This is a genomic window from Alteromonas sp. BZK5 (assembly GCF_014349115.1).
GTDB lineage: Bacteria > Pseudomonadota > Gammaproteobacteria > Enterobacterales > Alteromonadaceae > Alteromonas > Alteromonas macleodii.
Genome location: NZ_JACSOE010000002.1, coordinates 1 through 57671, shown reverse-complemented (window position 1 = coordinate 57671; position 57671 = coordinate 1). Strand labels below are relative to the sequence as shown.

Annotated in this window: 52 protein-coding genes; 19 read left to right on the top strand and 33 right to left on the bottom strand. The window is 44.8% G+C overall.

Annotation, left to right across the window (positions count from 1 at the left end; all coding sequences use genetic code 11):
* Positions 1 to 26 precede the first annotated feature (26 nt).
* The 20 genes from BIZ39_RS01105 to trmJ all read right to left on the bottom strand — a co-directional run bounded on the left by BIZ39_RS01105 (position 27) and on the right by trmJ (position 20335).
* Entirely contained in the window at positions 27 to 647 is a 621-nt protein-coding gene (locus BIZ39_RS01105) for a YfgM family protein (protein WP_014977028.1), read from the bottom strand.
* Positions 648 to 659: 12 nt separating this feature from the next.
* Positions 660 to 1943 (bottom strand): histidine--tRNA ligase, encoded by a 1284-nt coding sequence (gene hisS / locus BIZ39_RS01100; protein WP_187446152.1) that lies wholly within the window; start codon positions 1941 to 1943, stop codon positions 660 to 662.
* Between the two features lie 82 nt (positions 1944 to 2025).
* Positions 2026 to 3144: a flavodoxin-dependent (E)-4-hydroxy-3-methylbut-2-enyl-diphosphate synthase gene (gene ispG, locus BIZ39_RS01095; RefSeq protein ID WP_014950167.1), complete on the bottom strand. Its 1119-nt coding sequence runs from the start codon at positions 3142 to 3144 to the stop codon at positions 2026 to 2028.
* A gap of 8 nt (positions 3145 to 3152) precedes the next feature.
* The gene (locus BIZ39_RS01090; RefSeq protein ID WP_187446151.1) at positions 3153 to 4190 is read right to left on the bottom strand and encodes a RodZ domain-containing protein; all 1038 of its coding nucleotides are present in this window, start codon (positions 4188 to 4190) and stop codon (positions 3153 to 3155) included.
* Between the two features lie 6 nt (positions 4191 to 4196).
* A complete protein-coding gene (gene pilW, locus BIZ39_RS01085; protein WP_187446150.1) occupies positions 4197 to 5387 on the bottom strand; it encodes a type IV pilus biogenesis/stability protein PilW in 1191 nt (396 codons plus the stop codon).
* Positions 5388 to 5411: 24 nt separating this feature from the next.
* The gene (locus BIZ39_RS01080; RefSeq protein ID WP_014977032.1) at positions 5412 to 6530 is read right to left on the bottom strand and encodes a bifunctional tRNA (adenosine(37)-C2)-methyltransferase TrmG/ribosomal RNA large subunit methyltransferase RlmN; all 1119 of its coding nucleotides are present in this window, start codon (positions 6528 to 6530) and stop codon (positions 5412 to 5414) included.
* Between the two features lie 521 nt (positions 6531 to 7051).
* The gene (gene ndk, locus BIZ39_RS01075) at positions 7052 to 7483 is read right to left on the bottom strand and encodes a nucleoside-diphosphate kinase (RefSeq protein ID WP_012519000.1); all 432 of its coding nucleotides are present in this window, start codon (positions 7481 to 7483) and stop codon (positions 7052 to 7054) included.
* A gap of 271 nt (positions 7484 to 7754) precedes the next feature.
* Entirely contained in the window at positions 7755 to 8165 is a 411-nt protein-coding gene (locus tag BIZ39_RS01070; protein WP_014950170.1) for a SufE family protein, read from the bottom strand.
* 59 nt (positions 8166 to 8224) lie between these two features.
* Positions 8225 to 8758 (bottom strand): putative Fe-S cluster assembly protein SufT, encoded by a 534-nt coding sequence (gene sufT / locus BIZ39_RS01065; protein WP_039218147.1) that lies wholly within the window; start codon positions 8756 to 8758, stop codon positions 8225 to 8227.
* Between the two features lie 50 nt (positions 8759 to 8808).
* Complete coding sequence (locus tag BIZ39_RS01060) at positions 8809 to 9165, bottom strand: HesB/IscA family protein (protein WP_014950172.1); 357 nt, start codon at positions 9163 to 9165, stop codon at positions 8809 to 8811.
* A 9-nt stretch (positions 9166 to 9174) separates the two neighbouring features.
* Positions 9175 to 10392, bottom strand: coding sequence for an aminotransferase class V-fold PLP-dependent enzyme (locus BIZ39_RS01055; protein ID WP_039231541.1), 1218 nt, complete (start codon positions 10390 to 10392; stop codon positions 9175 to 9177).
* Complete coding sequence (sufD, locus tag BIZ39_RS01050) at positions 10389 to 11645, bottom strand: Fe-S cluster assembly protein SufD (RefSeq protein ID WP_168463252.1); 1257 nt, start codon at positions 11643 to 11645, stop codon at positions 10389 to 10391. Before sufD ends, BIZ39_RS01055 begins: the two co-directional genes overlap by 4 nt.
* Positions 11642 to 12403, bottom strand: coding sequence for a Fe-S cluster assembly ATPase SufC (gene sufC / locus BIZ39_RS01045; protein WP_014979831.1), 762 nt, complete (start codon positions 12401 to 12403; stop codon positions 11642 to 11644). The genes sufD and sufC overlap by 4 nt, the downstream gene beginning before the upstream one ends.
* Before the next feature lie 3 nt (positions 12404 to 12406).
* On the bottom strand, positions 12407 to 13843 hold the full coding sequence (sufB, locus tag BIZ39_RS01040; RefSeq protein ID WP_014979832.1) for a Fe-S cluster assembly protein SufB: 1437 nt from the start codon (positions 13841 to 13843) through the stop codon (positions 12407 to 12409).
* 394 nt (positions 13844 to 14237) lie between these two features.
* The gene (locus tag BIZ39_RS01035; RefSeq protein WP_187446149.1) at positions 14238 to 15404 is read right to left on the bottom strand and encodes an IscS subfamily cysteine desulfurase; all 1167 of its coding nucleotides are present in this window, start codon (positions 15402 to 15404) and stop codon (positions 14238 to 14240) included.
* Between the two features lie 18 nt (positions 15405 to 15422).
* Positions 15423 to 15908 carry a Fe-S cluster assembly transcriptional regulator IscR gene (gene iscR / locus BIZ39_RS01030; RefSeq protein ID WP_014950178.1) on the bottom strand — a complete coding sequence of 162 codons (486 nt, stop codon included), beginning with the start codon at positions 15906 to 15908 and terminating at the stop codon, positions 15423 to 15425.
* Positions 15909 to 16156: 248 nt separating this feature from the next.
* Positions 16157 to 17068 (bottom strand): alpha/beta fold hydrolase, encoded by a 912-nt coding sequence (locus BIZ39_RS01025; RefSeq protein WP_187446148.1) that lies wholly within the window; start codon positions 17066 to 17068, stop codon positions 16157 to 16159.
* Positions 17069 to 17117: 49 nt separating this feature from the next.
* The gene (locus tag BIZ39_RS01020) at positions 17118 to 18572 is read right to left on the bottom strand and encodes a flavin-containing monooxygenase (RefSeq protein WP_187446147.1); all 1455 of its coding nucleotides are present in this window, start codon (positions 18570 to 18572) and stop codon (positions 17118 to 17120) included.
* Positions 18573 to 18740: 168 nt separating this feature from the next.
* Positions 18741 to 19565: a serine O-acetyltransferase gene (gene cysE / locus BIZ39_RS01015; protein WP_187446146.1), complete on the bottom strand. Its 825-nt coding sequence runs from the start codon at positions 19563 to 19565 to the stop codon at positions 18741 to 18743.
* A 5-nt stretch (positions 19566 to 19570) separates the two neighbouring features.
* On the bottom strand, positions 19571 to 20335 hold the full coding sequence (trmJ, locus tag BIZ39_RS01010) for a tRNA (cytosine(32)/uridine(32)-2'-O)-methyltransferase TrmJ (RefSeq protein WP_014950182.1): 765 nt from the start codon (positions 20333 to 20335) through the stop codon (positions 19571 to 19573).
* A gap of 255 nt (positions 20336 to 20590) precedes the next feature.
* On the opposite strand from trmJ, the gene suhB reads away from it, so the two are divergent.
* Positions 20591 to 21367: an inositol-1-monophosphatase gene (gene suhB / locus BIZ39_RS01005; protein ID WP_014950183.1), complete on the top strand. Its 777-nt coding sequence runs from the start codon at positions 20591 to 20593 to the stop codon at positions 21365 to 21367.
* A 194-nt stretch (positions 21368 to 21561) separates the two neighbouring features.
* Here the strand turns inward: suhB and BIZ39_RS01000 are convergent, their stop codons facing one another.
* On the bottom strand, positions 21562 to 22854 hold the full coding sequence (locus BIZ39_RS01000) for an acyltransferase family protein (protein ID WP_187446145.1): 1293 nt from the start codon (positions 22852 to 22854) through the stop codon (positions 21562 to 21564).
* 109 nt (positions 22855 to 22963) lie between these two features.
* Between BIZ39_RS01000 and BIZ39_RS22485 the strand changes: the two genes are divergently transcribed.
* Positions 22964 to 23860: a LytR/AlgR family response regulator transcription factor gene (locus tag BIZ39_RS22485; protein ID WP_187446144.1), complete on the top strand. Its 897-nt coding sequence runs from the start codon at positions 22964 to 22966 to the stop codon at positions 23858 to 23860.
* A 74-nt stretch (positions 23861 to 23934) separates the two neighbouring features.
* Here BIZ39_RS22485 and secF read toward each other — a convergent pair whose 3' ends face one another.
* From secF to BIZ39_RS22125, 6 genes are all read right to left on the bottom strand, one after another.
* Complete coding sequence (gene secF, locus BIZ39_RS00990) at positions 23935 to 24876, bottom strand: protein translocase subunit SecF (RefSeq protein ID WP_014977044.1); 942 nt, start codon at positions 24874 to 24876, stop codon at positions 23935 to 23937.
* Between the two features lie 9 nt (positions 24877 to 24885).
* Positions 24886 to 26730 carry a protein translocase subunit SecD gene (gene secD / locus BIZ39_RS00985; protein ID WP_014950187.1) on the bottom strand — a complete coding sequence of 615 codons (1845 nt, stop codon included), beginning with the start codon at positions 26728 to 26730 and terminating at the stop codon, positions 24886 to 24888.
* A gap of 55 nt (positions 26731 to 26785) precedes the next feature.
* Positions 26786 to 27121 carry a preprotein translocase subunit YajC gene (gene yajC / locus BIZ39_RS00980; RefSeq protein WP_014999069.1) on the bottom strand — a complete coding sequence of 112 codons (336 nt, stop codon included), beginning with the start codon at positions 27119 to 27121 and terminating at the stop codon, positions 26786 to 26788.
* A 24-nt stretch (positions 27122 to 27145) separates the two neighbouring features.
* Positions 27146 to 28258: a tRNA guanosine(34) transglycosylase Tgt gene (tgt, locus tag BIZ39_RS00975; RefSeq protein ID WP_014950189.1), complete on the bottom strand. Its 1113-nt coding sequence runs from the start codon at positions 28256 to 28258 to the stop codon at positions 27146 to 27148.
* 173 nt (positions 28259 to 28431) lie between these two features.
* Complete coding sequence (queA, locus tag BIZ39_RS00970) at positions 28432 to 29478, bottom strand: tRNA preQ1(34) S-adenosylmethionine ribosyltransferase-isomerase QueA (protein ID WP_187446143.1); 1047 nt, start codon at positions 29476 to 29478, stop codon at positions 28432 to 28434.
* A 434-nt stretch (positions 29479 to 29912) separates the two neighbouring features.
* The gene (locus BIZ39_RS22125) at positions 29913 to 30188 is read right to left on the bottom strand and encodes a DUF6471 domain-containing protein (RefSeq protein WP_014950191.1); all 276 of its coding nucleotides are present in this window, start codon (positions 30186 to 30188) and stop codon (positions 29913 to 29915) included.
* A 268-nt stretch (positions 30189 to 30456) separates the two neighbouring features.
* Here BIZ39_RS22125 and BIZ39_RS00960 point away from each other — a divergent pair, with 268 nt between their 5' ends.
* The 12 genes from BIZ39_RS00960 to BIZ39_RS00905 all read left to right on the top strand — a co-directional run bounded on the left by BIZ39_RS00960 (position 30457) and on the right by BIZ39_RS00905 (position 42449).
* Positions 30457 to 30846 (top strand): DUF2170 family protein, encoded by a 390-nt coding sequence (locus tag BIZ39_RS00960; RefSeq protein WP_014950192.1) that lies wholly within the window; start codon positions 30457 to 30459, stop codon positions 30844 to 30846.
* 23 nt (positions 30847 to 30869) lie between these two features.
* Positions 30870 to 31550, top strand: coding sequence for a PspA/IM30 family protein (locus BIZ39_RS00955; RefSeq protein ID WP_014950193.1), 681 nt, complete (start codon positions 30870 to 30872; stop codon positions 31548 to 31550).
* A 148-nt stretch (positions 31551 to 31698) separates the two neighbouring features.
* Complete coding sequence (locus BIZ39_RS00950; protein WP_187446142.1) at positions 31699 to 32754, top strand: potassium channel protein; 1056 nt, start codon at positions 31699 to 31701, stop codon at positions 32752 to 32754.
* A gap of 11 nt (positions 32755 to 32765) precedes the next feature.
* Positions 32766 to 33410: a YjfK family protein gene (locus tag BIZ39_RS00945; protein WP_014979843.1), complete on the top strand. Its 645-nt coding sequence runs from the start codon at positions 32766 to 32768 to the stop codon at positions 33408 to 33410.
* 16 nt (positions 33411 to 33426) lie between these two features.
* Positions 33427 to 33843, top strand: coding sequence for a DUF350 domain-containing protein (locus BIZ39_RS00940; protein ID WP_014950196.1), 417 nt, complete (start codon positions 33427 to 33429; stop codon positions 33841 to 33843).
* A 10-nt stretch (positions 33844 to 33853) separates the two neighbouring features.
* Entirely contained in the window at positions 33854 to 34522 is a 669-nt protein-coding gene (locus BIZ39_RS00935; RefSeq protein ID WP_014977050.1) for a DUF1190 family protein, read from the top strand.
* Between the two features lie 2 nt (positions 34523 to 34524).
* Positions 34525 to 35691, top strand: a complete 1167-nt coding sequence (locus BIZ39_RS00930) for a glutathionylspermidine synthase family protein (RefSeq protein ID WP_014977051.1) — start codon at positions 34525 to 34527, stop codon at positions 35689 to 35691.
* Positions 35692 to 35710: 19 nt separating this feature from the next.
* A complete protein-coding gene (locus BIZ39_RS00925) occupies positions 35711 to 36250 on the top strand; it encodes a rhomboid family intramembrane serine protease (protein WP_014950199.1) in 540 nt (179 codons plus the stop codon).
* A gap of 46 nt (positions 36251 to 36296) precedes the next feature.
* Entirely contained in the window at positions 36297 to 36998 is a 702-nt protein-coding gene (locus BIZ39_RS00920; protein ID WP_014950200.1) for a VC0807 family protein, read from the top strand.
* Positions 36999 to 37354: 356 nt separating this feature from the next.
* The gene (locus tag BIZ39_RS00915) at positions 37355 to 38077 is read left to right on the top strand and encodes an ABC transporter ATP-binding protein (protein WP_187446141.1); all 723 of its coding nucleotides are present in this window, start codon (positions 37355 to 37357) and stop codon (positions 38075 to 38077) included.
* Positions 38078 to 38148: 71 nt separating this feature from the next.
* A complete protein-coding gene (locus tag BIZ39_RS00910) occupies positions 38149 to 41088 on the top strand; it encodes an FtsX-like permease family protein (RefSeq protein ID WP_187446140.1) in 2940 nt (979 codons plus the stop codon).
* Positions 41085 to 42449 (top strand): lipocalin-like domain-containing protein, encoded by a 1365-nt coding sequence (locus BIZ39_RS00905; RefSeq protein WP_187446139.1) that lies wholly within the window; start codon positions 41085 to 41087, stop codon positions 42447 to 42449. The genes BIZ39_RS00910 and BIZ39_RS00905 overlap by 4 nt, the downstream gene beginning before the upstream one ends.
* Positions 42450 to 42489: 40 nt before the next feature.
* Here BIZ39_RS00905 and glsB read toward each other — a convergent pair whose 3' ends face one another.
* The 3 genes from glsB to BIZ39_RS00890 form a co-directional block, all read right to left on the bottom strand.
* Positions 42490 to 43398, bottom strand: coding sequence for a glutaminase B (gene glsB, locus BIZ39_RS00900; RefSeq protein ID WP_014979849.1), 909 nt, complete (start codon positions 43396 to 43398; stop codon positions 42490 to 42492).
* Positions 43399 to 43500: 102 nt separating this feature from the next.
* Positions 43501 to 44979, bottom strand: coding sequence for an alkaline phosphatase (locus BIZ39_RS00895; RefSeq protein WP_187446138.1), 1479 nt, complete (start codon positions 44977 to 44979; stop codon positions 43501 to 43503).
* 233 nt (positions 44980 to 45212) lie between these two features.
* Positions 45213 to 46172: a chemotaxis protein CheV gene (locus BIZ39_RS00890; protein ID WP_061486197.1), complete on the bottom strand. Its 960-nt coding sequence runs from the start codon at positions 46170 to 46172 to the stop codon at positions 45213 to 45215.
* A 434-nt stretch (positions 46173 to 46606) separates the two neighbouring features.
* Here BIZ39_RS00890 and BIZ39_RS00885 point away from each other — a divergent pair, with 434 nt between their 5' ends.
* The 4 genes from BIZ39_RS00885 (at position 46607) to BIZ39_RS00870 (ending at position 53004) form a co-directional block, all read left to right on the top strand.
* Complete coding sequence (locus BIZ39_RS00885) at positions 46607 to 48202, top strand: isocitrate lyase (protein WP_014979852.1); 1596 nt, start codon at positions 46607 to 46609, stop codon at positions 48200 to 48202.
* A 282-nt stretch (positions 48203 to 48484) separates the two neighbouring features.
* Complete coding sequence (locus BIZ39_RS00880; RefSeq protein WP_049587990.1) at positions 48485 to 49429, top strand: LysR family transcriptional regulator; 945 nt, start codon at positions 48485 to 48487, stop codon at positions 49427 to 49429.
* 98 nt (positions 49430 to 49527) lie between these two features.
* Positions 49528 to 51723 (top strand): malate synthase G, encoded by a 2196-nt coding sequence (locus tag BIZ39_RS00875; protein WP_049587987.1) that lies wholly within the window; start codon positions 49528 to 49530, stop codon positions 51721 to 51723.
* Between the two features lie 396 nt (positions 51724 to 52119).
* Complete coding sequence (locus BIZ39_RS00870; protein ID WP_014977059.1) at positions 52120 to 53004, top strand: patatin-like phospholipase family protein; 885 nt, start codon at positions 52120 to 52122, stop codon at positions 53002 to 53004.
* A 33-nt stretch (positions 53005 to 53037) separates the two neighbouring features.
* Here the strand turns inward: BIZ39_RS00870 and BIZ39_RS00865 are convergent, their stop codons facing one another.
* Positions 53038 to 54054, bottom strand: a complete 1017-nt coding sequence (locus BIZ39_RS00865) for an NAD-dependent epimerase (protein WP_187446137.1) — start codon at positions 54052 to 54054, stop codon at positions 53038 to 53040.
* 73 nt (positions 54055 to 54127) lie between these two features.
* Here BIZ39_RS00865 and BIZ39_RS00860 point away from each other — a divergent pair, with 73 nt between their 5' ends.
* Positions 54128 to 55753: an FAD-binding protein gene (locus BIZ39_RS00860; RefSeq protein ID WP_187446136.1), complete on the top strand. Its 1626-nt coding sequence runs from the start codon at positions 54128 to 54130 to the stop codon at positions 55751 to 55753.
* Here BIZ39_RS00860 and BIZ39_RS00855 read toward each other — a convergent pair.
* Both BIZ39_RS00855 and BIZ39_RS00850 read right to left on the bottom strand, forming a co-directional pair.
* A complete protein-coding gene (locus BIZ39_RS00855; protein WP_187446135.1) occupies positions 55750 to 56835 on the bottom strand; it encodes a nucleotidyltransferase family protein in 1086 nt (361 codons plus the stop codon). The two genes, BIZ39_RS00860 and BIZ39_RS00855, sit on opposite strands and share 4 nt — an antisense overlap.
* On the bottom strand, positions 56832 to 57641 hold the full coding sequence (locus BIZ39_RS00850) for an HprK-related kinase A (RefSeq protein WP_187446134.1): 810 nt from the start codon (positions 57639 to 57641) through the stop codon (positions 56832 to 56834). The genes BIZ39_RS00855 and BIZ39_RS00850 overlap by 4 nt, the downstream gene beginning before the upstream one ends.
* Positions 57642 to 57671: the final 30 nt, after the last annotated feature.

Below are 57671 nucleotides of genomic sequence, written 5' to 3'. Positions count from 1 at the left end.
ATTTATACCAGCCCTAAGGCTTTCGCTTATTGCGCAGCAGATACCGATAGGTTATCTAACTTCATTTGTAAAAGCGGATTGTTGGCATTTTTTTCTAACGCATTTGAATAAGCTAAGCGAGCATCATCAAACTTGCCTTGTTTTTGATACACATCGCCTTTTAATTCAGAAACTTCTGCTGAAAATGCGTCATTTGTTACATTGCTAAGCGTAGACAACGCCGCGTCCAGCTGGTTCATTTCAATTTGCACACGCGACAAACGAAGTGAGGCAAGCACTTTCAATTCATCATTTTCGGCAAAGGTTACTACGCTATTTAGGTGAGAAGCTGCAGCGTCTAAATCACCGGCATCTACCGCTTGCTTAGCAGCAAGAAGGCTGGCAATGCTCGCATAACCACTGTCTTTGTTCTCTTCGATAAAAGCTTTAACTTTTGCGTCGCTGCCTTCTGTACCGAATGTTTCTACGGCATTTTGATAGGCAACCGATGCCGCTTCTTTAGTTTCAATTTGCGCTTCTGAATACGCTCTCCAGCCCCAAAGGCCACCTAGACCAAGCGCTGCACCGACAATAATTGCAGTACCGTGCTCTTTCCAAAAACGTTTAATCGCTTCTACTTGTTGTTCTTCTGTTGCGAACTGTTCCATGATGTCCTCTTTTTATTTTGCGCTCAGCATCTCTGCAACCTTATCAGATAAGGTATCGAAGCTGACTGTAACTTGTTCTTGACCATCGCGTAGTGGTTTAACACCTACTTCGCGAGACTGCATTTCGTCATTGCCTAAAAGCAGCGCTAAACGTGCGCCTGTTTTATCTGCACGCTTTAATTGTTTTTTAAAGTTGCCGCCGCCACAGTGCATCATTATGCGTGTATTAGGAAGCGTATTTCGAAGATGCTCTGCTACCTCAATAGCGTATGACTGTGCCTCTTCGCCCATCGCCGTTACGTAAACGTCTGCGAAACTTGAGTCCTGACCTTCTTCGGTTAACGTGGTTAGCAACAGTACCAAACGTTCAATACCCATAGCAAAACCAACCGCAGGCGTTGCTTTGCCCCCGAGTTGCTCTACCAAGCCATCGTAACGGCCTCCAGCACACACTGTACCCTGTGCTCCCAGGCTGTCTGTTACCCACTCAAACACGGTACGGTTGTAGTAATCTAATCCGCGCACTAGACGAGGATTAATTTCAAACTCAATACCTGCTTGCGTTAAGCGCGAACACAAGGTTTCAAAATGTACTTTAGATTCTTCATCAAGATGATCGATTAGCGCTGGCGCATCGGCAATCGCAGCTTGAACATCAGGGTTCTTTGAATCGAGTACGCGAAGTGGATTCGTTTCAAGTCGACGCAGTGAATCTTCGTCGAGCTGGCCTGCACGCTGTTTTAAGAATTCAACCAGCGTATCGCGATATGCAGCGCGAGCTTCGTTTGAACCTAAGGTATTGATTTGAAGTTTTACGTGCTGCTCAATACCAAAAGCTTTCCAAAAGCGTGCACTAAGAAGAATCACTTCTAAGTCGATGTCAGGGCCGTCCATACCGTAGGTCTCTACACCGAACTGATGGAACTGGCGATAACGCCCTTTTTGTGGACGTTCATGACGGAACATTGGCCCCATGTACCACAGGCGTTGCTGCTGGTTGTACAATAAGCCGTGCTCGTTTCCTGCGCGCACGCAACTTGCCGTACCTTCTGGACGTAGCGTTAAGCTGTCGCCATTTCTATCTTCGAAGGTATACATTTCTTTTTCAACGATATCGGTAACCTCACCGATAGAGCGCTTGAACAAGTCGGTGCTTTCAACGATGGGAGTACGTATTTCTTGGTAACCATAACTCGCCACAACCTGACGAAGTACAGATTCTACCTTCTGCCATGTACCGGAAATCTCCGGTAGGCAGTCATTCATGCCTCGAATTGCCTGAATAGTCTTAGCCACGTGAAATTCTCATACTGCTAAATAGTGAAAAGCCCCGCATTATAGGGGCTTTGGGAATAAACAACAATGAACAAAAAATGTCTCAGTCTTTAACCGAGACCTGAATTTTATTTTGTTCACTCATACGCGATGCTTTGGCGCGAATCTTAGCTTCAAGCTTATCCACAAGATCGTCGTTAGGAAGACGTTCTTTAACGCGCTTACCGTCTTCGTATAAGCCACTCATGTTACGTGCGCCAGTAAGGCCCAAATCAGACACTTCTGCTTCGCCTGGGCCGTTAACCACACAACCGATGATAGAGACATCCATTGGCGTAAGAATATCTTCCAATCGCTGCTCAAGAGCATTCACTGTGCCGATTACATCGAACTCTTGTCGTGAACAACTCGGGCAAGCAATAAAGTTTATACCACGCGAGCGAATACGCAGTGACTTCAGAATATCAAAGCCTACCTTGATTTCTTCCACCGGGTCAGCGGCTAACGATACACGCAACGTATCACCAATACCTTCAGCCAATAGCATACCTAAGCCAACTGCACTCTTCACGGCGCCGGCGCGCTGACCACCGGCTTCAGTAATACCTAAGTGAAGCGGCTGGTCTATTTTTTGTGCCAATAAACGATAGGCGCCAACAGCTAAGAAAACATCTGACGCTTTAACGCTGACTTTGAATTGATCAAAGTTAAGTTTGTCGAGAATATCCACATGACGCATTGCGGATTCAACCAGCGCTTCTGGCGTTGGCTCACCGTACTTTTCTTGTAAGTCTTTTTCTAACGAGCCACCGTTCACACCAATACGAATAGGAATATTTTTGTCTTTTGCACAATCGACCACAGACCGCACACGCTCCATATTACCTATGTTACCTGGGTTAATACGCAGACAATCTACGCCGTATTCAGCAACCTTAAGTGCGATACGGTAGTCGAAATGAATGTCTGCAACGAGTGGCACACTCACCTGCTTTTTAATTTCTTTAAATGCTTCAGCCGCTTCCATCGTGGGCACAGATACTCGAACGATCTCCCCACCCACTGCAACAATACGGTTTATTTGATCGACGGTCGCTGCCACATCAGTGGTCCGCGTATTCGTCATAGATTGAACAGCAATGGGAGCGCCATCACCAATGGGGACGTTACCTACATTAATACGCGTAGACTTTCTGCGCTTAATAGGGCTTTCTGCAAACATCTAATTACCTATAAAGGAAGTGCGAAGCGAGCTGTTTTACCGTTTTGGTATGAAGAAATATCAACAGACTCGCCGTTAACTGATATGCGCACATTATCCGGTGCACCGAGCGTAACTTCAACAGGAGGAACGCCTTGAATTTCCATAACTCGTCCTTTTAGCTTTACCCCATAGGCAATAGCTTCTCCAGACGCGTCTTTTATATTAACCCAACAGTCATCGTCGAAAGTGAAAACCATAGCAATTGGCGCTGCATCAGACTGACTATTCACATTAAGGTTGGGTTGGGGTTCGTTACTACTCGCAGAATTAACCAGAGCGGTTAGGTTATTGCTATCATTTACCTCTGTATCGGGTGCTGAGATTGCACCATCATTCAAGCTACCGTCTTGGTTAAAACCGCTATCTTGGTCGCTGAACGCACCGCTGGTTTCTGAGCTTGTACTATTGCTCACGCCCGTATCTAGCTGATTGTTTCCAGCCGTATCACCCTGCGACGGCGAGACGTCAGTAGTTACACTGTCGGTATCTGTGCCCGCCGATGGGACAGGCGTATTAGCGGCTTCTCGCTTAACAGCCTCACTAAGTGGCAGTTCAGCTACCGTGTCGTCACTAGGCTGTTGATACCACCACACGACAACGGCGGCAATGATAAGAAGTAAAATAACATAAGTTACCATCATCCACCTGTCATCGTGTGTCTGTTTTGCGACACGCTTTGAAAAGCTCTGTAATTTCTCGGAAGATGGTACAGATGTTTGATTGTGAAAGCGTTCGAATGCCTCAATAACTTCTCGAGAATTCATGCCTAATTGCTTGGCATAATTTCTCACGTACCCTTTTGTAAAAGTCACCGAAGACTTTTCATCAATGACATCATTTTCTAAATCATTGATTTGTTTAGCTTTCAAAAATAATTTATCAGCAATATCTTGTTGAGACAAACCTAGCGTTTCACGGCGCGCTTTTAGCATTACCCCTGGACTTGGCGTGTTTTCTTGTTGTTGCGAAGTAACTTCTTGATTCGCTTTTTCTTCCGACACCATTAAACCTTATTCCTCCTGCATACTCGGTGGTACTAACCAAAGCGTCTGACCAGCAATAATAGCGCCAGTATTTTCAAGGTTATTCCACTCTTGCAGTGTTGCCATTTTGATATTGTGCAATAAAGAAATACGATATAAGTTTTCACCTTCTTTTACTACATGGAATTTATCACTTTGCACAGATAATTCAGTATTTTGTGCTTTTTCTGGTGTGTTAGCTGTGGCTGTAGGAGCGTTGTCGGTGTTATTGCTCTGAGATTGACGCTGAGCGTCGTTGTCTTGGGCGACGCTCTTTTCATTTTCTTTATCGTTTGATGATGTTTGTGTAAGCCCGTCGGTATTTGTTTGGTTTTCGCTTATTTGTGTTTCAGAATCATTTGGCTGTGTAGATTTGACGGTTTTAACCACTTTGTTTTGCATACTTTCACGTTGCACTAAGTAACGTTTAGTAAGCTCACTTTCAGGGAACAATGACATCATCATTTCGCCATACCCCTTTGCAGTCTCTAGATCCCCTTTCCCTTTGGCTATTTCATAAGCTAACCACAATGAATCAGGCGTAACTTTGGCAACACGTTCGTATTTTCGTAACGTAGATTCAGCAAGTTCCCACTGTTCTGAAACCGTGTAAAATTCGCTGAGCAAGAACAGGCTTTTGCCCCTAGCAGGCTGATGTTTTAATGCGTCTTGAAAATAGCCGATCGCTTCATCTAGCTTACCTTGACTTTGCGCGCACAAAGCCAAGTTCTCGTAGGTTTGCGCTGCGTTAGCGTAAAGCCTGTTATTTATCGCATCAAAGAAATACGCTTTGGCTTTTTCGTATTCGCCGTTTTGGCATTTAAACGCGCCATAACTGTTGGCAATATCGCCATTGTTAGGCGATAGGTCGATAGCAGTTTCATAGTACTCTTCCGCTCGAAGGTTATCGCCCACCAGTTGATAGTAATATGCCATCGCGAACTGAACGTCTGCAGAGCGTGGATTAAACTCAAGCGCTTTGTCGAGGTTCTTTTTTGCCTGCGTGTAGTTGTTATTTTGAAGGTAGGTAAGACCAAGGGACATGCGTGTTTTGGCGGCTTCTTCGTGATCGAAGTTACCGCCATACAACCCTGACTGGCTATTACTGACACAGCCAGAAGTGAAAATAATCGCGCTTAAAAAGCCAATTTTAAGTAACGTTCGCAATCCCGCAACCATAGTCTTACCCTAATATCTTAATGATTATTGGGCCATTTTTACTGAAATTGCTTCGCCCTTCACCTGTTTTTTTAACATTCTTTTCGTTCTGTCTACCACATCACCCACTAATTGACCGCATGCTGCGTCTATATCATCACCTCGCGTTTTACGCACAACGGTTGTAAACCCATATTCCATAAGCACTTTTGCGAATCTATCAATACGCGAATTGCTTGAACATGTATAGGGCGAACCTGGGTAAGGGTTAAATGGTATTAAGTTTATTTTACTAGGTGTGTCTTTCAATACCTTTGCCAACTGGTGCGCTTGTTCAGTGCTGTCATTGATGTTTGAAAGCATAACGTATTCTACCGTCACACGGCCTTGGTTCGCTTTAGATTTGGCCAGATAACGACGTACGCCTGCTAAGAAGGCTTCGATATTGTACTTCTTATTGATAGGCACGATCTCATTGCGCAACTCATCGGTGGGTGCGTGTAATGAAATAGCTAACGCTACGTCTATTTGGTCACCCAACATATCGAGCGCAGGTACTACACCAGATGTACTTAGCGTAACGCGGCGTTTAGACAGGCCGAAACCGAAATCGTCCAGCATAATATCCATGGCTGGTACAACGTTTTTAAGGTTAAGCAGTGGCTCACCCATACCCATCATTACTACGTTAGTGATAGGGCGTTTGCTCGAGTCTTTTGAAAGACCAAGGAAAGTAGCTACACGCCATACCTGACCAATAATTTCACTTACACTTAGGTTACGGTTAAACCCCTGCTGCGCCGTTGAACAGAAAGTACACTCTAGCGCGCAACCTACCTGTGATGACACGCAAAGCGTTGCACGGTCAGTTTCTGGGATCCAAACAGATTCAACTTCCTGACCACCTTCAAGGGTAAGTGCAAACTTAATAGTGCCGTCGCTCGCTTCTTGAAAGTATGCAATTTCAGGCGCTTTAATTTCGCAATTTTCAATGAGCATCGCGCGAAGGTTTTTATTGAGGTTACTCATTTCCTCGAAATCGCTGATACCGTGCTGGTAAATCCATTTCATCACCTGATCGGCACGAAACGGTTTCTCGCCCATTTCTTTGAAGAAATTGCGCAAGCCTTCGCGATTTAAGTTTAATAAGTTAGTTTTTGCCATGAATAAGATGACCCTTTTACCTTCGAGGGATGCCCCTCTTACTACTGAATACGGTGTAAAAACCAGCGATTCGACTATGTCTTGAACGAGATTTAAGAAAAAGAAAAGCACTGATTAAAATTTGCGCGGATTTTACCACAGATGAGATTTGAGAAAAAGCCGATTTAACGCAGAGAAACGTTAAGTTTGGCGATGCGCGAGAAGCGTGGTTTAGCTTGCCTAAATGAGCGCCGAGCAAAGCGGCATAAAGCGTGTATCTTTCTTCTGAGTAACTGAGCGCGCTTTAGGCAATGCGCGAGAAGCGTGGTTTAGCTTGCCTAAATGAGCGCCGAGCAAAGCAGCATAAAGCGTATATCTTTCTTCTGAGTATCTGAGCGCGCTTTAGGCAATGCGCGAGAAGCGTGGTTTAGCTTGCCTAAATGAGCGCCGAGCAAAGCAGCATAAAGCGTGCTCAGACACTAAGAAGGGCTTAGAAACAAAAAACGGGGCCTTAGGGCCCCGTTAATTCTACCTACGTAATCCTAGCGAGTACGTGGGCAGATTTCTTCTTCAGAGAAGAAGTAAGCAATTTCACGTGCTGCTGACTCAGGTGCGTCAGAACCGTGAACTGCGTTTTCGTCGATTGACGCAGCGTAGTCTGAACGAAGTGTACCTGCAGCTGCATCAGCTGGGTTAGTTGCGCCCATGATTTCACGGTTAGCTAGAACTGCGTTTTCGCCTTCTAGTACTTGAACCATAACAGGACCAGACGTCATGAAGTCTACAAGTGCGCCGAAGAAAGGACGCTCTTTGTGTTCTGCATAGAAGCCTTCTGCTTGCTCTTTGCTCATGTGGATCATCTTAGATGCCACGATGCGAAGACCTGCAGATTCGAAACGGTTGTAAATTGCACCGATTACGTTTTTAGCTACCGCATCAGGCTTGATAATCGAAAAAGTACGCTCAAGAGCCATGTTCTCTCTCCAAACAAATAGTGTGTGTATCTTTAAAATTTTGGCCGCGAATTATAGGCAATAAATAGCAGCTTGACCAGAGCCTTTATCAAATCAGATATAAAGTACTGTTTTTATGCGCAAATGTAGAGAAAGGTTAGCCTGTTGGCGATGACAATATGATGACAGCGTACAGATTATTTTGCACAGAACTAATTATCGAGGACTCACCTGCCCCACTGCCTTTACTATGAAACCTTAAAACGGCTTAAAGAAACCAACGCTTAAAAAATTAAGCGTTGGCTTTTGCTAATTCTTGAATTTTACCTACGATGGCGCGTAAGCCATTACCGCGGGTTGGCGTTATATGACGCTCTAGGTCTAGTGCTTCAAAATAGCCGTCGATATCAAACGCTAAAATATCTGTTGGCGTTTTGTCATTATAAGCGGCAAGTACTAACGCAAGCAGTCCTTGAACGATAACTGCATCGCTGTCTACGTCAAAGTTGATTTTATTGCCGTCGTAAGACTCCACCAGCCAAACGCTGCTCTGACACCCTTTGACCAAACGCTCGGGTGTTTTAGCATCTTCAGGCAAGCCCGGAATAGATTTCCCTAAATCAATGATGTACTGATAACGCTGTTCCCAATCGTCGAAGAACGCTAAATCATCAATAATTTCGTCACTGCTAGGTAGTTGCATTACTATTTCCGCTTAATTTGTTTGAAAAGTTGTGTGATTAAATTTCACTGCGTGGATGATTAGAAGAACAGACCTGCTTCAAGCTGTGCTTCTTCACTCATCATATCACGGGACCATGCAGGGTCGAATACAAGCTCTACGTTGACGTTTTTAACATGGGGAACCATGGCAACGCGGTATTCAACGTCGCCAACCAATACTGGGCCCATGCCGCAGCCTGGTGCGGTCAGAGTCATATCAATATTGACGCTGCTAGTACCTTGATCAATTTCCACTTTGTAGATAAGACCAAGGGATACGAGATTGATAGGAATCTCAGGGTCAAAGATCGTTTCTAACGCGTCCCACACTTGCTGTTCGCTTATGTTTCCGTCTTCTGGCGCGTCAAAGCTCAGAGTCATCGCTTTTCGGCCAATAGCACCTGCATCAGTACCATCGATGCGGTACATGTTGCCACGCCACGTTACCGTATAGTTACCACCGAGCTCTTGGGTGATATTCACAAACTCGCCTTCAGGGATCACGGTAGGATTGCCCGCAGGAACTAAGCGCGCTTTACAATCGCGCTCGGTGGTCACCATTTTTTGCTTCATAAACTACTTAGTACTCTTTGTTCTACCACTGATGGCCTTTGACGTGGCACTTAGCCTACGTTAAAGCTTTCACCGCATCCGCACTCATCAACCACGTTGGGGTTGTTGTATTTAATGACGCCGTTCACACCTTCTGTAACGTAATCAATTTCTGTATTACGCAGTAGGTCGGTGGCATCTGCAGCCACGGCTACGTTGAGTAGTGGCGAAATTTCAACAATTTCGTCATCGGCTTGCGCGCTATCTGCGAAATCAAGCACGTAGGCGTAACCTGTACAGCCGCTTACTTTTGTCGATAAACGAATTAACTGACCCGGCTTGTCTTTAAGCTTACTTTCGAAATGCTTAACGGCACTGTCAGTTAGCGAAATGAGTTTTGTACTAGGTACGAAAGTTTCAACACTCATAATGCCTCCTTAGGCCAACATCATTTTTGCTTTTTTAAGCGCAGCAAATAAGCTGTCGACTTCTTCAAGCGTATTGTAAATTGAGAACGACGCACGAGCAGTACCCGGTATACCGAAGCGCTTCATTAGCGGCTGTGCACAGTTGTCACCGGTGCGGATCGCAACGCCTTGTCTATCGAGAATGAAGCCCACGTCCGCCGGGTGCGCACCTTCAAGTAGAAAGCTCAGCACGCCTACCTTATTAGGTGCCGTACCGATTATCCGCATACCGTCAAACGCTTCGGCCTGCTCTGTAGCATAGGCAAGCAGCTTTTGTTCATGTTCATGCAAAGCATTGACATCAAGAGCACTAAACCAATCTACTGCAGCGCCCATACCAATGGCACCTGCGATGTTTGGCGTACCGGCTTCTAATCGATTTGGCAATGCTCCCCATGTGGCTTCATGGTAGGTCACATCTTTGATCATCTCGCCGCCTACCTGCCAAACAGGCCAGGTTTCTAGCACCTCTTTTTTGCCCCACAGACAGCCAATGCCTGTTGGACCGAATAGCTTGTGGCCTGAAAACGCGTAAAAATCACAGCCAATGTCTTGTACGTCAACACCGCCATGAGCAATACCCTGTGCGCCATCAACCAGCACCCATGCGCCTACCGCTTTCGCTTTTTCAGTAAGCAGTTTAATTGGGTTCACCGTACCTAGTGCATTCGATACGTGAGGAAACGCCACTAGCTTTGTGTTTTCAGACAGCAGTCTATCGAAAGCGTCTACGTCTAACTCTCCGCTGTCGAAAATAGGTACAACATTTAGCGTTGCACCAGAACGGCGACACGCTTGTTGCCAAGTAACCAAGTTTGCGTGGTGCTCAAGCTCAGTCACCATCACTTCGTCACCTTCGCTTAGTAGCTGTCCAAGACCATTGGCGACTATATTGATGGCTTCTGTGGTGCCCGACGTCCAAATAACTTCTTCACGCGCTTTCGCGTTAATGAACTTTGCAACGCTGGTACGTGCATTCTCGTAACGGCGCGTGGCTTCATCCGATAAATGGTGCGCACCGCGGTGCACGTTTGCATTCGTCCCCGTGTAAAAATCTACTAAGGCGTCGATAACGGCCTGAGGTTTTTGTGTTGTTGCCGCATTATCTAGGTAGACCAGCGGCTTGCCGTCTACCGTTTTAGATAAAATAGGAAACTGGGCACGAAGTGCTGCAACGTCTAAGCTCATTTCACCTCCATTTGGGCGAAGCGCTCACTTAAAATTGGTGCTAGCCATTCACGGACTGCCGCATTAGGCACGTCATTTATAAGCTCTTGAATGAAGCCAAAGTTGAGCATTACCAGTGCTTTACTGCGAGAAACGCCGCGGGTAAGCATGTAATACAAGGCTTCTTCTTCAATTTCAGCAACCGTTGCACCGTGAGCACATTTTACGTCATCAGCATAAATTTCAAGCTCAGGCTTGGTATTGATAACGCCGCGGCGAGATAGCAACAAGTTGCGGTTATTAAGTTCAGCTAATGTCTTTTGCGCGTCGCGATGAATATGAATACGCCCGTTAAATACTGCTCGGGCCTTATCACCAACTATACCGCGCGCATTTTCTTCTGTTGTACCGTTAGGCATGGCGTGCTCAATGGTAGAGTGAAGGTCAAATAACTCGCCTTCCGCCAGAAGATAAATGGCGTTCATTTTCGCATCGGCAAATTCGCCGGCGTGATGAATATCTACATCTAAACGGGAAAGCTCACTTCCATAGCCCACCATGGTGCTGTTAAGCGTAGTGCGGTTATGAAGTTTGAAGTGGCTACCACCTAATTGCTTAGCTTGGCCGGTAAACATGGCAAAACGATAGTGTTCTAGATGTGCATTATCAGCCAAGTCATATTCAGCAAACGCTGTGGTTAAGCTTTCAGTATCGCCAAAACCTTGCTCGATAACAGTGGCGCTTGCGCCTTCAGCGACCTTCACCACCACACGCGTATGTGCATCAACATTTTGCGACGCCATGTTCACAATGCGCACTGGCGTGTCGATTTTCGCGCCTGCTTCAACATTAATAAATATACCGTGTTGGCACAGCGCATCGTTAACTAGACCAAACATATGACGGGTTGGTTTAACCTGACCGTATACACTGCTGATCGCTTGCTGCGTGGCAGTATCATCATTATTAAGCGACGTGATGCTCATGCCCGCTGGCACATCTAACGTGTTAACCTGCGTAACCAATACACCGTCTACAAATACAAGGTCGATAGCATCTAGGTTATCGATAGCGGGTACCGGTAGACTATCTGCCTGAACCGCTTGCTTCGCTTCACGCTTCTCAAGTGGCGTTAACGGTGTAAATCGCCAGCTTTCGTTTCTACGGGCTGGCCAACCATCAGCTTTTAACTTTTCTAAGGCCTGCTGACGCACGGGCGCTAAGTAATCGGAGATTTGCGCCGCATCAATGACCTGTTCTAGCCATTGACTCATGCTTCAGCCTCCTCGTACGCTTTACCTAGGAATGCGTATCCGCTCTTCTCAACTTCTAGCGCTAGTGACGCGTCACCGCTTTTCACGATTTTGCCGTCGGCAAGAATGTGAACAAAGTCAGGCTTGATGTAATCTAGAAGACGCTGGTAGTGGGTAACAACGATGAAGCTACGCTCACCGTCGCGCTGGCTATTAACACCATCGGCAACGACCTGAAGTGCATCAACGTCAAGGCCAGAGTCTGATTCATCTAGAATACAAAGCTTTGGCTCTAGCAAAATCATTTGCATGATTTCGTTACGCTTCTTCTCACCACCAGAGAAACCTTCGTTCACACCGCGCTTCAAGAAATCCAATGGAAGCTGTACCTGCTTGCACGCTTCTTTTGCTTTCTTTAAAAACTCAGCAGCTGTTAATGGCGCTTCGCCGCGCTGTTCGCGCATAGCGTTAACTGACTCTTTCATGAATTCCATATTGCTTACGCCAGGAATTTCAACTGGGTACTGGAACGCAAGGAAAAGGCCTTCGCGGGCACGTTCTTCTACTTCAAGTTCTAATAGGTCTTTACCGTTAAGCGTGGCTTCGCCTTCGCTTACTTCGTAACCATCACGACCAGATAGGACGTAGCCTAGTGTACTTTTACCGGCTCCGTTGGGGCCCATGATAGCGTGTACTTCACCAGGTTTAACTTCAAGGTTAAGACCTTTAATGATGTTTTTCTCTTCCACGCTGGCATGTAAATTCTTGATACTAAGCATTGATTACCCCACTGAACCTTCAAGACTAATTTCGAGCAGCTTGCCGGCTTCTACGGCAAATTCCATTGGCAGCTCTTTGAATACTTCTTTACAGAAACCGTTAACAATCATAGAAACGGCCTTTTCTGTGTCTAAGCCACGTTGCTGACACAGGAATAATTGTTCGTCGCTCACCTTCGATGTAGTTGCTTCGTGCTCAACAATGGCTGAAGGGTTGCGGCTTTCGATATACGGGAATGTGTGCGCGCCACATTTGTCACCGATAAGTAGCGAGTCACACTCGGTGAAGTTACGTGCTCCGTCTGCGCGAGGGCCCATTTGAACCAGCCCGCGATAGGCGTTATTACTGTTACCCGCTGAGATACCTTTAGAGATAATGGTCGACTTGGTATTTTTACCCACGTGGATCATCTTAGTTCCGGTATCAGCCTGCTGGCGACCGCGCGTTAGCGCTACTGAATAGAATTCACCTACACTGTTGTCGCCTTTAAGTACACAGCTTGGGTACTTCCACGTAACCGCAGAGCCGGTTTCAACCTGCGTCCACGAGATTTTGGCATTGGTATGCGCTACACCACGTTTTGTCACGAAGTTGTAGATACCGCCTTTACCGTTCTCGTCACCTGGGTACCAGTTTTGTACCGTTGAGTACTTAATTTGCGCGTCGTCCATTGCCACTAGCTCAACCACTGCCGCATGCAGCTGGTTTTCATCGCGCTGTGGTGCAGTACAACCTTCAAGGTAGCTTACGTAGCTGCCTTCATCAGCAACAATCAAGGTACGCTCGAACTGACCGGTGTTCATTTCGTTAATGCGGAAGTAAGTAGAAAGCTCCATTGGGCAACGTGTGCCTTTTGGAATATAGACAAATGAACCGTCAGTAAATACAGCGCTGTTAAGCGCAGCAAAGTAGTTATCTGTGCGCGGCACTACCGAACCAATGTATTTCTTTACAAGGTCTGGATACTTCTGAAGCGCTTCAGAAATTGGGCAAAAGATCACGCCCGCTTCTTCAAGCTTATCGCGGAACGTCGTAACAACCGATACCGAGTCGAATACCGCATCTACCGCAACGCCTGCCAGCATTTCCTGCTCGTGTAGAGGAATGCCCAGCTTTTCATAGGTGCGAAGTAGCTCAGGGTCAACTTCATCTAGCGACTTAGGCTTATCTTTCATACTCTTTGGTGCCGAGTAATAAGAAATGGCCTGATAATCGATTTTCGGATAGTCGACATGCGCCCAATCTGGCTCTTCCATTTCTAGCCATGCATGATAAGACTTCAAACGCCATTCAAGCATCCATTCAGGCTCGTTTTTCATTGCTGATATGCGGCGGATAACCGACTCGTCCAGGCCGCTTTCAAACGTTTCCGATTCGATTTCTGAATAGAAACCCGCATCGTACTTTCTTTCTAACGCCTGTTCGATCTGTTCACTCATGTTGGGATCTCACTTGTTTGCCTGCATTTGCTGCCACTAACCTTTTTACTTAACTGGCAAATAAATCACCCCACGGTCTTGGTAATTTATATCGACTTTCAACTTCAACAACGTCATTTATTTGGGTTTACGCCCCAAAGAGTTGTCAAAACTGCCAGTTACATTGCGGACAGCCTAAAATTTTGGTGCCGTAGTATATAATACCCGACTATTTCACTCAAATATTCAGCCATTAATTTATGGCCACTTACGCGTTTTACACGCTGCTTAAAGGTCAATTTCCTTCAAACGCGCATTAATTTTCTTCCACATTCACTAAAATAAAAAAGAATGCGCTAACACTAACTACGCTTTGCCTACTACAAAAACCCGCGCTCAACGACGGTATAGGCGTTTATGCTGAAACCGCTTGGCGTAGTCTTGTGGTTACATCCACTACTTTTTGTATTACGTAATCGATGTCTTCTTGGGTCGTAAAACGCCCTACGCTAAATCTAATTCCTGCATGCGCCAATTCGTTGCTGCGGCCAATCGCTTTTAACACATACGAAGGCTCTAAACTCGCTGACGTACATGCCGACCCTGAAGATACGGCAATATCATTTAAGCCCATCATCAAGCTTTCACCGTCTACACCCGCAAAGCTCACATTTAAAATACCCGGGATACGCTGTGTTGCGTGCCCATTTAAATAGATATCGTCGAGCTGTTGAAGGCCTTGCCACAGCGATTCACGCAGCGTTAATATGCGCGCACTATCCTCTTCCATTTTTGAAGAGGCTAGCGCGATGGCTTCACCCATTCCAACAATTTGGTGGGTGGCTAATGTACCCGACCGCATGCCGCGCTCGTGGCCCCCGCCATGAATTTGTGCAACCAGATTGATTTTAGGACGGCGACGCACATATAGCGCCCCCATACCTTTCGGGCCGTATAGCTTATGCGCCGATATAGACAGCAAATCTATAGGAAGCTCAGCTAAATCAATGGCAATTTTGCCCACACTTTGCGCACCATCCACATGAAAAAGAATGCCTTTGTCACGACAAAGCTGGCCAATAGCTTGAATGTCTTGGATAACGCCAAGTTCATTGTTCACATGCATCACCGACACCAGAATAGTGTCGTCGCGCAACGCGTTTTCGAGATCATTTAAATCAATTAACCCGTTCGGCTGTACTTCAAGATAGGTAACCTCAAAGCCTTGGCTTTGTAAGAACTCACAGGTATCCAACACCGCTTTATGTTCGGTGTTAACGGTAATGATATGTTTGCCTTTATTGGCATAACCTTGGGCGACGCCTTTTATAGCAAGATTGTTCGATTCAGTGGCCCCCGAAGTAAAAACAATTTCTCTAGGGTCGCAATTAAGCGCGTCGCTGATTTGATTTCTAGCAACATCAACCGCTTCTTCTGCCATCCAGCCGAAGCGATAACTACGAGAAGCTGGGTTACCAAAGTTGCCATCCAAGGTTAGGCATTTTGCCATTGCCTCGGCCACACTTGGGTCTACCGGTGTTGTTGCTGCGTAATCTAAATAAATGGGTGTTGATAAAGCCATGCGTTACTCAATACCAATTTAAAGTTGGATACTAACTTCAATATCTTTGGTGATATGACGAAGTGAGGCATTACCGTCTTGACGGTCGGCTACCTCTTGCACATCACGCTTTGCCATTAACTCGCCCAACGTAATTGAATTCAAAAACGCCGCAATGCGATCACTTAGGTCTTGCCACAAGCTGTGCGTTAGGCAGCGATCGCCGCCTTGACAGTCTGCTTGTCCTTGGCAACGTGTCGCATCAATGGACTCGTCGACGGCGCGAATGACTTCGCCTATCGCAATTTTGCTTGCTTCACGGCCTAACAAATAGCCGCCGCCAGGCCCGCGAACACTGTCTACTAATTGCTCTTTACGCAATCGAGAAAAAAGCTGTTCAAGGTAAGATAAAGAAATTTCTTGTCGTTCTGAAATGTCGGCAAGAGGCACTGGACCACGCTTTGAATGCAAAGCGACATCAAGCATTGCGGTAACCGCATAGCGCCCTTTCGAAGTGAGTTTCATTGGATTCTCCCGCCGTTTTATAGTGCGGGAATTTTCACATACCCGACTAAAATGGTCAAGTATAAGACCCAGTAAATTAGTCAGGTATTATTGATTCGATTCATCGCTTTTTTGTATCAGGACTTTCGTTTCGTTTAAGCACCATCCTATTAAGCACTATTAGGCGCAAAATTTGCGCGGAAAGGTCTGCTAATAAAAGGCGATGAATGGCTTATTTGAAGGGTAAATAATATTGGCGACCATAAGCGCTATTTGTTTGCATTTAAGTGAATATGAGCAAGAATACTGTCTGCTATCCGATGTGATTGAACGGTATCTATTTGATGGCGCAACCCACGCAATACTTGATGTTTAGCACCTGATATAGCTCTGGCTGTTGCAACACCGCCACTGGGATGCACCATGTGATCAACATCTCCGTGTATCACTAATGTTGGGGCTTTGACATTTTGAAGCATTGGCGTTCGGTCCCCGGATTTCATAATAGCACCGATTTGCCGGAACATCGCTTTTGCATCACTTTTACCACCATTGCGCTGCCATGCCAAACGCGCATACTGATGCCATTGGTTTACGGCTCCGTTTGCAGCTACATCGCCAATATGCGTCATCATTGCCTGATAGTTTTTTACTGCGTCATTTTCGTTCATTGGCGCTTTAGCTCTTGCCATTCGCCATAGCGTTGAATAAGAGGGTTGCCCTACGCGGCGATTTCCTGTCGTCGAAAAAATAGACGTCATAGATATCACTTTTTCAGGATGCATACTTGCAAAGGTCTGTGCAATCATCCCTCCCATAGACATTCCTGCGATATGTGCGCTTGTTATATTTAGCGCCTCTAACAACTGTGCAGTATCTTCAGCCATCCGCTCAAGTCCATATGCACCTTTCGGCGACCTTCCTCTTAACTGCTGTAACAGGCTGGGATGCGGTGTGTCGCTGCGTACTGACCTTCCTGCATCACGATTGTCAAAGCAAATAACGCGAAATCCACTGGCAACTAAACGCTCAATAAGCGCGTTTGGCCAATAAACCAACTGAAGACCTAAACCCACAATAAGTACAATGGTATCGGTATTTCCGACACCATGCTCGGCATAGCAAAACCTATCACCGCTTTTAAGCGTTACGTATTGCTCATGATGCTGGGCTAAACTCATTTAAAGCTCTCGTGATTTAATAAAAGTAAGTGTGCGTCTATTAAAATTTCTATTCAAACTTAAGCGCTGGGTCGTCTACACGGCCTTTCCGAAAAATTTTCACGTCTTGTGCATAATTGAACGACATAGACCAAGGAAACTGCATTCCTTGACGTGGCAATTGTTCTAAAGAGCGTTGGATGTAGCCAGCGCCAAAGTTTAGCAACGGTTGTGTTTCCATATTTGGGTCTGCTATAGGTGTACACTGTGTAAAGCCGTGCTCTTCCATATGATTGAGCAATCGCGTGAAATGTTCACATAGAAGGCCAATTTTTAGTGTCCACGATGAAGCTGTATAGCCCACCGCAATAGCAAAATTAGGCACGCCACTGAGTAACATACCTTTATACGTAACACATTCTGGAAGCGAAACAGCTTCACCATCAATTTTTGGCACTATCCCTCCTAAAGGCAGAAGGTTTAATCCGGTGGCTGTTACTATAATATCTGCTTCAATATGCTGGCCCGAATCAAGTTTAATGCCCGTTTCAGTAAACGTATCTATAGTATCTGTTGCAACCGACGCCTTACCTTTCGAAATTGACTCGAATAAATCTCCACCCGGAACTGCACACAGTCGTTGCTCCCAAGGATTGTAAGGTGGGTTAAAGTGTATATCTACTGGATATCCTTCGGGTAACATTTTTGCATTAAGACTGCGTATTATTTTGCGCGCACGATGCGGAAAGCGCTGACAAAATGCGTACACCCAACGCTGTTTCGCTATGTTAAACCAACGCGCAGCTTTAAACGCTGTATCCTCGCTAAACCACGCGCGTAAATGTTTTGCGATTGGATCATCTACGGGCACAGGCAATACGTAGGATGGCGTTCTTTGCAGCATAGTCACGTGCGATGCGCTTTTCGCTAGTGCGGGAACCAGCGTTACCGCCGTTGCACCGCTTCCGATTACCACTACGCGTTTGTTTTCGTATTCCAGATCTTCAGGCCAATGCTGTGGATGTACAATCTGGCCGTTAAATTGTGATTGCCCTTTGAAATGTGGTGCATAACCTTTATCGTATCGATAATAACCCGAAGCGTTAAATATCCATCTGGCGGCAATGTGCTCATGCTGCCCACTTTCTTCTGACTTTAACGTAACCCGCCAATAATGTTTATCGCTTTGCCAATCTATGTCTATCACTCGAGTTAAAAAACGTATGCGCTCTTTAATACCGTTTTCAGCCGCAGTTTCTTCAACGTAAGCCTTTATTGAACGACCATCAGCAATGGCCTTTTTCTCTTTCCAAGGTTTGAATTCGTAGCCAAAGGTGAATAAATCAGAATCTGAGCGTATTCCCGGGTATTTGAATAAATCCCATGTGCCGCCCAAATCACCGCGGGCTTCTATAATAGAATATGAAAGGTCAGGACATTTTTTTTGAATGTGGTAGGCGCAGCCGATACCCGAAATTCCGGCTCCAACAATTAGTACGTCGAGTAATTGCGCTGTTTCTTGCATAACGTCCCTGAAAAGTGATGATCAACCTTTCATCTCAATGTATGTTGGAGTTATGCATGAGTCAATGTGCTTGTTAATGTTTTGTAAAAACAAGCTTTTGTGAATTTTTACTATATAAGGGTGAAGGTTCTCGGCCTTAGCACCCGAAAATAGTATGCAAAATTAGAGTTAAATAGCGGGGTCGAAAGAAGAATGAGCCTTCTCTCGCTCTTGGGTTTCCTTTAGGTCGAAACCCGTTTCTGCGAAATCTTCAGCGCTAATATTGTGTAAATTATCGGTACACACATCGCCACCTAGTGACTGAATGACCTTGCACATCTCTTCCACTTTGGTGTCCATTTGGTGCATATGCTCTAGCATTATGCCCATCGCATTGGCCACAGGATCAGGGTTATCTGGCGCGACAGCATAGGCATCAAAACCATATTTCTGGGCAATTTTATCTCGCTCGGGGTTTACCGACGCATTCATCTCTTTTTGCTTCGAAATAATGATACGACCCGGGATTCCCACTGCCGTAGCGCCATCAGGAATATCTTTTACGACCACAGAGTTAGACCCTACTTTAGCGTTTTCACCTATAATAATAGGCCCTAACACTTTGGCACCAGCCCCAACTACCGCGCCTTTTTTAAGGGTTGGGTGGCGCTTACCTGCTCTCCAGCTAGTGCCTCCAAGAGTAACGCCGTGGTAAAGGGTGACATCGTCGCCAATTTCTGCAGTTTCACCAATGACCACACCCATACCGTGATCGATAAATACCCGTCGTCCTAACGTGGCACCAGGATGAATTTCAATCCCCGTAAGCCAACGGCTAAAGGTTGATAAACTGCGTGCCAACCATTTCCATTCAGCCTTCCATAGTTTGTGACTAATGCGATGCAGCCAGACTGCATGGAGGCCAGGATAGTTGGTTAGCACTTCAAAGGTGTTTCTGGCCGCTGGGTCGCGATGAAAAACACCTTGAATATCATCTTTTATACGGGCGAACATAGTGTTTACTCTTTTTCTTCTATCGCTGGTGCAGGGTCTGCATCGCCTGAGTTAGCATTCTTCACCGATTTATCGATAGACGCCAATATACCGCGCAATATATTAAGCTCTTGAGACTCAGGGCGTGCTCGGTTAAACAAGCGGCGCAGCTTAGTCATAACCACACCCGGGTGACTTTTGCGAATGAATGACGTGCCTTCTAGCGTGGTTTCCAAATGCGTATAAAAACGCTCTAAATCGTCATTCAGTGGATATTCTTCCTCAACACTTGGATATGTTTCGCGATTTAGATAGGCCATGCGAATTTCATAACAAAGGGTTTGCACTGCTGCTGCTAAATTAAGTGAGCTGTATTCAGGGTTGGCTGGAATACACATATGGAAGTGACACTGCTGCAGCTCTTCATTAGTTAAACCACTGTTCTCACGCCCAAACACCAAGGCTACCGGGTACTTTTCTACTTCTTGGACCAGTTTTTCGCCACAGTCGCGCGGGCCTAACATAGGCCATGAATGAGTGCGAGAGCGTGCTGACGTGCCTACTACCAAGCCACAGTCTTTAACTGCCTCTTCCAGCGTGCTTACAATTTTCGCATTAGCAAGCACATCACCAGCCCCTGCCGCCAATGCACTGGCTTGGCCGTCTGGCTCATTTACTGGGTCGACAAGATATAAGCTGCTCAGCCCCATGGTTTTCATAGCTCTTGCTGTCGAGCCGATGTTTCCCGTGTGAGACGTGTTAACTAAAATAATGCGAATATTCTCGAGCATGCGTGTAATACCTACGTACTTATTTGGATAGCGTCTTTAATTCGATAATACGCGCTTTCGGCGTGCTATCTTACAGACCTTAATAGCGTGAAGTTTAACACAGCGGCAGTATAGATGGCTATTCACGCTATTGTGCTGGGATTTCATTTGCATCGCGCATAGATTCTGGTAGACTCCGCCCGTTTTCGAAAACAACTAGCTATTTTTTGTACAGTTAGTTTGTTTCATTGGTCTTTTACAATTGGTGGTTTATCTATGCATCCTATGCTGAATATTGCGGTGCGCGCTGCGCGTGCGGCTGGAACAGTTATTGTTCGTGGTTTTGAAAAACATAATGAAGTAGCAACAGAGTCAAAAGGCTTAAACGACTTCGTTACTCAAGTTGATAAAGAAGCAGAACAAGCAATTATTGCCAAAATTCAGCAGTCTTACCCGAACCATTGCTTCCTAGGTGAAGAATCGGGTGAAGTTTTGGGCACAGAAACTGATTATCAGTGGATCATCGATCCACTAGATGGCACCACTAACTTTGTAAAAGGCATTCCTCACTTTGCCGTTTCAATTGCACTTCTTCACAAAGGTCGCTTAGATCAAGCGGTTGTTTTCGACCCAATTCGCAGCGAACTATTCACCGCGAGCCGTGGTCAAGGCGCGCAGCTTAACGGTTATCGTATTCGTGCTTCTAAGCCTCGTGACCTTTCTGAAACCATTATTGCTACTGGCTTACCGTTTAAGAACAAATCTCAGTTTGGCGAGTATGCACTAAGCTTAAACAAGATTTTCCACGAAGTGGGTGACATTCGCCGCGCAGGTAGTGCTGCGCTAGACCTTGCTTACGTTGCAGCCGGCCGCCACGACGGTTACTGGGAGCGAGGCATTAAATCTTGGGATATCGCAGCAGGTGAGCTTATTGTTCGTGAAGCTGGCGGCTTGGTAACTGACTTTAAAGGCGGTAACGATCCACTTCACAAAGGCGAAATTGTTGCTGGTAGCGTGAAGGTTGTTCAAGGCTTAGTGAAGCATCTTAAGTAAGAAGCACCTTAAATAAGAAGCATCTTAAATAAATCGCTCGTAAGCACATAAACTGAGCCGATAAACCAAGCACAGTTAAACAGTAAAGGCGCTATGACACGAATGACGTGACATAGCGCCTTTTTCTTTTTCTCACTTATTGGTTTCGTTATACCTGCGGTAACACACCGCGATTACGAACACTTTACCTCTCGCTAAGTGGCTAATGAGCTATGCGGACTGGTGTTTAACTTTAGGCCAAATAAAAATCTAAGTATTAAAAAGCGCTTGGCGACTTCGTATGTCAGTGCGCACCCCACAACGGTTATTAGCGTTATTAAAATAAATTCTCCGAGTGTCGACGATACACGGGAGCTCAAAAAGAACGCCGCCACCACAATTATCGTTTGATGCACCATATAGTATGGCAACACGCCTTTGTTCAAATAGCTCACCACCTTACTCGGGTTAGACAAATATTTTCGACCGAACCCCAATATTGCTGCCAACCATGCCCAGTGATTAAGTACAACGATTACACCAACCAAAACACGAAACCCAGGCGACGACTCTATTAACTGCCCTGTAGGGCCTAGCAAGTCGTGACGGTCTAAAATTATGACGCTGTAAAGTACTATCGCAATGGTTAAGCTTACGTAACGGGACCTCATAATTGCAGCATACAATGCGGGTCTAAGCGCGACCACAATACCTACCAGCATCACAAAAAAGTACTTTGCATGACTATACCAATCATTAAGCAAGTCGTGCGACGTGGGATATGCTACTCGTAGTTCCAGCCATATGGCAGTCATGATCGTAACCACTAACACGCTAAACAGCGCCAAACTATCGAGTACTCTCAACGCCCTTACTTCCACAAATCTGATAAGCGGGAAAAACAGCAATATGAATGCGCTATACACAAAAAGGTAAGGTAGAAACCAAAGGTGATTCCACGTCAGTAAGCCAATTACCGATTGTTTGTCGATAAACAAGTCAGTATTTGGATTAATGTAAACAACGTAGAACTCGCTAAACGGTATGGCTAGTGTTTCGCTTACTGTCCACTCTACATAAACTTGTGGCGCGACGATAACAAACATACCGAAAACAAGAGGAATTAATATCCGCAACGCCCTCTTCCCCAGTAGTGAAAGAGATACACGCCAGCGAGAGGTCGTTTGGCCATAAGCGCGGCGCAGCACGACGGTAAATACCATGGCAGAAATCAAAAATAATAAAGACATACGCCATTGGTTGGTCAATATCATCACGTCTTGTAGTAGTGGAAATTGCACGTCGCTTTTTATATGCCAGCCCCACTCTAAAACGTAATACATTCCGATGTGATAAAAAATGAGTACACCAAATGCGATGACACGCAGCGCATCCAACTCGAAATAACGCTGAGTGACAGGACTCTCGACCACGGCCGTCTCTCTCGCCTCCCCCTTTGAAGCTCTATTAACAAACGTTGCTTCCTGACCAACATATGCTTGCGTCAATGTCCTCACTCCTATTCAATAGTGTTTAACTAACGTGTTGCATCTAATGTGATAGACGTCCGACAGCAAACGCCTAAGTGACGAGAATTAAGGGAAAAAGGGTTGAGCGGTGAATAACTGGGATGAAAAATGGAGTCAGTTTCTTAGGGATTCTGAATCAAAACATAAATACGCTGCATTTGTTTTGCTTACAGCCTATTTGTTTATAAACAATTCAATCAATGCTGCGTCTAGTTGGACTGAATTTTCTCGAAGCGACAATAACAGCGTAGCACTTTGGGAGCCGTACGTTTGGGAATACTCGAGTGCTTTGAGCACCGCTTTGCTCGTCATCCCATTAATTATCGCTATACGTACACTCGATCAGAAAGTAAAAGGGGGAGCGACATGGCTTGGGTGGCATTTTGCCTTCGCCAGTTTATTTTCGGTAGCCCATGTATCATTAATGGTAGCATTTCGGAAGCTCGTCTATTTATTCTCTGAACGCAATTATGACTTTGGGATATGGCTCAATGAGTTCATCTACGAATATCGAAAGGATGTATGGGGCTATATTACTCTGATTACTTTTTACTATATTGCACGGTTTGGCTATCAACGCTTAATTGGTGAAGCATCACCTATTACACGCGACACATCACAGGTAACGAATGACAACGTGGCCAGCACCTTACCTGACTATTTATTGGTGAAAAAGCTCAATAAGGAGTTTTTGGTTCAAGTCACTGACATACAGCGAGTAGAAGCCTCAGGAAATTACATTAACCTTCATACTCACGTGGGCATTTACCCCTTGCGTTATACCCTTGGCCGGTTTTGTGAAGAAGGAGCGCATCAAGGCTTTATGCGAGTGCACCGGTCGCACGCAGTGCGAATACCTGCCATTGTGTCTATAAGTTATGAAGAAACAGGGGATGGAACAATAATGCTCAATAACGGTCAATCAGTAGCGCTTTCCAGGCGATATAAAGATGATCTGAAACAAGCATTAGCCCCCAATCAATAGTAAATTCCACTTTTGATAAAGCATAAAAAAACCGCATCGTAGATGCGGTTTTTGTACGTTTCAAGCGTGTAAAACTAAGGCATAGGATCTAAATCTGCGCCTTCCTTTTCCACTTGTGGTGGCATTAGGTCTTCTTTACTAATACCCAATGCAAGTGCCACTGAACTTGCGATATACACCGATGAGTAAGTACCTACCACTACACCAAACAGCAATGCTGTTGCAAATCCGTGAATAAGTGCACCACCCTTGTAGAATAATGCAACCAATACCAACACCGTGGTTAATGAGGTGATGATAGTACGGTTTAGGGTTTGCGTTAGCGAGATATTGATAATCTCAACAGGCTCACCTTTACGAATTTTGCGGAAGTTCTCACGAATACGGTCACACACAACGATGGTATCGTTAAGTGAATAACCAATTACCGCTAGTACCGCTGCAAGTACCGTAAGGTCAAACTCGATTTGAAGTACTGAAAACAAACCCAGCGTAAGTATAACGTCGTGAGCTAGTGCCGACACTGACCCTAAAGCGAATCGCCATTCAAATCGCATCGCGACATAAACCAGAATACACAAGAGTGCAACTAGCATCGCAAGGCCGCCCTGCTCAGTAAGCTCTTCACCTACGTTAGGACCTACGAACTCGATACGACGCATATCAACCTCAGTACCGTCAGCACGCAAGGCAGCTAGTACCTGTTCACCAATAGTCACGGCTTTAACGCCATCACGAGGAGCAATGCGGATAAGTACATCTTGGCTGCTGCCAAAGTTTTGTACTATGGCATCTTCAAAATTCGCTTCGTTTAGCTGGGCGCGAATGCCTTCTAAGTTAGCAGCGTCCTCATAGCCAACTTCAATTAGCGTACCGCCAGTGAAGTCTAGCCCCCAGTTAAGGCTATTAACGCCTAGCGACACGAACGAACCTAAAATGAGTACCGTTGATAACACCATCGCAGGAATGCGAAGGCGCATAAAATTGACGGTATCGGATAGTTTTAATAATTGCATGTTACTTCCTTAAATCGCCAATTTCTCTACGCGTCGACCGCCCCATACTGCGTTAACAATAACGCGCGTAACTAGGATTGCGGTAAACATCGAGGTTGCTATACCAATCATCAGTGTAATCGAGAAGCCTTTAATTGGGCCTGTGCCCACGGCAAACAGGATTAAGCCTGCAATGAAGGTGGTAATGTTAGCATCTAGAATGGTAGAAAAAGCACTGTCGTAACCCTGATGAATGGCATGCTGTGGGCTGCGGCCATCACGTATCTCTTCTCGTATACGCTCAAAGATAAGCACGTTTGCATCTACCGCCATACCAACGGTCAGTACAATACCTGCCATACCCGGTAGCGTAAGCGTTGCACCAGGGATCATCGACATAATGCCCACAATCATAACTAGGTTTGTAATCAGAGCGATGTTCGCTACCACACCAAACGCTTTGTAGTAAATCAACATGAAAACAAGTACCGCTGCCAGACCATACATAATAGCTTGCATCCCCAGCTCGATGTTCTCTTTACCCAAGCTTGGTCCAACCGTACGCTCTTCAACAATTTGAATTGGCGCAATCAGTGCACCTGCACGAAGTAGCAACGCTAAGTCACGGGCTTCTTTCGGTGAATCAAGACCTGTGATTTGGAACTTGCTACCCAGCTGCGCACGAATAGTCGCAACCGAGATAACTTGCTCGTGTTTTTCAAACACTAGCTTGCCGTCTTTGTTACGTTCGCCAGTCGACTTGTATTCGATAAACACCGTAGCCATTGGTTTACCAATATTGCCACGGGTTGAGCGAGACATCTTATTACCGCCTTCAGAATCCAGCGAGATGTTTACGTTCGGAAGTCCATATTCATCAACACCGCTATTCGCATCAATAATATGGCTACCGGTAAGCATAATACGCTTTTCAAGAAGCTGAGGAATGCCTTGCTGATCTTCAATCACTTGAGAGCCAGGAGGAACGCGGCCGTTCAATGCATCACGGATATCGTTCTTCTGATCTACCATGCGAAATTCTAGTGTTGCTGTGGCATTAAGAATCTCTTTCGCACGGGCGGTGTCTTGAATACCTGGAAGCTGCACAACAATGCGATCAGCACCTTGCTTTTGTACAAGCGGCTCAGCCACACCAAGTTGGTTTACACGGTTGCGAATAATGGTAATGTTTTGCTTAACCGCGTTGTCGCGAATTTCCTGAAGCTTGCTTTCAGCAAAAATAGCGCGAAGCGTTAAGTCGTCCACCTGGTTAAAGGTTAGGTCGCGACTTTGGTTGCGCAAAAAGAACTCTGCCTTGTCTAGCGCATCTTCATCACGGAACGTAATGTCGATATGATCGTCAACCTGTTTTACACCGCGATAACGAATGCCTTCTTCACGCAGTGAAGTACGGAAACCACCCTCTGCGTCTTCTAGCGACTTAGCAATCACTTCGGTCATATCCACTTCCATCAAGAAGTGAACACCACCGCGAAGGTCAAGACCTAGCTTCATTGGCGCGCCACCTAGGCCTTCAAGCCATTCTGGCGTGTCAGGGGCAAGGTTCATAGCCACGTAGTAGTCATCACCAAGCGCCTTTTCAAGCGTTTCGCGCGTTACAAGCTGGGTGTCAGAATCCGAAACGCGAACTAATATTTGTTCGTTCTCAAACTCAACACGTTTTGGAGAGATATTCTTTTCACTTAGCGCGGCTTTTACTTGTTCCACAGTGGCGTCAGTTACCACAGCGTCACGGCCTGCTGAGATTTGTACGGCGTGATCTTCACCGTAAATGTTAGGAAGCGCATAAAGTGCACACATTGCAACCACAATGAGTGCACTCAGTACTTTCCAAATAGAGTTTTTGTTTAGCACTGGATAATCCTTTCGTGCCAGTACCGGGAAGCGTCCCGGCCCCGGCTTTTGTTACTTACAGTGACTTCATCGTGCCTTTAGGCAGCACAGCAGTTACTGAAGACTTCTGAACAACGATGTTGTTTGAATCGTTAAGTGCAACTTCAATGAAGTCTTTTTCTTCTGACACTTTAGTGATTTTTCCTACCAAACCACCTTGTGTTAACACTTCATCGCCTTTGCTAAGTGACGATACTAGGTTTTTATGCTCTTTTACACGCTTAGCCTGTGGACGGTAAAGCAAGAAGTAAAAGATTAAACCAAATACAGCTAGCATGATGATCATTTCCATGCCGCCACCTTGCGGCGCACCAGCAGACTGTGCGTAAGCGTTAGAGATAAATAGGCTCATAAAATTCCCCAAATATTATCGTTGTTATAGTGCCGGAACCGGCAACCCTTTTTGTTCATAAAATTCTTGTACAAACTCATCAAGCGTACCTGCGTCAATCGCATCGCGAAGACCCTGCATCACACGCTGATAGTAGCGAAGGTTATGGATGGTGTTTAAGCGCGCACCCAGGATTTCGTTACACTTGTCCAAATGATGTAGATAAGAGCGAGAATAGTTTTTACAAGTGTAGCAATCACAATTCTCATCTAATGGCGAGGTGTCGTTTCTGTGTTTCGCATTGCGAATCTTCACTACGCCTTCAGTCACAAACAGGTGACCGTTTCGGGCGTTACGCGTTGGCATTACACAGTCAAACATATCGATGCCGCGACGCACAGACTCTACCAAATCTTCAGGTTTACCCACGCCCATTAAATAGCGAGGTTTATCTTCCGGAATTTTAGGCGCGGTATGATCGATAATGCGGATCATATCTTCTTTCGGCTCACCTACTGAAAGACCACCAATGGCGTAACCGTCGAAGCCAATAGCTTCAAGGCCAGCAAGTGAAACGTCGCGCAGACCTTCGTACATACCGCCTTGAATGATACCAAACAGTGCTGCTGGGTTATCGCCATGGGCTTCTTTACTACGTTTGGCCCAACGTAGCGACATTTCCATTGAAACGCGCGCTTCTTGTTCAGTAGCGGGGTACGGCGTGCACTCATCAAAAATCATCACGATGTCAGAGCCCAAATCGCGCTGAACTTCCATCGATTTTTCAGGCGTAAGTAAGATCTTTTCGCCGTTTATCGGAGAGCGGAATGTTACACCTTCTTCGGTAATTTTACGCAAATCACCCAAGCTAAACACTTGGAAGCCACCCGAATCCGTAAGGATTGGCTTGTCCCAATTCATGAAGTCATGTAGGTCGCCATGCTGGCGAATAATGCCTGTACCAGGACGAAGCATCAGGTGAAACGTGTTTCCAAGACAGATGTGTGCACCGCTGTCTTTTAATTCTTCAGGGGTCATTCCCTTAACAGTACCGTATGTACCTACGGGCATGAACGCTGGGGTTTCAACAACACCGCGTTCAAACACCAAACGACCGCGTCGTGCTCGGCCTTCGGTTTTTAACAACTCAAATTGCATGTGAAAGCATTCCCACTTTGGTGCGCTTTTGCGCTGGGTATAAAAATAAATTGGCGGCGATTATACCAGTAATTCGGCTGAGATCATGCCCCGTATCTATGTTTATCTGTAACTAAGCTAGAAAGGCCTGCAAAACACCGATTTAAACGCCTAATGTCCTTGAGCAATTGTGCTTAGGCGCGTTCAATAAACATAGAATCACCGTAGCTAAAGAATCGATATTCTTTCTCTATCGCTTCTTGATACGCCTTCATGACATTCTCTTTGCCAGCAAACGCGCTAATTAACATCATTAGCGTGGACTCTGGAAGGTGAAAATTGGTGAACATTGCGTCTACCACTTTAAACTCAAAACCAGGGTAGATAAAAATCTCAGTATCTTCGTTAAATGGCGCAATAACTTCCTCGTCACCGCGCTCTGCACTTGCCTTTGCCGCTGACTCCAAGGAGCGTACTGACGTGGTACCCACTGCAATAACACGTTTACCGTTGGCCTTTGTGGTTAGAACAGCGTCAACAACGTCTTGCGGTACTTCGGCGAACTCTGCGTGCATTTTGTGCTCTTGAATATTGTCAACGCGCACAGGCTGAAACGTACCCGCGCCAACGTGTAAAGTTACAAAGGCCAAATTCACGCCTTTTTCTTTTAACGCAGCCAGTATTGCATCGTCAAAGTGTAGCCCTGCAGTAGGCGCCGCAACCGCGCCCGGCTTTTGATTGTAAACGGTTTGATAGCGCTCTTTGTCTGAACTTTCATCGGGACGGTCGATGTAAGGAGGTAGCGGCATGTGGCCATGGGCTTCTAGCAGCGTTAATACGGTCTCATCGTGGTCAAACTGTAAAATAAATAGCGCATCGTCTCGCCCTGTCACCGTAACATTCACTTTTTCTTCAAGAATCAGCTTAGATCCAGGCTTAGGCGCCTTGCTCGCGCGAACATGCGCTAACGCTGTATTGTCTGATGTTATACGTTCGATCAGCACTTCAACCTGTCCGCCCGTTTCCTTTTTGCCCAGTAAGCGTGCAGGAATAACCCGCGTATTGTTGAACACCAAGAGGTCGCCTGGCTCTACGAATTTCAGCATGTCAGCGAACATTGTATGCGCCACAATGCCTGTCTTCCCGTCTAAATGTAACAAGCGGCTCGCTGTACGTTCCTGAGTTGGGTATTTGGCGATAAGTTTTTCGGGTAGCTCGAAGCTAAAATCTGATAGTTTCATAAATACGACTAAATTACGGCATAAAAGTTAGACAAAAGTAGAATATTAAGTGCTATTTAAGTTGAAACTAAAGGCTAATAAAAATAGATTTATAGATTAAACCAAAGTCAAAACAAAAACAAAAATCCTTACTTATCAAAAATTTAAAAAATAACGTATATTATAAAATAACTTTATATTGAACAACATACGTACAATTCAATTTATTAAATAGCACTTAACTCCTTAAACGGTTAAGATACCTGCAGATAGTGATGATGTTCTCCCATAAACATTCCTTATCATTCGTACCCAGCACTTGCTGGGTATTTTTTTATCTGCTTATTTTCCCTGCCTACCTTCACTCATCGCAACGTTATTGCGAAGCTTCGATTCCTCTGCGCGACAGGTTAGTTGAATATCGATATCTTATAAACGGCGGTATTTTACGCTGTTTATTGCTGAAGATCAGTTAAGATTTCCTCTAAAAGCGCCGCATCTAATGGACGCGCCTTCAACACGTACAAAATCTGCAGAAGTAAATCGGCGCCCATAATACCTTTATTTACCTTATTTCTAAGGTTATCTGCGCTTTGCTCCACGCCAATCTCTTCCAGCCTTTGACTTAACGCTTGATATTTTACGCCGCGCACAGACATCTCAGATTTCACGACTCTTGCTACCGTTTGCCGCCACGCATTTTTAGCACCTTGCGTATTTCCAGTGTTCACACAGCCTCCAAAAACCACACAAATGTGATATATATTTTACAAAAACACACTTTTTTACACTTATAGCATGTATTTAATGTTGACGATTATGGCACAACAGGTCTACACTGCAAGTCTAGATATTGGCGAAGATGAAAATAGTCGTTACAGTAACTTCGGTGGTTAATACAGCAAAGTATCTGTTTTCAATAAAGTGCAGTTGTATAACACACCACTTACACGACATTCATTTTCACAACTATCGCTTCAATAATTAAAGGAGAAAGGTATGAGCTGGGAACTGGAAAGCATCGAAGCCTTATTTAAAGAGCATGATGACTTTGTGGTAACACGTGAGGAAAACTGCTTACTTATTGCTAATCAAGACGGCATAGATGCCTGGCTTGCTATCAGCGGAGAGCAGATCTTAGTAGAGAGTCTTTTGTTTGCAGCGTCGGAAGTAAAAGATAAGCCAGCGCTAGATCATGAAATATTGTCTACTCATATGGTGTTCCCTTTGACCACGGTAGGCATTTCAAACATTGGTGGTGAAGAGTACTACACTGCCTTTGGTGCGCTAAGTGCCCAGTCAAAAGCCGAAAGTATCGTTATTGAAGTGGAAACCCTGTTTCAGAATGTTGCATCTTTCTTAGATGCCTACGAAACACACCTTAACTAAAATTTACTTCTAAGGAGAAGCGAATGTCAGTGTGGAAAAAATTAGTAACTGCAGTAAAAGGTGGTGCAACCGAAGCTGCTCAATCTGTCGTAGACAGTCAGGCTATTCGAATTCTGGAACAAGAAATTAGAGAAGCCAAAGAAGAATTGCGTAAGTCAGACCATGCACGTACCCAAATCTTGGCAAAGTGTAAACTTTCTCAGCAAAAAGTGGATAGCTTCAATTCGTCAATTGCGGAATACGAAGCTCACGCGCGCAAGGCCATCGATAGCGACCGCCAACTCGCGCTAGACTGTGCGCAAAAGGTGTCTGAACTTAAAGAAGAACGAGACCAAGAACAAACATATCTTGATCAGTTCCAGCAGTCAGAAAAGCAGCTGGCACAAAATATCCAACAGGCGAAAGCGAATTTACGTCGCTTAGAGCAGCAAGTGGATATGGTAAAAGCCACTGAAAGCGTTCAGAAGGCGCAAGTGGCGGTTTCTTCACGCCACATGGGTGCGAATAGCAAAATGAAAACGGCGACAGAGTCACTGTCACGTATTCAAGATAAGCAAAAGATGCGCAATGCTGAGCTACAAGCTGCAGAAGAGTTAGCAAATAATGAATCGAGCAGCGATCTAGAAAAACGTCTAGCCGAAGCGGGCATTAAAGGGGGTAAAACCTCGGCCGATGACGAGCTAGCGCGAATTCTAGGCAAGTAAGTGAGAAAAATGGGAGCTACGCGCTCCCATTTTTAATTCTTGTTACAATAATTTCCTGCGTAAATTACCGTTAAGTAAAGCGCTAACCTAGACAAATCAAGTACTTCAAGGCAGAGTAAGGGCACGCATAACAAGGGCTGTTTCTTTTATGTCTCCATGGATAAAACTGCGAAAAATCATGCTGCAATATTTTGCAGAATCACGCTGGTACACTATTGTCGGTGCCACCGCCTTTTACGCAGTAACAAGCTATTGGCTACTTTACGCTGCAGACGAGCACGATTTAATTACCAACGCCGACTTTATTTACTGGCTGGCGGTCACCGCCTCTACAGTGGGCTATGGTGATTTATCTCCCGGCACGCCAGCGGGAAAACTGGTTGTAGCGCTTTACGTCATACCGCTTGGTTTGAGTATCTTCGCCATGGTAATTGGCCGGATTGCAGCTTGGGTTTCATTAACGTGGAAGAAAGGATTGTTGGGTATGAATAGCTTGATGCTAGATGAACATATCTTAGTAATTGGGTGGAATGAGCAGCGTACTATGCTGCTGCTTGATTTAATACTTCAAGAACGCGATGCCATGCCAGAGCGCCCCGATATTGTGCTGTGCGTGAAGGCCGATATCACTAATCCCATGCCTGGCGTGATTGAGTTCGTGAAGGTAGATTCGTTTAACAAAGACGAAGATATGGATCGCGCTTGCGTGTCCACCGCCCGAACTATTCTTATCGATAACCCACAAGACGATGTCACCATGACTACCGCGCTGTATTGTACTAAGCGTAATCCTGATGCACATCAGGTGGCTTATTTTGATGATGATAGCCTAGTCAGCTTACTTCAGGATCACTGCCCTAAAGTGGAGTGTACACCCAGCGTGGCAATAGAAATGTTAGTTAAAGCCGCTTTTGATCCTGGTTCTAGTATGCTTCATCACGACTTGCTGAGTATTGAAGAGGGCCAAGCGCAATTTTCAGTAAAAATCCCAGAAAGTAGCCACGCCATTTCTGTTGCTAAGTTATTTATTAACTTGAAACGTAAACACGATGCCATCTTTATTGGTTATGCGCCAAATGGCCTTGTGAAAGAAATGGTGGTAAACCCACCGTTGGACGTTACATTAAACCCGGGAGACACCTTGTTTTATATTGCTGAGCGCCGCATTAATGCAATTAACTGGTCTTCTCTAGACGCTGATTAAGAGGCGTAAACATGTTTAGTAAACTATTTAAAAAATCAGAACCTAAAAAACCTAAGTCGCCAGAAATAATGGGGCTTTATTTAGGTGGCTCTTTCGAGTTAGATAACTTGAAACTTTCGCTATTAGAACCTGAGCTCACTATTGAAGGCGCAGCCCGTTCTCAATTAATTCAAGCGGTAGGTGAAGCCCCCTTAGATACAGGTGGCACTCTGCTTCGCTTTTACACCGACGACGATGGATTTTTACAGGTGGTCACCGACGGCGGCTTGTCTGAGAATCACATTACCGATGTTAAGCTGTGGCACTTTTATGAAACGAAAACCATTGGTAATACTGCTCAGTGGAACGAATGCTTGAAAAACGTTATCAGCCAGCCCACCTATGAGCTTGACGGCAAGGTCTATACCCGCGTGTGGGGGGCAGTGGGCGATGAGTCACCGCCTGTTGCCGTCACTGAAACTACCTATGAAGAAGATGGTGATGTGAGTACCACCGATCAGTTTATGATGCTGTATGAACGCCCAATCAGTAATGACAGAGTTGAAACCCTGCTTGTTGTGGGTGAAGAAAAGCAAGTAGGTAATAATTTAGATAGATGTTTGGTGATTTCAACGGGGTTTGATGTTGAACCTGCAGATATCACTATAAACGGTTAATAAAAAGGGAATAACTATGGATACGATCATGCAATCTTTGGCTGGCCTGGATAACTTTGCGCTTTACTTCGGCTTGTCGATTGTTTTTTTGTTTATCTTCAAATTGGTGTACGCCTTGGTCACACCTCACGATGAATGGAAGCTGGTAAAAGAAGAGAAAAACGTTGCCGCTGCCATCGGCTTTGGTGGTGCTATAATCGGTTTTGCTATCGCCCTTGGCAGCGCAGCTTCAAACTCGGTTGCTGTAGTAGATTTTGCTATTTGGGCGCTTGTTGCTGTGATTGCACAATCCCTAGCGTTTGCCATTTTGCGTTTCAGCTTTATGCCGAAAATCGCTGAGCGCATAAACAATAACGAAGTTTCTGCGGGTGTTATGCTTGCCAGCATGTCTATTGCCGTAGGCTTACTCAATGCCGCTTGCATGACCTATTAAGGGGGCAGCGATGACTGATAAACGAAACACTCAGCTTGATGTTGTTGATAGCGTGCAAGGTGAGAAGCCCGCTTTAAAACGCACCAAACATATTGACCTTGGTCGCATGCGCAAAGGTTTTAGCGTGAAGCCTTTAGCATTGGGTGTGGCCAGCGTTATTTTAAGTGGTTGTGGCGGCGAAAAAGAAGACGCCACCATTTACACCTCGCTAGAAGACTGTAAACAGGATTTTCCTGATGCAGTAGAGCGTTGTGAAGCTGCCTACCAGACAGCGGTCGACGAGGCCATGCGCACCAGTCCGCGCTTTAGCTCTGAGTACGACTGCGAACATGAATTTGGCCCTAACCAGTGCCAATATGTGAATAATAGTAGCGGCAGCTTTTTCATGCCGTTCATGGCAGGCTACATGGTGAGCTCTCTGCTATCGCCAAATCGCTATTACTCACAGCCCTTATATACTTCCTATTCATATAATTCACCGTTTCGCTCACGCTGGATAACGGCAGACGGCTATGTGTTCGACGGCGACATTCGCAAAAGAAAATATCGCGTAAACAAAGACGTTTATAAGCCTAAGCCTACCGTGAACCGCACAATGAAACGTGGCGGGTTTGGTAGCAGCGTTCGTGCAAAATCGTCTTGGGGTAGCAGCAGCCGTAAAGGCGGCTGGGGCGGATAACTATGTTTAGAATGCCTTGCCAGCCTCGCAAGGGCTGGCAGCAGTTGGCTAACGAGTTTGGTTTTCATTTCCACACCATGTATGGCGAGCCGTATTGGGATGAAAGTGCGTACTACCAATTCACGCTAGCGCAAATTGAAAACGACATTGAAGACCCCACAGCCGAGCTACATCAAATGTGCTTGGCAGTGACCGAGGATGTGGTTAATAGTGAGGAATTACTTACTCGTTTTCGAATTCCAGAGCAACATTGGGACTTAGTAAGAAACAGCTGGCAGGAAAGAGCCCCCAGTTTGTATTCACGCCTTGACCTTGTCTACAACGGCAAAGGGCCAGCTAAGCTACTAGAAAACAATGCAGATACGCCCACCAGCTTGTATGAATCTGGGTTTTGGCAGTGGCTGTGGCTTTCACAAAATGTGGATGCCGGCAAACTCGCCCTGCACGCTGATCAGTTCAATAGCTTGCAAGAAAAACTAGTTCATCGCTTTCGCGAAATAGCATTGCATTACAACATTAATCAACTGCACATGGCGTGTTGTAAAGATACCGTAGAAGACCGCGGAACAGTGCAGTACCTACAAGACTGCGCTACAGAGGCCGGGCTTTTAGCTGACTTCGTTTTTATTGAAGACATTGGGTTAGCGGACACGGGCGTTTTTACCGATCTTCAAGACGCGCCAATTACAGACTGCTTCAAGCTTTATCCTTGGGAGTTTATGCTGCGCGAAGAGTTTGGCGATGTGTTAGAAGATGCCCAAGTTAATTGGATAGAGCCCCCATGGAAATCGATAATTTCCAATAAAGCCTTGCTTCCTCAGCTTTGGAAGAAGTTTGAAGGCCACCCTAACCTGCTTCCCGCTTATTTTTCAGATGGAATAAAAACAAACACACTATCAGGAAAGTGGATTAAAAAGCCTCTATTTTCTAGGGAAGGCGCGAATGTTTCAATCATTGAAGGTGGAATTGAGAATAGGCTTAGCGATGGTCCTTACGGCGAAGAAGGCTATATTGTTCAAGCATTTGAACCTTTACCCGTTTTTGAAGGTAACCATACACTCATAGGTAGTTGGTTGGTAGATGACATGCCAGCAGGTATTTCAGTAAGAGAAGATGCATCTGCTATTACCCAAGATCTCTCTCGCTACCTTCCTCATATTATTTTGTAATCTACTTTAGGGGCGTTCGATGAAGCCGCTTTCTTTCCAAATTCGCGTTCTACTGACGCTAGGTGCATTGTTAATCGTAATAGAAGTAGCAAACTTACTTACCGGCAATGCACTTAATCAGTTTGGTGTAGTGCCTCGTACACTTTCAACCTTGCCATATATATTCACAGCCCCTTTCCTTCACGGTACACCTACGCATTTGATGGCTAACTTGGTGCCTCTTTTGCTGTTCATGTGGCTTACTATGCAGTGGGGAAAACGCACGTTTCTTATCGCTACGCTAAGCGCACTGCTTATAGGTGGTTTGGGCGTGTGGCTGTTCGGTAGAAGCGCTACGCATATTGGCGCGAGCGGCATGGTATATGGCTACTTCGGCTTCCTCGTGCTAGCAGGGTTTAGAAGTAACAAAGTGCGATATTTGCTTATTTCACTAGTAGTTGCAGCGCTATACGGAGGAATGCTGGTTGGTGTGCTTCCCACATCCAAATTTATTTCCTTTGAATATCATCTGTTTGGCTTTATTGGCGGCTTATTTGCCGCATGGCACTGGGCACGCTAATTAGTTTACGTATAATTAGCCTCAAGATAAGACGTTGTAATTAGATATGTCAGCAGTACAAGAACCTACACAAAAAAACCAAGGCTTTTTCGGCAACCTCGCGTTTAACATTGTTATTCCTGTGGTGCTAATGAGCTATGCAAGTTCGGAAGATTACCTAGGCCCTGCGTGGAGCATTGTGGCGGCACTCAGCTTTCCTATTGGTTATGGCCTATGGGATTTAAAAGAGTCGGGAAAGGTCAACGGCTTTTCCATTTTAGGCATTATCAGCGTACTACTTACCGGCGGGTTTAGCTTACTTAAACTGCCTGCAGAGTATATTGCGATAAAAGAAGCCGCTATCCCAGGCATTATCGGTATTGCTGTACTGGTAACCCAGTACTCTAATAAACCCTTGGTCAAAATGCTTATTTTGAACGACCAAATCATAAACTGGCCACACCTAAACCAAGTTCTTGATGCGAAAGGAAAACAGAGCGAGTTTAAAAAGAAAGTCGCGGTTAGCTCTTACATCGTAGCGAGTTCGTTTTTCCTCTCTTCTGCACTAAATTATATCTTGGCAAAAATGATATTGGTCAGTGAGCCAGGCACTACGGCCTACACTGAAGAACTTGGCCGAATGACTGCGCTTAGCTATCCAGTCATTGTGATCCCGAGCATGATTTTGCTTATTGCAGCGCTCTGGTATTTGTTTGCTCAAATCAAAAAAATTACTGGCGAAGAACTCGATAACTTTATTAATCAGTAAAAAGACAATCGATAAGGGGCGTAACGCCCCTTTTTTATTTAACATGCCCTTCCCCACAATTAAGGCTGTTACATATCTATTATCCTAAGCCACCAAAGCAATTCCTTAGACGCATAAGAGTATGAGCCCATCAAATTTCCGCACCGCTTTTAACCAAAAAGCGTGGGTATTACGTATACTCTCAAATATAAAAATAACCCGTTCTATTAGAACATGTAGGCGCTAATTGAAGGCGCGCATTGCACCTCTAACATTACGCCATAAGCGCTGCTAATTGCGTTTTAAGTATAGCGTATTGCGCGCATTCTCGCTCCTTCATGTTCACACTAAGACGGTTCAATACAAGACGGCGAATTATGCTGACCATAAAAGACTTAAAGAAATCTTTTTCAAAGACAGGGGCTCCGCTCATCAACAACCTTAACCTTACCGTAAAGACAGGTGAATCGGTGAGTATTCAGGGGGCTTCTGGCTGCGGTAAATCTACCTTGCTGTCGCTTATTGCTGGGTTTGAGACGCCCGACGGTGGAGATATTTCGGTAAATGGATTGTCGATTGCTGGCAATAGCAAACTCGATAATACATTTAAAGCGAAGGATATTGATAATTTTCGCAAACAGCATTTAGGTATTGTGTTTCAAAGCTTCAATCTATTCGACTGCTTTAATGCGTGGGACAACATTGCCTTTACTGCAAGGCTAAAAGGTAATGTAGATAACGACTACCAATTAGCATTGATGGAGCAGCTTGGGATATTACCCCTAGCGCAAAAGCCGCTAAGTCAGTTATCTGGCGGTGAACAGCAGCGCTGTGCCATTGCTAGAGCACTTGTACATCGCCCCTCGCTTATCTTGGCCGACGAACCCACCGGCAATTTAGACGAAACGACTAGCGAAACCGTGTCTGACTTACTCTTTAAAACTTGTAAAGAGGCCAATACTTCTCTTGTTGTGGTAACTCATAGCCAAGACGTCGCAGTAAAAGCAGACGCCGCTTTGCGACTACATAAAGGGGTATTAGAGAGTGTGAAATATAAAACTAAAGAACAAACCTTATCTTCACCAGTAGCAGCAAGCTAATTACAGGTGAAAAACGTTAGCGATATGCGCCCTGTGAAAAACCCACCGAAAACAGCAAATAGGAAGATAACGTGCTACGCACTTTACTGTTAGCGCTCTCTAGCTTACTTGCAATGGCAAGGCACAGGCCGTGGGAGCCTTTGCTCATTATGGCCGCAATTATACTGGCCAATGCTGGCTTGGTTACCGTTTTACTCATAAACGAAGGCGCCACACAAGGTGAACTATTACAGTCGAAGCAAGGGCTTACCTTGGGCAGTATCATCACTCCAGCAGACAGTAGAGCTCGCTTTACACAAAGCGATTATGCCACGCTTCGCAAGCAGGGTTTTACCCAGCTTGTTGCGATAGCTGAAAGAGACGTTACCCTATCGTGCAATGGCAGCGAGCCCACAGCAACAACTCTCACATTACTTGGTGTTGATACTCAGCCTATTTTAGGAAGTGCATTTAGAACGAGAGGTTTTGAGGCGCCTGCCCTAAACGATAGCGCTGTTTCACTATCCTATTTATCGCAAAATGCGAAGAAATTTAGTGAAATGGAAAACCAGCAGACGCCAGCGGGACGCGAATTGCGCTCAAATTCTGGGGGCGACTTCGCTGTAAATGGGCTTATTCACCCCTTAACGAACGCAAAACTGGCCTGTCACGACACGCTCAATGAAATCGATAGAAAATCCGCGCCAAGTCCCTACTGGCCTGCAACGGTAAGCGCGTATGTGAGCAGCTTTGCTCCGCAAAATACAATTTTGATCTCTATCGATGAGTTTTACAGAGGCGGGGTAACGATTGAGAATGATGAACCTGTTAAGCCTGTTATTCCTGACAATGCTAAACGCGCGCAAGAGAAACAAGCAAAACAACAGAAAGCTTACGTCCCACTTTCCGGATTTATTGCACTTTCACCGCTATCACAGCAGCATTTAACCCAAATAGAAGTCCTACTTGGAATACCTGTAAAGCAAACCACTAGCAATACAGACAATGACACCGGTTCGTTGCCAGATAGTTTTAGACTAAATCTTTGGGCGATGAGTGGACTGATGGGCGTTGTGGCGCTTTTTATAGTACTTAACGCGCTAAACTTGATGTACCGCACGCGGCTACCCAATATCATTCGTTTACGGCAGCTGGGCATATCTCAGCGAATTTTAAGCGTTGCCTTATTCACCGAGTTGCTTGTTTACTGCGTAATAAGTATTCCAATTGGTATGTTCATCGGTTTTCAAGCGGCGTCATGGTTGTCACCTGTGATAAACGGTACATTTACGTCATTGTTTAACGCCGTATTTGTTAACCCTGACGTTAATCTGCTTTTTACCTTCGGTTTCGCTTTAACAACGACCTTTATATCGCTGGTTGTTTTTTCGTTAGTTTCTATCATTAAGCTTTCAAATGCCCTAACCGTAGCGCCTGCCAAAAAAGAAAACGCGTTAGGCCAGTTTGCCGTAGGTCTTATCTCATCATGTGCCCTACTACTGTTATTTATCGCTGAGAAGTTCGTATCTTCTACTGCTTCAGCACTTTTCTTTGTTGCATTGTTACTTCTTACCAGCTGCGCACTAGTACTTCTTTGGTTACCCATTTTGTCTAAGCTGCTGACTAGATTTGTACCAAAACAGTGGCCCGTGTTTCACTACGTCATTGCTAATATGCATTTACTGTCTAGTAAAACCCGTCTTGCCGTTTGTGCATTCTTTATCGCGCTTACCGCAAATATTGGTATGAATACCATGACGGACAGCTTTAGAGACGCCACTAAACATTGGTTAACGCAAAGGCTTTACGCGCCTTTCTATCTGTACACCGACGCGCCACTTAGACGTATTGAATCGTTATCTACCAAATCGTTACCAACGCTTGCTTTAACTCCTTTACTTAAAGCAGAGGGAGCTGTTATTGGCTCACATGCTCAAGAAGAGACACATAAAGAGATACATAGAGAAACACATGAAGTCAGTAACAGCCCGCCCTCTTACGTTTCTATCAGTAGCTACCCCGTTCACCAAAATGGTAAAAAGGCGCTTGTCCTCGATGATGTAATAAACAACGACCTCAACACAGTGTGGCGTGAGTTTACAGAAGGGAAAGGGGTATTCATCAATCAGCAATTAGCGTTTGCCCTTAACGCAAAGTTAGGACACACGCTAGATATAGAAAATATTCGCCTTCGTAAAACTACGAATTCAAGTTCTTCGGCGGTTAATACATCTAACGAGGCGTATAGCTCGCCACAAGATAAAACTACTGACCCAACACAAGGCTCACAAAGCAGTTCGTCGAACTCAAACGTATTTGCAGCGACGCCTCAATGGAAAGTACTGGGTATTTATCCCGACTACGGTAACCTGAACGGGCAAATATTGGTGCCTCTTCCCTCGTTTAATCGAAACGATGTCCTTATCAGGGATCAACTTTTTTCCGGTGTAGTGGCTATTTACCCAGAGCCGCCTATTGAGACTAACGTGATAGGCGACAACAAACAAAGCACCTTTGGAAAGGACATCCTCGAACAGCAGCTAAAATCACAGCTAGGAGAACACCGCGAAATTGCCCTTTATACCCGACAAGCGCTGTTAGATACCTCTATGCAGACCTTTGATCGTACCTTTGTATTAACCGACGGCCTTAATATTACCACCCTATTGGTGGCGGGCGTCGCCTTCGCTGTTTCGCTGACGGTACTAACCATAGGCAGCGCAGCGCAGTTATCTGTATTGCGTGCCCTTGGCGTTAGTCAGCTTAAAGTAAAAGTATCCCTGTTTGCGCAATATCTGCTGCTTTGTTTTATCTCAGCCTTGCTCGCTATTCCTTTTGGCGTGTACTTGGCCTATGTCTTTATTCAACAAGTAAACCGGCATGCATTTAACTGGGTGTACCCGCTTTCAATTAATGCAGAGGTTATTCTCTCTAGCGTGGGGTTATCGCTGCTTATCGTTTCACTGGTGCTGTTGTTACCTTTAGGAAAACTTAAGCCGAAAATTGATTTAAGGCAGGAAGTTCAGCTATGACAAACCAATTACGTAGCACCAACACCACGTTTTTGCGATTTAAAGCCAACATCTTTTTAGTACTTGTAGCTGTTTGTTTCACGTTGAGTGCATGTACTGAAAACCCACAAGATGAAAACGAAACTCTGGGAACCTCCACGCCAAGCGGCTTTTTTGGAAACATACAGTCGAGCGACGCCTTTACGCCAGTAAAGCGGGGCTATACTGTTGCATTACCACGCGATCACATGAGTCATCCCAATTTTCAGTTAGAGTGGTGGTACCTCACTTTTGTGTTAAGCGCCGAAGACGGGCAAGAGTTCGGCCTTCAATATACGCTTTTTCGTTTCAATACTGAGCTAGACGCCCCTCAAAGCACTAAGGCTAATGCTGAAAATAGTGCTGAAGTTAACGCCAACAACCATATCGCAAAAAACTGGAGCGATGGCCAGCAGTGGATGGGACATGCTTCGCTACATACCGCTGAACAGCATTATTTCGAAGAACGATTCGCAAGCGGCGGTGTAGGTAATGCCTATGTGAATCAACAACCCTTTACAACAGTTATTGACGATTGGGTTTGGAAAGCGGCACAGGCGGAGGTCCAAACAGGTGCAGAAAGCAAAGCCATGTTCCCGTCCGTGTTAAAAGTCGCTTTTGGGCAAAGCAGCACGCATCATCCGGTCAAAATAAATGGAAAAATCCCCGCTACCGCTGCAGACAGCTTATCAGAATTAAATGATACACCGGGCGTTAGCGCCGTCAAAGTCTCGCTTAATCTAGATACCTATGGGCCTTTCATCAAACAGGGTGATAACGGCTACAGTAAAAAAACACAAGACGAACGCCTTCGCTCTTACTATTACAGCCAACCATTTATTAACGCGAAAGGTACGTTAAACATAGAGGGCAATAGCGTAAGAGTTACGGGTAAAGGCTGGTTTGATCACGAATGGACGAGCCACCTAGCCAATAGTGAAGCCATGGGATGGGATTGGTTCTCGCTGCATCTAGACGATGGAAATAAATTGATGGCGTTTCGCATGCACGCCATGAATGAAAACATGAAAAACAGCAAAAGCAAACACAGCGAAATATTCACAACGGCTAGCTATATAGCGGAAAATGGCACGAAAGAAACTATCGACCAAGCCAACGTATCAATTACGCCAATGGCGTATGAAACAATCAACGAGGGAGGAGTACCTCGCGCTGTCCCCACCATTTGGCGCATTCAAATACCAATAAAAGATATCGACGTTACTGTAAACCAGTTTAAAGAAAACCAATGGAATAACAGCTTATTTCCCTATTATGAAGGGCGAGTGGAAATAAAAGGCTCCCATTCAGGGAGCGGCTTTATGGAATTGACAGGCTACTAAGGCCTGTTGACCTTTGATATGCAGCGAAGCGCAATAGCCCCTAATAAATAGACCAATTGATGCGTTCACTTAGCGATGTCAAAGCCGCCACACCTAGCTGAGAATTACCCACGCTATTAAGCGCTGGCGAAAATACGCATATTGAAAAGCGTCCTGGTACAACAGCCACTATGCCTCCACCTACGCCACTTTTACCCGGCAAGCCTACTTTAAAAGCAAAGCTCCCAGCTTCGTCATACATACCACTAGTCGCCAGAAGCGCGTTCACTTGTTTGGTTTGATAAGGCGTTAGCACCTTTTCATTTGCGCAAGTAGAAAAACCTGCGTTAGCAAGAAAGCTCGTTGAGCGCGCCAAGTCCTCACAACTCATTTCTAGCGCACAGTTGTGAAAATAATTACGAAGCACATCTTCCACTTCGTTTTCAAAATTTCCGTAGGCTTTCATCAAATATGCCATTGCTGCATTGCGAGAACGATGCTCGTATTCAGACTCCGCCACCACCTTGTTTACCACGATATCGCCGTTACAGCTTAAGCGTCTTACGAAATCTCGCATGGCAATATAAGGGGAAGCAAACCGAGACTGAACCATGTCACTGACCACCAGCGCACCGGCATTAATGAAGGGGTTGCGGGGAACACCGTTTTCATATTCCAACTGTACAAGAGAATTAAACGGCAGACCGGATGGCTCGCATCCAACTCGCTCCCACATGGTTTCACCATAGTGATTGATAGCTAAAACAAGATTAAAGACTTTTGAGATACTTTGAATAGAAAAAGGAACGCTCGCATCGCCTATCGACGTTATTTGACCGTTTGTATCGCAAATTGAAATGCCAAATTGCCGTGGATTAACCGTGGCCAACGCAGGGATGTAGTCGGCAACTTTTCCCATGCCCAACATGGGTTCAACTTCATCATAGATATCTTGAAGTAGTGCCAGCATTTCGTTTTTCATAGTTCCCCTTTCCTGTTTACCACAGATAAAAATAAAGCGCCTTGTTATAAAAACGCTGGCGCTTTAATTTCTATACAAACAATGTAGCGATTAGTTACAGCGCCAATCTTCCTTAAAGTCACACAAGCCATCATCATCTTCGTCTGAGGTAAGCTTAATGTTGGTCGATACCTTTTCTGATACTTTATTTGAATCGGAATCGATTATTACTGGCTGTTTTTTATCGATAAAACTGAAGATTGTTTTTGCAATATCCGTGTTATCAATTTGCCCCATAAGCGATTGATAACCAGCACCAAAAGCAAATACTTCAACATCTACACCAGTGTGACCGCCTGTTGTCCACCCCGTGTTTGTTTTGGTGTCTAAGAAGGTTTTTACTGCCATGAAGCGAGTTTCATCATCTTGGTTTGATACGCTATCTAGCGTGGCAAGCTCTTCTTCACTCAACGACAAGCCAAGCTTCTGCGCCACAAATTCGCCAGGGTTCTCTTCATTTGCCATCTCTAAAGCAATTGTCATTACCGAGGCTGACATAGACTTAAGATGTTCAGGGCTCCAGCGGTAGTCGCCGTTTGCGCCAATGGTTAAGCCACCTGTGCTGTGATCCGCCGTCAAGATAACAAGAGTGTCAGGGTGTGCTTTTACATAATCTCGCAAATATTCCATGGTTTGCGCTAAATCGTGCATCTCAGCCATGGCAGACGCGATATCGTTTGCGTGACCAGCCCAATCTACTTGGCTTGCTTCAACGAGAAGAAAGAATCCATTGTCGTTTTCTAAGTGTTTAATAGCATGTTGAGTTAGGTACTCAAGACGATTTTTGCGCTTGTCATCTAATACCGCAGGCAGCGCTACTGGAGCAAACAGACCGAGAACATTACTTCCCGCAGGCACTGAAGCCAGACGGTTATATGAATCGGCATATTCGTAGCCAGCATCAATAAACTGCGCCAAAATATCTCTGTCATCGCGTTCAAAGTAAGACGTTCCACCGCCTAGCATCACGTCAGCGACAAACTTACCGTCCACGCGAACATCAAAGAAATCTTCAGCTATTTCGTTGTAGTTCTTACGGCTTTCGTTATGCGCAATGTATGACGCAGGTGTCGCATGAACAATTTGAGACGTTACTGCCAAACCAGTACGCATGCCTTTACTCTTAGCATGGTACATAACAGAGTTTACTGGTTGTTTATTTACATCAACACCAATTGCACCGTTGTATGACTTAACGCCAGTAGCAAGAGCGGTAGCAGCAGCGGCTGAATCGGTAACGTAACCAGATACTTGCGCAGGATACGTGGAAGCATTGCCCACTAAAATATCGTCAAACACAACCGATTCGATATTCGGTGTTGACGGGTCATCTACATAATTACGATAAGCCGTGGTATAGGCAGGCCCCATACCGTCGGCTACAACCATTATTATATTTTTCGGTACACCTTTAGTTTGCGTACCGGTTGCACTTGCTGATTCGGTCATAGATTCAGTGATACCACAACCCGCAAGAACAGCAATAGACGCACAACTTAGTAGTGATGTGCGAACAAATTGTTTAATCATTTAAACTTCCCTGAGTAAGTAAGGTACCTACTGGCCTGGATACCCGCAGATACAACAATAACGACACTATCGCGAATGATTCTTTGGTGATCATAATGGTGTTAGCAAAGCGATAAGATGCATTAGTGTAAAGCAGGCTGGCAAGATGCTCAAAGCTTTTGGACAAAATAACGCAAGCATGAGATGACCAGATGGTCATCTCATTAAATTAGCAACTTTTAAGAAGGAAGCGACTACTTATTTTGTGATGAGAGGTATTCGCGCATGCGCTGTTGTGCCACGTCAACGAGCATGTCGGGCTGGAATTTGGAGATAAACCTGTTGCATCCAACTTTTTCTACCATGGCGTCGTTGAAGCTTCCGCTTAATGATGTGTTGAGTGCTATAAATAAATTGCTCATACGAGGATCGTTACGCACTTCAGAAGTAAGCCGATAGCCGTCCATTTCTGGCATTTCTGCGTCGGTAAACATTAGCAAAATTTCGTCGGTTGGGTTCTTCCCCTCATCGGCCCACTTCTTCAGCAGCGCTAACGCTTCAGCGCCGTTTTTACGTTCGATGATTGTTATACCTAGCTGCTCTAACGTATCTTTAATCTGTTTTCTTGCTGTGCTTGAGTCATCTACTATCAACACTTTCTTGCCTAAGAAGTGGTTAACAATGTCTTTATCTAGCACTTCTTCAGAGATAGATGTGTCGTAATCGATGATTTCCGCGAGTACTTTTTCAACATCGATGATTTCTACCAGCTCTTGTTTACCCTCAACATTCACCTGAGTTATGGCGGTTAAATAATTGGATTTTCCAATGCCGCTAGGGGGTGGCTGAATGGTTCCCCACGATGTATTCACTATGTTTTTCACTTCACCAATAATGAAGCCCTGCACGCTTCTGTTATATTCAGTGATAATGACATTCTTCGCTGTTGCTTGCGTAGCTGCACCGCGCATTTTGATTGCCTGACGCAAGTCTATAATTGGAATGGAGCTTCCTCGGTAGTTCATCACGCCTTTCAGGTTGTGATGTGAACCCGGCATTATATTGAGCTTGGGTACGTTTATAACTTCTTTAATTTTAAAGACGTTCATGGCAAAAATGTGTCGCGTTCCCAGTTGAAACATCAAAAGCTCAAGCCTGTTTTCGCCAACAAGCTTGGTTCTTTGGTCAACTGACGACAATACACTACTACTCATAACACCCACTTTTCATATTATATATCAACAAGCTAAAACAAAAACGCCCTCGTATCGGACAAGATTTTCTAGCGTGAAGCTCTACGCCCAAATTTACCTTGCTCACACCGGCAAAGCTATTACCCTTTTAGCTAATAGACAGGCGAAATAGTCAACACCTGCAAGCGTTTGCAACCTACGTAAGTTATTTTTTTACCGACCACTTCTTGCCCCACTGCTGCCCATTGCCTTAAAACCATCAAACATAGGTGTCAAAGATTTACAGTATCTAGACTTTCGGCGCCAGGCATTCACAAAATAAATGACCGCAATGCAAAATATATATTTCTATTATTCCAAATCCGGCACTAGGATGAAATGGAATCAACGGGAACGCCCTACAGCGTAAACATAAACAACGTTAAGTATTTTAATTATAGTCGGGAGAGACGCTCATGTCGCAATATCAACAAGACATTGATAACTTCGCCACATTAAAGGCAGCACAAAACGGAACGTGGGAAGGTATCAACCCAGAATTCGCTGCACGCATGAAGGTTCAAAACCGTTTTAAAACAGGTTTAGACATTGCTCGCTACACTGCAAGCATTATGCGCAAAGACATGGCTGAATACGACGCAGATTCGTCTCAGTACACACAGTCACTAGGCTGCTGGCATGGCTTCGTAGGCCAACAAAAAATGCTTTCAGTTAAAAAGCATCAAGGCACAACTAACAAAAGCTACCTTTACCTTTCAGGCTGGATGGTAGCAGCACTTCGCTCTGAATTTGGTCCTCTTCCTGACCAATCAATGCATGAAAAAACATCAGTTTCTGCGCTTATCGAAGAACTTTATACTTTCCTTCGCCAAGCAGATGCGCGTGAATTAGGCGACCTTTTCCACAAGCTAGACGACGCTAAGAAAAACGGTGGTGATGTAGCTGCGATTCAAGCTGAAATCGACAATTACGAAACTCACGTAGTTCCAATTATCGCTGATATCGATGCGGGCTTTGGTAACGAAGAAGCAACCTACCTACTTGCAAAGCAAATGATTGAAGCAGGTGCATGCTGTATCCAAATTGAAAACCAAGTATCGGACGCGAAGCAATGTGGTCACCAAGACGGTAAAGTAACCGTGCCACACGAAGACTTCCTAGCGAAAATCAATGCAGTACGCTATGCATTCCTTGAACTGGGTGTTGATGAAGGTGTAATTGTTGCACGTACTGACTCACTAGGTGCTGGTCTTACCCAGAAGATCCCAGTATCTACATCAGAAGGCGACTTAGCTGCTCAGTACAATGCTTTCCTTAAAACTACCGAAGTTGCAGGGGCAGAAGATCTAAGTGAAGGTGACCTAGTTCTTAAGCAAGGTGGCAAACTGGTTAAGCCTGAGCGTCTACCAAACGGCTTGTTCCGCTTCAAAGACAACACAGGTTTTGACCGTGTAGTACTTGACTGCGTAACGTCACTTAAGCACGGCGCTGACTTGCTTTGGATTGAAACTGAAAAGCCTCACGTTGGCCAAATTGCTGAAATGGTTAACGCTATTCGCGAACAAGTACCAAACGCAAAGCTGGTTTATAACAACTCTCCATCATTCAACTGGACGCTTAACTTCCGTCAGCAAGTATTTGATGCCTGGAGTGAAGAAGGTAAAGACGTTTCTGGCTACGACCGCGCGAAACTTATGTCTGCCGACTATGATGACAGCGAGCTAGCAGCTGCGGCCGACGAAAAAATTAAGAGCTTCCAGGCTGACGCAGCACGCGAAGCGGGTATCTTCCACCACCTTATCACGCTACCGACTTATCACACTGCAGCACTGTCTACTGACAACCTTGCAAAAGGTTACTTCGGTGAAGAAGGTATGCTTGCTTATGTACGCGGTGTTCAGCGTCAAGAAATTCGCCAAGGCCTAGCGTGTGTTAAGCACCAAGCGATGGCAGGTTCTGACCTAGGTGATACACACAAAGAGTACTTCTCTGGTGAAGGTGCACTTAAAGCGTCTGGTGAAGATAACACCATGAACCAGTTTGACGTATAACGTGAACAGGCAATGAGTTAAACGGAAAGCATCCCAACCTTTCCTATAGGGCACCTTCGGGTGCCCTTTTTTGTGCGCGTCATTCACTTCACTTATGCTTTTTGCATAAAACAAAAAAAGCCATATTTTTCTAAATTTCATAAAAAAACAATATACCAACTATATTTCAATACCTTATAGGTATAACGGCGGCCAATTTAAGACTAAACGCTTATCTGACATTGAAATAAAAAAGCTTTATAATAGCTATGTTTAATTAGGTTTAAAAAGAGCATTAGAATAATGAATATAGCGAAGGTCGACCTGAATTTATTGGTTTATTTAGATGTGCTGTTGCGCGAAGGAAGTGTAACGAAAGCTGCAAACCAGCTAAGCATTACTCAACCAGCAATGAGTAACGGCCTGAAGCGCCTTCGCGATCTATTTAAAGATCCGCTTTTAGTTCGTACCAGCGACGGGATGACCCCCACCAAGCGTGCGCTTGAGCTACAACCCATTATTCGCGATGTGCTTAGTCGATTGGAAAGCTCTATTCAGCCCGAGACTGATTTCGATCCGTTAACCAGCGACAGAACTTTCCGCATTATGACCAGTGACTATGCAGAGAGTACCTTGTTACTTGAACTCGTTGGAAGACTGGCCGATTTAGCGCCCAATATTACGCTTGATCTTATTACGCCGAGTGACGTGACGTTTCACGATGTCGAGCAAGGTAAAGTGGATATGGCAATTAACCGCTTCGAAGAACTGCCTTTGTCGTTTCACCAAAAAGTTATCTGGTATGACACCTTTAGCTGCGTAATGAGTTCCGACCATCCGCTAGTAGAAAAATGCAACCTAGAAGGCTATTTGAGTGCCCAGCATATTTGGGTGAGTAAAACTGGGTTTGGCGTGGGTGTAGGTATTGATCCAAATGAAGTACAAAAATTGGGTTGGGTTGACGCAGAGCTTACAAAAATCGGAAAACAGCGTGCTATTCGCGTATTTACTCGTCATTACCATGCAGCGCTTCAGATTGCGAAAAAGCAAAAACTTATTGCTACCTTACCAAGCAAAGCGGCACGTTTATTCAAACACGACCCAGATGTGGTGATTAAAGAGCCGCCTTTCGACATACCACCTATTGCACTGAAAATGGCGTGGAGTGCCCTACTTCACCATGACGCAGGTCACATTTGGTTGCGCCGCTTAATCAGCGATGTAGCTAGCGAAATGAATGCGGGCTAAACATTCACAAAATATATGGCAGAAATACAAACCATAAATTAAAAAACTATCTCTATACACACTACACTGGGTGAACAGACAAATGTATAGAGGTAGTTATGCAAGGATATATTACTAGAGGCCGACTACAGGTTGCCGAACAACTCGATAACTTTATTAATGAACAGGCACTTCCTGGCACAGGCGTAGATAAAGACACCTTTTGGCAAGGTGCAGAAACCCTCTTCGAAAAATTCATTCCTCAAAATCGCGCACTATTAGAAAAGCGAGAACAGCTTCAGCGCGCTATTGACGATTATCATAAAGCTGGTAACCCGGTAAACGGAAACGAATATACCGACTTCCTAAAAAGCATTGGTTACCTTGTTGAGCAGCCATCACAAGTAAGTGCACAAACACAAAATGTAGACGCCGAAATAGCGACAATGGCAGGCCCTCAGTTAGTCGTGCCAATCAACAACGCTCGCTATGCACTTAACGCGGTAAATGCCCGTTGGGGAAGCCTTTACGACGCACTATACGGCACTGATGTCATCAACAATGAAGGTGGCGCAGAAGCGGGAAAAAGCTACAACCCCGTACGCGGCGCCAAAGTAGTTGCGAAAGCGAAAGACTATCTAGATAGCATGATACCGCTTGCGAAAGGCAGCCACGCTGACGTTACTGAGTATAAGATTGAATCAGGTAAATTGGCGATAACTCTTGTCGACGGCGATGAAACCACCTTAGCAAACACAGAGCAATGGCTAGGATACCAAGGTGACATTAGCGCACCGTCAAGCCTGCTATTTGCACACAACGGTCTGCATTTTGAAATTCAAATAGACCCGACTCACCCTATTGGCGAGAGCGATGCCGCAAACGTAAAAGACGTACTGGTTGAAGCTGCATTAACCACCATTATGGACTGCGAAGATTCCGTCGCTGCTGTTGACGCTGAAGACAAAACCTTGGTGTATAGCAACTGGTTAGGCTTAATGAAAGGCTCGCTAAGCATTGAAATGACAAAGGGCGGCAAGCAGCTTGTTCGCGCTATGCATGACGATAGAAGCTACCAGCCGTCTAAACACGCTTCACAAGACAAGCTAAAAGACGGCGAACTAGTACTTTCTGGTCGAAGCCTTATGTTTGTTAGAAACGTGGGCCACCTTATGACTAACAATGCCATGCTCTTTGACGGCGAAGAAGTGCCAGAGGGGATCATGGACGGTTTAGTCACTTCACTTATCGCAAAGCATGATCTTTTAGGAAACAGCAAATTTAAAAACAGCCGCGAAGGCAGTATCTATATTGTTAAACCTAAAATGCACGGGCCAGAAGAAGTGGCATTCTCTAACGCATTGTTTGGTGCTATCGAAGCGATTATCGATGTTCCAGCTAACACCCTTAAAATGGGCATAATGGATGAAGAACGCCGTACGAGTATCAATCTACAAGCTTGTATTGCCGAGGCTACTTCACGCGTCGTGTTCATTAACACGGGTTTCTTAGACAGAACTGGTGACGAAATTCATACCTCAATGCTTGCGGGGCCTTTCGCAGAAAAAGCTGCGCTCAAGTCTATGGCGTGGATTAAGGCTTATGAAACTGCAAACGTTGCAGTAGGCCTTCGTTGTGGTCTTTCTGGCAAAGCGCAGATTGGTAAGGGCATGTGGCCAATACCTGATGAAATGCAAAATATGATGACCGCGAAAATTGGTCATCCTAAAGCAGGGGCTAATACGGCGTGGGTTCCCTCTCCTACTGCAGCAACATTGCACGCGCTTCATTATCACGATGTAAATGTGTTTGACGTTCAAAAGTCGCTAGATGAAAACTTTAGTGGCCTTGCTGACATACTTACCATTCCATTGTTAGAAGATGCCTCTACACTTACGCGTGAAAGTATTAAGCGTGAAATCGACAATAACGTTCAGGGCATTTTAGGCTACGTTGTACGCTGGGTTCACCAAGGTGTAGGCTGTTCGAAAGTGCCAGACATCAATAATGTAGGCTTGATGGAAGACCGCGCGACCTTGCGTATTTCATCGCAACATATCGCTAACTGGCTAGAGCACGGCATTGTAAGTGTAGATCAGGTAAAAGAGTCTTTGGCTCGTATGGCTGTCTTGGTAGATGAGCAAAATGCGGGGGATCCTGAGTATATCCCTATGGCACCTGATTTAGACAGCTCAATTGGCTTCTTAGCCGCAAGCGATCTCATCTTCAAAGGTAAAGAGCAGCCTAGCGGTTACACAGAACCTTTACTGCACGCCCGTCGCCGCGAAATGAAGGCAAAACTTGCGGCGAGCTAGTACAAAATATGAGGGCTAAGAATTGGAATCTAATAGCTATATTCCATACTGTAAAATACCAAAGAATTAGCTAGCTAGTTTCAAGCCTCATCAGACGCATTTGAATAAGGCTCACTCTGTTAGTAAACAGCAGTGAGCCTTTTTATTTATTGCTGGTGTATTACTAATGCGTTTGCATTTATTGTCGCGACACGTGAAATCAATTCGCAAACACACTCAAAGCGAATTGTGTAGCAATATGGCAACACTTTAGACTAAAGATATCGCTTATCTCCCCCTTGATACTTTGCTGATAATGCATGAGTAAACTACGCTTTTATAGTGTGGGGCGCAGCGTTTGTTATTCCGTTGGAACTAAACACTTAGCGCAAAGCCTCCTTAGTTTGGAGTATGCACATGCAGATAGCCTCGGCAGCAATACCGAATAATTTATTACAGGCGAACGTCACGCAAATTGTGCCCATCTTTTCAGGTGGAGGAACAAGATTGAGCGCCCATATCGGCATCATTAAAGCGCTGCAGGACATGAACGTAGGCTTCGACACTTTAGTGGGTGTATCAGGTGGCTCGATTATCGCTTCGCTTTACGCCAAAGGTTACACAGTGGAGCAAATGCGAGAGCTCGCACTGGTTACTGATTTCAAGCAATTCACTGAATTTTCACTCGTAAGATTACTCCGGGAAGGCGGGCTGTCTTCTGGCGACGTATTTCAGCGATGGATTGACGAACAGTTGGAAGGCGCAGTGTTTGCCGACCTCCCGCTCAATCTGCATATTCTCGCTACCGACGTAAACGGCGGCGGACCAGTTTTGTTCAACAAACAAACCTCTCCAGATATGAAGGTGTCAGAAGCAGTGCGGTATTCTATGTCGATACCGCTCATCTTCTCGTTTAAACCGTTTAAAGAGCACTTGCTAGTAGACGGCGCTATATTGTCTGAAGATGCGCTGTTTGAAGATTGGCGAGGCGATGGCACGCCATCAGTATGCTTCAGACTGCAAAGCACCGAACAAAAACGCAAGGCCATTAAAAAGAACTTACTTCAACTGCCGCAATACGTCAGCATGCTTATTCGCACGTTTATGACGGCAATATCCAGGGAGTACGTCAATGCGAAGTATTGGCACAATACGGTGGTGGTGAATACCGGGGAGATTTCCGCGGTAGATTTTTCGCTTACACCTGAAATTAAGAACACACTTTTTGAGCTCGGTTATGCAACCACGAAAGAGTTCTTGCCCAAAAAGTGTGCGGGATTTATGAGAAGCAGTGCACTTTAACGGTTTCAGAAGGTAATTATAAGTCGCTAACGCTTACACTTTATAAAAGTCACGATACCAGTCGACAAACGCTTTTACGCCTGTTTCAACATCGGTAGATGGCTGGTACCCAGTATCTTCAACGAGCGACGACACATCAGCATAGGTGTCAGGCACATCGCCCGGCTGCATAGGAAGAAGTTCTTTCTTCGCCTCAATGCCCAATGCACTCTCAAGGGTTTCAATAAACTTCAAAAGGTGCACTGGTGTTTGCGCACCAATATTGTAAACCTTATAGGGCGCCTTACTCGTACTTGGATCTGGATTGCCGCCGTCCCAATTCTCATTAGGTTTAGCCACATTATCCAATGAGCGAATTACGCCTTCAACGATATCATCGATATAAGTGAAGTCACGACGGTGGTTACCATAGTTGTAAACCTGTATTGTTTTACCTTCCAAAATAGCCTTAGTGAACTTGAAAAGCGCCATGTCTGGACGGCCCCAAGGCCCGTAAACAGTGAAAAAGCGCAGCCCCGTTGTAGGCAAGTTATACAGGTGACTATAAGTATGAGCCATTAGCTCGTTAGCTTTTTTAGAAGCCGCATACAAGCTAACTTGATGATCTACGTTATGCTGTTCTGAAAACGGCATAGTTTCATTCGCACCGTAGACTGAGCTAGATGACGCGTACACCAAATGCTCGACGTTATTATGGCGACACCCTTCTAGAATATTCACAAAGCCAACAATATTTGAGTCGACGTAAGCGTTAGGATTTTCAAGTGAATAACGCACACCAGCTTGAGCAGCCAAATGCACCACTCTATCAAATTTGTGCTCTTCAAAAAGCGCAGCCATTTTGTCGCGCTCCTCTACCCCCATCTCGATAAATGAAAATAAACCAGCTGCAGTAGATGATTTAATCTCGTCTAGACGAGCATGTTTTAAATTCACATCGTAATAATCGTTAATGTTGTCAATCCCGACAACTTGGTCACCACGATTGATAAGGTATAGCGATACAGCTGCACCAATGAAACCAGCAGCTCCGGTGACTAAGATTTTCATTAAAATATATACTCAAACGCTCAGATAAAGTTATGCTACTACTATACTTTAAATCTAAATAATGGAAAGTTACATGAGCAAGGCACTTATCGAATCTGTGTTAAGTTCAAGATCAGTGTTAATTACAAATACTGACGATATTTTAACTTACCACCAATCTCCAGAGGGTTTTACCTCCCAGATCAAAGGTGTGATTAAAATAGGTGATAGTTCAGATGTTAAGGCTGTCATTGAACTTGCGAACAAATGTACCGGCAGCAAAGACGCATTCGTTATATACCCTATCAGCACTGGAAATAATTGGGGCTATGGAAGCAGTATTCCACCAAGAGATGAGAGGGATCAATACCTACTCGATTTATCGCAGCTCAATAAAATACTGTACTTTAATCAAAAGACAGGATTGTGCACGATCCAACCAGGTGTTACACAACAAAAACTATATGATTTTCTAAAGAAGAGCACATCCGATTACATGGTACCTGTGACTGGCGCAGGTCCTTCATGTAGTGTTCTTGCTAATGCACTTGAGCGTGGTTATGGCATCACGCCTGTGGCAGACCACTTTTCAGCGGTGACTTCCATTAAAGGTTTCTTACCTACTGGGGAATACTATCAGTCGAGCGTTGCAGATATGGACGCAACATCTGAGCAACTTGCAGATAAATCATTTAAATGGAAACACGGTCCTTATCTCGATGGGATATTTACTCAGTCAGCAAACCTAGTAGTTACCGAAGCTACAATTTCGCTGGAAAAGGCAGGTGACGGCTTCACATCGTTCTACATGCAATTTTTTGAGGAATCTTCCTTTGAAACCGCCTATGAAGTCATTTCGGAAATATTCGACAAAGTGGGACGCAATGTTGGCAGTATGAACTTAATGGATAAAAGAAGGGTTTCCGCCATGATGGCAAAGAACCCAAATGGTCCAGGTTCTCACCAAAACATGACGCAGCAGCAAGTTGAGAAAATAAGTGAACAGAATAATATTCCAGAATGGACAATTATAGGAACAATCTATGGCCCAAAATATGTTTCAAAGGCCGTAAAAAAAGAAGTAAAAGCTGTAGCAAAAGAGAAAGCATCAAGACTTTTCTTTTCAAATGACCCATTTATCGAACTTGGGAAGTTCGTCACCAAACTAGCCCCGCGTTCTATTTTAAAGGCGCCACGCCAGCAACTAGAAACGTTGGAAGAAGGCATGGCGATTATGAAGGGTATTCCAAACCAAGTTGCATTGCCTCTTGCTTATTGGCGTAACTCAAATACCAAACCAGACAAAACAAAACCGCTAAATCCAGCTCAAGATAAATGCGGTTTACTATGGTATGCTCCATTAGTACCTGCCACTATGACGGCAATGCAGGCATTCATTAAATTAGTTAGGCTTACATGCAGTAAGTACAGTATTGAGCCAATGATAACCTTTACCAATTTTAATAAATACTGTACTGATAGCACTATTCCTATAGTGTTCGATATAAAAAGTGCTAAAGCTTGTACTGACGCGAAAGCGTGTCTACAAACTTTATACGAAGAAGGCCTGAAATTAGGTTTTGTTCCATATAGGCTTAACATTGAACAACAAGAGAAATTAGACACTACAAAGGTCTTCTGGAAAACCTCAAATAAGATAGCAAGCGCATTAGATCCTAATAACATTTTGGGGCCAGGTCGTTATGCAAAAGGGCGCTAGGTCCTAGTAATGTTAAACCAAACTTTCTTTATCATATGCGGTATTAAAACTATCAGGGGCATTTTCAACAAATGCCCTCTGATATAGGCGAAACGTCGAGAAATGCTTAAAAGTTTACTGTTACATACTCGACTATTTGGAATGAGCGCACGCTGCATAAAAAATAATATCACTTGCCGGCGAAAATTTAAAAACCAACCTTTGTTCAAATCCTCTAGCTGAGCTCTGACACCCGAAGGGGATGACAGCCCGAAAAAATACTCTGCTAAGCCTAGTACATCTAAAAGTAGTTTGGTTAGATGCATTTCTTCTGCAGTATGAACAACTTTTTGCCAAAAACACTCAGTAGAATTTTCAGTACAAATACAGTGGAAATCATACAGATCACGAAGCGAGGAGCTTACATCCTCGTTCCAAAATAAATGGACACAAGAATGCAACGCTTGCATATGCTTGGCCAAAACAATGATACCATCTTTAGACGTTACTATATTTTTTCTTAGCAGTTCTTCGTCGGGTGCTTTTCCACTTATGGGTAAATAGAGATTGTGATGAACGTCTAGCGTTGTACCTGATATTGGGTCGAACATTGGCGGGATTTCGTGAGCAAACTCTCGATAGTATTTATCGTCATAATCGGTAATTTCTTTAGTTTGCCAACCTACCGATCGAAGTCTTTGCTCTGTCGCCTTAATTTGCTCAGAAGAAACAAGAATATCTATATCAGACATAGTTCTTCCCTTTACTGCTCGAAGTTTTTCGATATTGTATGCAGCCCCTTTAAGAAAAATAGGTTTTATTCCTACTTCCCTCAACAGCTTATCAATTCGAAATATTTCTAAGCCGACTTGAAAACTCTGCCTTTCGTAATAATTAATGTTCGATGTTATATGGCATTGGAACTTTTCAGGAAGCAAAGATATGAACGCTTTACCTTCGACTTTATAAGCAAAGACTCCGAGCAAGTTTGCTGCGCGCAAAAAGATAAACAATTCGGACAATTTTTCCTCGGTTAGGAAAGAGAGTGAGTTTACATCATTAAATACTGATATGAATTCACCAGCTTTGATAAACGCACTCATGAAATGAGCTCTGCTAATGCTTGTTCAGCGGACTCAATATCGCTGTATTTTAACGAATAAAACTTAGTTTTTTCGGCTAAGTCGGCCATCGCTTCAAAGCCTTTTTCAGCTAAAACGTGATAATTAAAGCTGTTTCTTATTACTTGTAATACACCTTCTGCTGAACTGTATTGTGAAAGCTCGGTCTCCGCATTTGGTGAAAATTGGGGAAAAACAAAAACCGTAATCTGCGTATCTTTACAATCCTTATACGAATCTACCGAATGTACACGCTTATGAGCTACTGTACCTTTTTGAGTATCATAGAATTTTTCGGTAAAAACACTATTTGGAAATCTATTTTTAACAAGGTCTATGGCGTCATTTTTCAAACAAATTGGTCTATAGATTGATTTTACGTTCAATGAATCTAGTTCTATTATCGCCATTTCATCAGAGAAAATAGACCAACCCATTTCCGATAACAATGCACTAAGTGTACTCTTACCTGCTCCTGGTAACGCAGGACAAACTATCGCCTTTCCATTTTTCTCCAATACAGCAGCGTGAATAACTAGCCGAGAGTACTCATGGGCAGCAATGCACCAATTCATTCCCCACTCTAGCATCGGGTAACTTTGCTTTTTTGGTAAGGGAAAAAATGGTGTATAAGTGTCGCAATAAAAGTTTATCTGAGGTGCGATGTATGAACGCAAGGCATTAGGAGCTCTAACGGCAATATCAAAATCATAGGAAAGGCCCGAATTCAACTGCGAAGTGCGACACTCGTCAATATCAAGCAGCCAATGCCATTTCTTTAAATACAATCGCTGGCTGCTTGAAGCCTAAACACTTTC

Bases quoted from the DNA above. Each gene is read 5' to 3' on its own strand.
- BIZ39_RS01105 (WP_014977028.1), bottom strand. From the start codon at position 647: ATGGAACAGTTCGCAACAGAAGAACAACAAGTAGAAGCGATTAAACGT.
- ispG (WP_014950167.1), bottom strand. From the start codon at position 3,144: ATGTTTGCAGAAAGCCCTATTAAGCGCAGAAAGTCTACGCGTATTAAT.
- BIZ39_RS01090 (WP_187446151.1), bottom strand. From the start codon at position 4,190: ATGGTGTCGGAAGAAAAAGCGAATCAAGAAGTTACTTCGCAACAACAA.
- pilW (WP_187446150.1), bottom strand. From the start codon at position 5,387: ATGGTTGCGGGATTGCGAACGTTACTTAAAATTGGCTTTTTAAGCGCG.
- BIZ39_RS01080 (WP_014977032.1), bottom strand. From the start codon at position 6,530: ATGGCAAAAACTAACTTATTAAACTTAAATCGCGAAGGCTTGCGCAAT.
- ndk (WP_012519000.1), bottom strand. From the start codon at position 7,483: ATGGCTCTTGAGCGTACTTTTTCGATTATCAAGCCTGATGCGGTAGCT.
- BIZ39_RS01070 (WP_014950170.1), bottom strand. From the start codon at position 8,165: ATGCAACTACCTAGCAGTGACGAAATTATTGATGATTTAGCGTTCTTC.
- sufT (WP_039218147.1), bottom strand. From the start codon at position 8,758: ATGAAGCAAAAAATGGTGACCACCGAGCGCGATTGTAAAGCGCGCTTA.
- BIZ39_RS01060 (WP_014950172.1), bottom strand. From the start codon at position 9,165: ATGAGTGTTGAAACTTTCGTACCTAGTACAAAACTCATTTCGCTAACT.
- BIZ39_RS01055 (WP_039231541.1), bottom strand. From the start codon at position 10,392: ATGAGCTTAGACGTTGCAGCACTTCGTGCCCAGTTTCCTATTTTATCT.
- sufD (WP_168463252.1), bottom strand. From the start codon at position 11,645: ATGAGTCAATGGCTAGAACAGGTCATTGATGCGGCGCAAATCTCCGAT.
- sufC (WP_014979831.1), bottom strand. From the start codon at position 12,403: ATGCTTAGTATCAAGAATTTACATGCCAGCGTGGAAGAGAAAAACATC.
- sufB (WP_014979832.1), bottom strand. From the start codon at position 13,843: ATGAGTGAACAGATCGAACAGGCGTTAGAAAGAAAGTACGATGCGGGT.
- BIZ39_RS01035 (WP_187446149.1), bottom strand. From the start codon at position 15,404: ATGGCTTTATCAACACCCATTTATTTAGATTACGCAGCAACAACACCG.
- iscR (WP_014950178.1), bottom strand. From the start codon at position 15,908: ATGAAACTCACTTCGAAAGGGCGCTATGCGGTTACCGCAATGCTTGAT.
- BIZ39_RS01025 (WP_187446148.1), bottom strand. From the start codon at position 17,068: ATGAGTTTAGCCCAGCATCATGAGCAATACGTAACGCTTAAAAGCGGT.
- BIZ39_RS01020 (WP_187446147.1), bottom strand. From the start codon at position 18,572: ATGCAAGAAACAGCGCAATTACTCGACGTACTAATTGTTGGAGCCGGA.
- cysE (WP_187446146.1), bottom strand. From the start codon at position 19,565: ATGTTCGCCCGTATAAAAGATGATATTCAAGGTGTTTTTCATCGCGAC.
- trmJ (WP_014950182.1), bottom strand. From the start codon at position 20,335: ATGCTCGAGAATATTCGCATTATTTTAGTTAACACGTCTCACACGGGA.
- suhB (WP_014950183.1), top strand. From the start codon at position 20,591: ATGCATCCTATGCTGAATATTGCGGTGCGCGCTGCGCGTGCGGCTGGA.
- secF (WP_014977044.1), bottom strand. From the start codon at position 24,876: ATGCAATTATTAAAACTATCCGATACCGTCAATTTTATGCGCCTTCGC.
- yajC (WP_014999069.1), bottom strand. From the start codon at position 27,121: ATGAGCCTATTTATCTCTAACGCTTACGCACAGTCTGCTGGTGCGCCG.
- tgt (WP_014950189.1), bottom strand. From the start codon at position 28,258: ATGCAATTTGAGTTGTTAAAAACCGAAGGCCGAGCACGACGCGGTCGT.
- queA (WP_187446143.1), bottom strand. From the start codon at position 29,478: ATGAAACTATCAGATTTTAGCTTCGAGCTACCCGAAAAACTTATCGCC.
- BIZ39_RS00960 (WP_014950192.1), top strand. From the start codon at position 30,457: ATGAGCTGGGAACTGGAAAGCATCGAAGCCTTATTTAAAGAGCATGAT.
- BIZ39_RS00955 (WP_014950193.1), top strand. From the start codon at position 30,870: ATGTCAGTGTGGAAAAAATTAGTAACTGCAGTAAAAGGTGGTGCAACC.
- BIZ39_RS00950 (WP_187446142.1), top strand. From the start codon at position 31,699: ATGTCTCCATGGATAAAACTGCGAAAAATCATGCTGCAATATTTTGCA.
- BIZ39_RS00945 (WP_014979843.1), top strand. From the start codon at position 32,766: ATGTTTAGTAAACTATTTAAAAAATCAGAACCTAAAAAACCTAAGTCG.
- BIZ39_RS00940 (WP_014950196.1), top strand. From the start codon at position 33,427: ATGGATACGATCATGCAATCTTTGGCTGGCCTGGATAACTTTGCGCTT.
- BIZ39_RS00935 (WP_014977050.1), top strand. From the start codon at position 33,854: ATGACTGATAAACGAAACACTCAGCTTGATGTTGTTGATAGCGTGCAA.
- BIZ39_RS00930 (WP_014977051.1), top strand. From the start codon at position 34,525: ATGTTTAGAATGCCTTGCCAGCCTCGCAAGGGCTGGCAGCAGTTGGCT.
- BIZ39_RS00925 (WP_014950199.1), top strand. From the start codon at position 35,711: ATGAAGCCGCTTTCTTTCCAAATTCGCGTTCTACTGACGCTAGGTGCA.
- BIZ39_RS00920 (WP_014950200.1), top strand. From the start codon at position 36,297: ATGTCAGCAGTACAAGAACCTACACAAAAAAACCAAGGCTTTTTCGGC.
- BIZ39_RS00915 (WP_187446141.1), top strand. From the start codon at position 37,355: ATGCTGACCATAAAAGACTTAAAGAAATCTTTTTCAAAGACAGGGGCT.
- BIZ39_RS00905 (WP_187446139.1), top strand. From the start codon at position 41,085: ATGACAAACCAATTACGTAGCACCAACACCACGTTTTTGCGATTTAAA.
- glsB (WP_014979849.1), bottom strand. From the start codon at position 43,398: ATGCTGGCACTACTTCAAGATATCTATGATGAAGTTGAACCCATGTTG.
- BIZ39_RS00895 (WP_187446138.1), bottom strand. From the start codon at position 44,979: ATGATTAAACAATTTGTTCGCACATCACTACTAAGTTGTGCGTCTATT.
- BIZ39_RS00890 (WP_061486197.1), bottom strand. From the start codon at position 46,172: ATGAGTAGTAGTGTATTGTCGTCAGTTGACCAAAGAACCAAGCTTGTT.
- BIZ39_RS00885 (WP_014979852.1), top strand. From the start codon at position 46,607: ATGTCGCAATATCAACAAGACATTGATAACTTCGCCACATTAAAGGCA.
- BIZ39_RS00880 (WP_049587990.1), top strand. From the start codon at position 48,485: ATGAATATAGCGAAGGTCGACCTGAATTTATTGGTTTATTTAGATGTG.
- BIZ39_RS00875 (WP_049587987.1), top strand. From the start codon at position 49,528: ATGCAAGGATATATTACTAGAGGCCGACTACAGGTTGCCGAACAACTC.
- BIZ39_RS00870 (WP_014977059.1), top strand. From the start codon at position 52,120: ATGCAGATAGCCTCGGCAGCAATACCGAATAATTTATTACAGGCGAAC.
- BIZ39_RS00865 (WP_187446137.1), bottom strand. From the start codon at position 54,054: ATGAAAATCTTAGTCACCGGAGCTGCTGGTTTCATTGGTGCAGCTGTA.
- BIZ39_RS00860 (WP_187446136.1), top strand. From the start codon at position 54,128: ATGAGCAAGGCACTTATCGAATCTGTGTTAAGTTCAAGATCAGTGTTA.
- BIZ39_RS00855 (WP_187446135.1), bottom strand. From the start codon at position 56,835: ATGAGTGCGTTTATCAAAGCTGGTGAATTCATATCAGTATTTAATGAT.